This window comes from Propionivibrio sp. (assembly GCF_049316945.1).
In the GTDB taxonomy this organism is placed as follows: domain Bacteria; phylum Pseudomonadota; class Gammaproteobacteria; order Burkholderiales; family Rhodocyclaceae; genus Propionivibrio.
Window position 1 is genome coordinate 1 of record NZ_JBMOJE010000015.1, and the last position, 57,671, is coordinate 57,671.

Consider the following 57,671-nt stretch of genomic DNA (forward strand, 5'->3'; position numbering starts at 1 on the left):
TTTAGCCAATAACATAAACATCAGCAAAATTCACGCAGCGCTGCCGAAAGGGCACCTCCAAGCAAATGCATGTATTGAAAGATTACTCGATCGCCCGTTCAAGCACCGCTGACGAAAAAGCCAAAAAAGCGGACAGTGCGGCGCCGGTGGCAGAGGCCACAGCAGTTGCGCCGAAGTCGCCTGGTGCAAAGGAAATCAGCGGAGCGACAGTGTCGTCAATCCCGCCGAAGGCGAAGACGCCGAAACCTGTTGCTCAGAATTGCGAACTGGTTGGCAAGTCGCCTGAAGATCAAGCCTCTACGCTACAGCGCTGCGTAAATATGGTCGATCCGCCCAAGGGAAAGACGGGTTCGCGTTGATCCTAAAAACATCAGTCTATCCACGAAAATCACGAAAGACACGAACAAAAACAACAACTTGATGTGTTTTCTCTATTCACCCTTTGGGTGCCGATCTTCAGCTTATTATCTCATTGATTTTTTTCGTGCTTTTGGTGTTTTTCGTGGACGAACTGCTTTTTCTAGGTTAATCCTCAATCTCGGACCGCGCCGACTCGATGTCCAGCCATTCCATGGCATCTGCAGGTTTGCAGGCGGCCGCTTGCTGATAATAACGTTCGGCATCCTTGATCCTGGCGTTGCCGAACATCATGGCCAGGCCGTTGGCAAATTCGATCATGGCGATTGCCGAGTCCGGATTGAGCTTCAGTGCGGTTTCAAAATGCTCGACCCCGATATGTTTCTTCGCTCCATAAGTGAGGCCGCCGACCAGCGCGCCAACCTTGTCGATTACTTCGGCATGGTAGGTGCCGAGCGCGATATGGGCATCAGCGTGTTTTGGTTCAAGGGCGATCGCTTGCATCAGGCTGTGCTTGATCTTGCCTCCCAGGCCTTCGGTCAGCGCCTTGACCACGGAGATGCTCTGGCTGTAACGACCCAGCGCATAGGCGTGGAGGTACCAGGCGTTGGGGTATTCAGGCATGGCCTTCTGCTGTTCTTCGCAACGTTGCGCGGCTTCGAGAAACAGGCTGCGCTTTCGATTGTCATCCGTCTCAAGATAACTGGCGTAGACGGTCGCTGCCTTGTTGGCTGCCGCGTATCCGGCCATGCCGCAAGCCAGTCCGAGTTCGATTGCCTCGCCGAAGTCGCCGGCATGATAGCTGCGCCAGGCTTCCTGAACTTTGGCATTGTCGGGGAACGGTTCGCAATCACCGCGATGCAGGCGCGCCCAGTTTTTCTTGAGCGCGGCTCCCGTATATGAAAACGATTTCTCGACATAGGGGAATTTTTTCCAGGCCATGTTGTTCTCCTGAATGATCGAAGTTGATGGTTTAGCGCAGGGGTTGTTGCTTCAGATACTCGACAGACAGCCTTTCAAGGAGTGATCGCGATTCGCCGATCAGGAATGGCGAAATCATCGCCATGACCTGATAAACACCACGCCCGATTCGCTCGTTTTCCATTTTTCCGCGCGGGTCGCGAGCATATTCAAAGGATAGCCAGTAGGTGGCGATCACCGCCATATTGGTGCTGAGCGCATGCAACTCATTGTCCGATGCGCGCATGGCGCCGGCTGAGACAAGTCCTTCACAAAGCAGGGTGGCTGTTAGTACCTTGTTTGCGAGGATCTTCTTGAAATGAATTTCGAGTGTTCGGTTGCGTGTCAGCAGATCGTTCAGGTCGCGGTAGAAAAACCGGTACTTCCATATTTGTTCAAACAACAGGTGCAGAAATAGCCAGATGTCGTCGACATCTGGCTGGCGTTTTGTCGGTACGCTGAGTATTGCTTCGATCTCTCGCTCGAAGCCTGAAAATATCGCCTCGACGATCTCGTCTTTATTGTGGAAGTGGTAATACAGATTGCCCGGGCTGATATTCAGGTCGTCGGCGATGACGGTCGTGGTGACGTTGGGCTCGCCGAAATCGTTGAACAGCCGCAGGCCGGCTTCCAGAATGCGCTCGCGTGTTCGTCGCTTTGGTTTGATATCCATAAGCATGCCCGCTGACCGTTTGTTTGTCTTCGGCAACGAGCATAGCACCGCAAACAAGTACTGGAAATGTCGAAAGACTTTTTTGGGAAAGCTTGCAGCAGTCTCAGCAAGTCATGCCGTGCAATTCAGGCCTGAAAGTTTTCATCAAAGAATTTGTGAACTTCACGTTCGATGCTTGGTTTGAGCGGAGCGAGAAAAAATTTCAGGCGGATGCTCAGGACGACCTCCTGCGCATCAAGCGTGAGTTCGCCTGACACACCAGGGCGCTTGAAATGCAACACATCGCCATCCCATGCAAAGTTCAGATCGAACTCTTCCTTGAGTTCGGAGGCCATGTGCTCAGCGGCTGTGCGGGCATCGGATGGTGATTTTCCGTGTTTGCGGCGGATGGTGATGTCGCTCATGAAGAGGTTCCTGTCGGGTCAGCCAACTTCGGTGCAGAGTGAACGGAAAGCCGCGTAGCGGCGTGGATCGATGTCTCCCGACTTGACGGCAGCATGCACCGCGCAATTGGGTTCGCGGTCATGGCAACAATTACGGAAGCGGCATTGGCCAAGCAGTGGCCGGAGTTCCAGAAACCCGTGCTCGATAGCCTTCGGCGAGAGGTGAAGCAGTCCGAACTCCTGCAGGCCGGGCGAATCAATCAGCGCTGAGTTGGCGTCGAGGCGATACAGCGTGGCGTGTGTGGTGGTGTGTTTTCCCGAGTCGAGCGCTTCCGATATTTCGCGCGTCGGGGCATTGGCATCGGGCACCAGCGCGTTGGTCAGAGTGGATTTGCCCATGCCTGACTGACCGACGAGCACACTGGTCTGCCCTGATAAATAGGGGAGCAGCGCATCGGCGTCGGCGTGCGCGGAAAGCCTGAGCACCGTGTAGCCAAGCTTTTCGAACGGCGCCAAGGTCGGGATGGCCGGCGCGACGCGGTCGCTCAGGTCGCATTTGTTGAGAATGATCAGCGCCTTCATGTCCTGGCTTTCCGCTGCAACAATGCAGCGCGTGACAAGTTCGTCGGAAAACGAAGGCTCGGTGGCGACGACAACGATGATTTGTGTCACGTTGGCGGCGATCAGTTTCTGTTTGAAAAGGTTTGAGCGATAGAGCAGCGTACTGCGTGGCGCTACCGAGGAAATTACCCCAACGGCATCACCGCTACGTTGCACGCTGACATGGTCGCCACAGGCCAACTCGCTTTTCTTGCCACGCGGAAAGCAGAGCAGCGTTTCTCCGTCGGCCAGTTCGACACGGTATTGCCGGCCATGCGCGGCGACGATGGTGCCTTCGAAATTCAAATCAGGTGCGCCAGTCGTTCAACTCGAAGTGCAGCAGGAGGGTGTGAATCATAGAACAGCGAGTGCAGCGGGTCGGGCGTCAGGGTTGCGGCATTGTCTTCGTAGAGTTTGACCAGGGCCTTGACCAGATCGTCTGCCGATGCATGCGCGGCTGCGTAGCGGTCAGCCTCGAACTCATGGCGGCGCGAGAGCAGGCTCATCAGTGGTGTCAGCAGGAAGGTAAATACCGGCACGACCAGGAAGAAAAGAATCAGTGCCAGGGCGGTGTTTTGCGTTGTTACTCCGAGTCCGTTAAAGAACCAGTCAGCACTCATCAATTGGCCAAGTGCGGCGAGAAAACCAAGCGATAGGCCAAACAGCAGGACGATGCGCTTGATCACGTGGCGGTGCTTGAAATGGCCGAGTTCATGCGCCAGTACCGCTTCTACCTCTGCCGGTTGCAAACGGTTGAGCAGGGTGTCGAAGAAAACGATGCGCTTGGTCTTGCCGAAGCCGGTGAAGTAGGCGTTGCCATGGTTTGAACGCAGCGAACCGTCCATCACAAACAGTCCTGAAGTAGCAAACCCGCAACGTTGCAGCAGGGATTCGATGCGCGCCTTGAGTGGTGCGTTATCCAGTGGCGTGAATTTGTTGAACAATGGCGCGATCCAGGTCGGGTAGATGAACAGGATCAGCAGATTGAAGGCGCACCAGAATAGCCAGACGTAGAGCCACCACAGACTTCCCATCTGCGCCATCAGCCAGAGAACGGCGAGAAGCACTGGCGTGCCGATGGCGATGCCAAGCGCCGTTTGCTTGAGAAGATCGACGATGAAAAGTTTGAGCGTCATGCGGTTGAAGCCGAATTTCTCTTCGATGACGAATTGCGTATACAACGCCAGCGGAAGATCGATAACGCCGGAGATGAGCATGACGCTGAAAATCAGTGCCATGCCATAACCGAGGCCGGATAACCTTGTGCTCCAGAAATCATGGAGCGCTTGCAGTCCGCCAGCAAAAGTAAAAGCCAGAAGAATGGCAACCTCGATGGTCAGTGTAATGATGCCGAAGCGAGTTCGGGCAACGCTGTAGTCTGCCGCTTTCTGATGAGCGGAAAGCTCGATGCGACCAGAAAACTGATCGGGTACTGCAGCCCGATGAGCCTGAACGTAGGCAACATGACGCCCTGCCAACCACAGGCGAAGGCCAACCATCAGGGAGAGTGCAACGAGAAATGCGAAGGAGAAATTATTGATCATCAAGCTGTGACAGAATACCTGTTTGAAGAGTTCGGACAGATTATATGGCACAGGACGCAAATCATCTCATTTGGCTGGATATGGAAATGACCGGCCTCGATCCCGAGCGCGAGCGCATCATCGAACTGGCGATGATTGTCACCGACAGCAATCTGGTGACTGTCGCCGAATCGCCGGTGTGGGTCGTTCATCAATCCGATGCACAGCTTGACGCGATGGACGAGTGGAACAAGAACACGCATGGTCGTTCCGGATTGATCGCCAAGGTCAAAGCCTCAGCGCTTGATGAATCGGCGGTAGAGGCGGCTGCACTCGCTTTCATGCAGGAGTATGTGGCCAAAGAAGTGAGTCCGATGTGTGGCAATTCGATCGGACAGGATCGCCGCTTCATGGTGCGCTACATGCCGAAACTGGAAGAATGGTTTCACTACCGAAATCTCGACGTCAGCACACTCAAGGAGCTTTGTCGGCGCTGGAAGCCCGACCTTGCCAAGGGATTCGTCAAGAAATCCGATCACACGGCACTGGCCGATATTCGTGAGTCAATTGAAGAGTTGAAATATTACCGCGAGCACTTCATCAGGCTGTGATCAGTGAGCGTGTTAACGGCGTAATGCGCCGTCTTCAGTGCTTTCAACTTGGATCTCGGAACGAGTGGCCGTATTTTTTTTTGTTCCGCGATGGTAAAGAAAGAATTTATCGCTTTCGCGACGATCACTCGGCCGTCTTCCTTCCCATACTTTGTACCATCCAGATGCCGAAATGGAAGCTGGGTCACTTGTTTCGCCATGAATGAGCAGCCAGTAACAAGCTTTGCCGGCGGCGCTACTCAGCGGAACGGTACGAATTCCATCGAAATAATCCAGAGAAGCAAGAATCGAATCTGAAAGATTGGCATTGGCAATGCAGCCACCCTTGGCCGGTAAGGCCTTGGCCAGAGATGCCGAGAGCGGACGGTAGGTCTTGCCGTAGTCGATCCAGGGCATCCAAAGTGCGGCAATGAGTACCCAGAACAGTGTCAGACCAGCCATCCAGTGCATGATGCCGCGCATTGGCGAGCGCGGGCTGGTAACGATCAGCCAGAACCAGATGATCATGGCAGTTATCGAGGAAATAAGGGCAATCAGGCTGAAGTGACCAACGAAGCCAGGTTCCAGTCGAACCGCCTGCCGTGCCAGGCGCTCAGGCCAGCCGAAAACCATGGCATACCAGACGATCCAGACGACGACCGAAAAAATGGTAAAGGTCATCATGCCGAACCAGTCGAAGGCGTTTGCCGCGCCGCGCCGCAAAGAGGCAACGCCGGGCACGGCCAGCAGAACCAGCGGCGGCAGGAGCAGTAATGCTGCAGAGCTTTGTATCTCAAGGCTCATGCCAAGAATAAGCAGTACCGAAAGGAACGAAAAGATTGGAAGTGCGAGTTGTTTGGTTTGGAGAATGCGACGTTTTGACCATAACGCCCATGCTGCCAACGGGAGCGCAGGCCATGCATACCACAGCAACAGGTTCAGGTAACGCAGGATGTTGGACAAGGGTTGGACGGACTTGATCAAAGCCGCCTGTTCGCCCTGCAAAAAGGCTGAAAGATATTGCGGCGATGTCTTTTGCACCGGGACTAACCACAATGCGGAAAGCAGAAAAGCCAAGGTCATGGAAGCGGTCAGAAGCATGGCGCTTCTTTTTCTGTCTTCAGATTGCCACAGGGAAAAAACGGTAACCGGCAACAGAGTCAGAATCGGGAGCAGTCCGTTGGCAAGGAAGCCAAGGGCGACGGCAACGCCAAATATCATGGCCGCAAAGTTAGGGCGGCGTGGCAGCAGTATCAGCGCCCAGTAAGCGGCTGTGTGGGCGGTCAGTGCTGCCAGCATGGGCTGTGCTTCGTGTGCGTGGAACAGGAAGCCGATGCTGCCAGCCAGGATCAATGGCGCAGCGGCGGCGTGGTCGCGGCCATGCAGTTCGCGCCCGGCGAGCAAGATGAACTGAAGCGATAGCAGGGTGAACAGGCCGCTGGCCAGACGCGCGGCGTCATGCAGTGGTAGTAACCACGAAAAGAGGTAGCCGGTTATCGCCGCTGTCCAGTAGTAAAGCGGGGCGTCCGGGTAGGGCTGTCCGGCGAGTTGCGGGATCAGCCAGTGGCCATTGCTGACCATGTCGTAGGCGATCCCGATCGAGATCGCGTCGTCGTGCTTCCACGGGTCATGGCCGATCAGGCCGGTAAAAATGTAGATAATCAGCAAAACGGCCAACACCCAGCCGCTGGGTGGCAGGGCAATGCCCTTGAAGCGCGGATGTTCCGGTAGAAATGGCATGGCCGGGCCGAGGTCGATGGATGTCTGTTGGGCTAAATTAAAAAGGCAGCCATGCGGCTGCCTTTTCGCTGAGTCCGCGGGAACTCGTTGTGTAACTTAGGCCGGCTTGTGCATCGCGCCGTACTTCTTATTGAACTTCTCAACGCGGCCAGCAGTGTCAATGAGCTTCTGTTTGCCGGTATAGAACGGATGGCAGGAAGAACAGACTTCAACGTGAAGCGCTTTCTTCATCGTTGACTGGGTCTTGAACACATTGCCGCATGAGCAGGTGATTTCGACTTCTTTGTAATCTGGGTGGATATTGGATTTCATCTTGAGACATTCCTGTAAGTCAAATCTAGCCGGCTCGATGTAAACGTTGGTTACTTCGGTGCCCGGCTCCGGAAAACGGTAAATTATCCTTGATTCTTTTGCAATTTGCAATCAAGTGGTGGTAGGTGGGTGGTTAGCGACGCATCGAGTCAAAGAATTCACCGTTGTTTTTTGTAGCCTTGATCTTGTCGAGCAGGAATTCCATCGCTTCAAGATCGTCCATGTTGTAGAGCAACTTGCGTAGTATCCACATCTTTTGCAGGACGTCGGGCAGGAGCAGCAGTTCTTCGCGGCGGGTGCCGGAGCGATTGACGTTGATCGCAGGATAGACGCGCTTTTCGGCCATTCGGCGATCAAGGTGGATCTCCAGGTTGCCGGTTCCCTTGAATTCTTCATAGATCACATCATCCATGCGGCTGCCGGTGTCGATCAGTGCGGTGGCGATGATGGTCAGCGAGCCGCCTTCCTCGATGTTGCGTGCTGCACCGAAAAAGCGTTTCGGTTTCTGCAGGGCGTTGGCGTCGACACCGCCGGTCAGTACCTTGCCGGAAGCCGGTTGCACCGTGTTGTAGGCGCGCGCCAGACGGGTGATCGAGTCGAGCAGGATGACCACATCTTTCTTGTGTTCGACCAGGCGCTTGGCTTTTTCGATAACCATTTCGGCGACCTGCACGTGGCGGGTGGCCGGTTCGTCAAAGGTCGAGGCGACCACTTCGCCCTTCACCGAGCGCGTCATTTCGGTCACTTCTTCCGGGCGTTCGTCGATCAGCAGAACGATGACCTTGACGTCGGGGTGATTGGTCGTAATGGCGTGCGCGATGTGCTGCATCATCACCGTTTTGCCGCTTTTCGGGCTGGAAACCAGCAGGCCGCGCTGGCCCTTGCCGATCGGCGCAATGATGTCAATGATGCGACTGGTAGTGTTCTCCTCGCCGCGTATGTCGCGTTCGAGCTTCATGTGCTCGGTAGGGTGAAGCGGTGTCAGATTTTCGAAGAGGATCTTGTTCTTCGAAGCTTCCGGCACCTCACCGTTGATCTTGTCGACCTTGACCAGTGCGAAGTAGCGTTCGCCATCCTTCGGCGTGCGGATTTCGCCCTCTACCGTGTCGCCGGTATGCAGGTTGAAACGACGAATCTGGCTTGGGCTGACGTAGATGTCGTCAGTGCTGGCCAGGTAAGAGGTTTCGGGCGAGCGCAGGAAACCGAAACCATCCGGCAATGTCTCCATGGTGCCATCGCCAAAAATGGTTTCTCCCAATTTGGCTTGATTCTTGAGCAAGGCGAAGATCAGTTCATGCTTGCGAAGTCGATTGGCACCCTCGATGTTATTGGTGACGGCCATATCGAGTAGCTGACTTACATGTAGGGCTTTGAGTTCGGATAGGTGCATGAGCGGGTATGAAGAAATGGGTATGGAGCGTGATGCGCTGGGCGTTGTCGCGAATTAGGCGCGTACGAGGAGGGAGATTTGGGTACTGCGGGATAGTTACGACTGGCGATTAAGCCGGAAAGTTCTGTGCGGACTTTGTTTTTCCTGTTTTCAGGTGCCGCACAGGATGAACCTTCAGGCGAAAGGTATCGACTTTACAGATTCTTGTCAATGAATGCAGTGAGTTGGGACTTGGACAGTGCGCCAACCTTGGTGTCTTCGACATTGCCGTTCTTGAACAGCATCAGCGTGGGAATGCCACGCACACCGTAGCTTGCCGGCGTATTCTGGTTGTCGTCGATATTCAGTTTGGCAACCTTCAGGCGACCGGCGTATTCCTTGGCGATCTCATCGAGAATCGGCGCGATCATCTTGCACGGGCCGCACCATTCTGCCCAGTAATCGACCAGCACGGGTTGTTGCGATTGCAGAACCTCGGCAGCGAAGGTGTTGTCAGTGACGTAATGGATGTGTTCGCTCATCAGAAAGCCTCTTGAGTAATCAGAGATGGGAGGAAAGAATGGATGCCTGAGGAATTGGCGCCTGCAGATTGCAGCTATCCTAGCGAAAAAAAACCTGCATGGGAAGCAGGCAGCAAATAGGATATAGTTTTCCACGTCAACTTTGAAAAGCAGGAAATATGACTTACGTTGTTACCGAGAACTGCATCAAGTGCAAATATACGGACTGTGTCGATGTCTGCCCCGTCGACTGCTTTCACGAAGGCCCCAATTTTCTGGTAATCGACCCGGATGAGTGCATCGATTGCACGCTTTGCGTCGCCGAATGCCCGGCGGAAGCGATCTTTGCCGAGGACGATGTGCCGGACGATCAGCGTCAGTTCATCGCGCTGAATGCCGAGATTGCCAAGGTCTGGCCGGTGATTACCGAACGTCGGGAGCCTCTGTCCGACGCCGACGAGTGGAACGGCAAGCCGGGCAAACTCGATCACCTCGAACGCTGATTCAGTTTTCTTGAATTTTACTTTTGCCAATGCAGCGCACGGCTGACGGGATTGATTCGACGGCCTTGCCGGCGGGCGAGGGCTTTCTCGATGCACTCGCTGTTGCCATGCTCGAGCGTTGCTCCATTGCCGTTGGAATGGGTGACCTGTCGTCCGTGCTCGTGCTTGTACCCACCTTGCCGCTTGCCGCCGAGTTACGTTCCGCCATGCTGCGCGTGGCGCCTCGTCCGTTGTTGTTGCCACGCTTTGATACGCTGACCCACTGGGTAGAGTCTGCGCCCATCGCCGGGCTTCCAGAAGCGCTGCCGGACAGTCAACGACTCGTGCTGCTGCATGAGGCTTTGCGCGAGCGCGGCTGGTTCGACGAGGTGGCACTGTGGGGCATCGCGTCGGAGATGGCGGGATTGTTTGATGAATTGACGGCCGCTGCCGTCACCTTGTCCGATGACGAAGCGATACTGGCCGCACAGCTAGAACATGCCTACGCGTTGCGGGCTTCGGTTCCGCTGGCCTTCGAGGCGCGCGTCGTGCATGAACTATGGCGTGCACTGGCGGCTGCGGGAAGTCCCGATTTGTCAGTGGTCTTCCGGTTTCGTCTGGCCGCCCTGGCCAAGCTGGCTGAGCAAGGCGATGCGGCTTCGCCCCCGCTTCTGGTGCTGCTCGATGCTTCGCCGGAAGAATCGCTTGAACCTGCCGAACTCGATTTTCTGATGCGCTACGGGCGATCACAAGCCTTGTCGATGTTCCATCCGGCGCCACGCGCTGCATGTGCCTCGCCATTGATGGCGACCCTTGCCGCTGCCTGGCCAGAATCACCCGCCTTCCCCTTGTTTGAACGCGCCGTCGATCTGGCGGGAAAACAACCGGAAAGCCCGCTGGCCAGACGTTTGCAACTTGTTGCGGCCAGTGGCCGGGAGCAGGAGGCGCAGGCGACCGTGGCGCAGATCGGCCAGTGGCTGGGTGCCGGATTGCGCCGTATCGTACTGATTACACAGGATCGTCTGACAGCACGGCGCGTCCGGGCGCTGCTCGAACGCGAGGGCGTTCTGGTCAGTGATGAAACCGGCTGGAAGCTGTCCACCTCGCGTTCAGCAGCGGCTGTCGACGCGCTCATCGAAACGGCGGCTGGCGGAGCCTATTACCGTGATCTGCTTGACCTGTGCAAATCGCCCTATGTATTTTCCGATTGCGACGAAAGCGCGCGCAAGGCAGCGGTATTCATGCTTGAATCGGCGCTTCGTGCGGCCTCGGTCAAAGCCGGGTTACCCCGCATCCGGCGCTGCCTGCTTGAATTTGATGACGAGCACGGCGAATCGAAAAGCCTGGGGCTGATGCTGCTTGACCGCATCGAGGCGGCAACGACGCTGTTGCGCTCACGGCCAGCACCGCTGGGGCGCTGGATCAACCGCCTGCACAAGGCACTCGAAGCGCTGGGCGCGCTCGATCCGCTGCAAGGCGATGCGGCAGGCAAGGTGCTGCTTGATCTGCTCGAATTGCGCCGCGTTGAACTGGACGGCAGTACGGCGTTGTTCACCTTTTCTGCCTGGCGTGATTGGCTCAACCGCGAACTGGAGTCGGCCAATTTTCGCGATGGCGGAATCAGCAGTCCGATCGTTCTCACGCCGCTTAATGCTGTGTGTCTGCGCCCCTTCGAGGCCGCGCTGCTGCTTGGCGGCGATGCGCGCCTATTGGCGCCGGCCAGCGATGGCGAGTTCTTCAATCAGTCCGTGCGTCGGGAGCTCGGTTTGCGTACGCGCGAGGACGCCGAGCGTGAATTGCGCCGCGATCTCGAATTGCTGCTGGCGACGGTACCGCGCGTTACCGTGACCTGGCAGTCCGAACAGGACGGCGAAGCCAATCTGCTGGCGCCCGAATTCGCGCTGCTCTCGACCCTGCATCAACTGGCATGGCAGGACGACCTGCTAAGGCGGCCATTGCCGAAGCGTGGGGAAGCCATGCCGGAGAGCGATACAGCGCCGCAGGCAACCCTGTCTGCGGCGCCGGTCGCTCCATCCAGGCTCATTCCTCGCCGCGTTTCAGTGAGCGGCTATGTCAGTCTCGTCGCTTGTCCTTATCGCTTCTTCGCACGCCATGTGCTCGGGCTTGGCGAGATGGACGAGGTCAGCGAGGAAATGGGCAAGAGTGATTTCGGCGCGCTTGTCCATCGTGTGCTGGAACGCTTCCACGCGCGCCATCCGGTCATCTCGGAACTTGCTGAGGACAAGGCGCTGTCTGCCTTGCAGGACGTTGTTGCCGAAGTTTTTGCACCGGCCATCGAGGATAATTTTCTGGCGACGGGCTGGCGTCTGCGCTGGGAGAAAAGACTGGCATCCTATCTAGCCTAGCAGCGGGAGGTCGAGGCGCCGGGCTGGCGTTGGGCGCAGGCCGAAACGCGCGTCAGCCGTGTGTTGGCGCTGGAAGGGGGCGGAGAGGTCGAGCTTTACGGCCGCATCGACCGCATCGACCGCATCGACGAGAAACAGGGTGGTGCGTCGCTGCTTGACTACAAGACGCAGACGGCCAAGGTGATCAGGGATCGGCTGAAGGACGATGTGCAGTTGCCCGCCTACGCGCTATTGCACGGCGACGCCACGCAAGCCGCCTATGTGGCGCTTGACGATGAACGGATCTTGGCGGTGGCAACGGGTGCAGAGAGTGGCGCTTTGATGGACGACGCCGAGGCTCAGGGGCAGCGTCTATGCGCTGCTTTCAGCGCCATGCTTGGCGGAGCGAAGTTGCCGGCGCACGGTGTTGGAAGCGTCTGCGAGTGGTGCGAGATGAGCGGTTTGTGCCGGAGGGATTATGTCTGATATTTCGGATACTTCTTCTTCCCTGATCCTGCGCGCCCTCGACCCTTCGCGCAGTGTTGTCGTCGAAGCCTGTGCCGGGAGCGGAAAAACCTGGCTGCTGGCGTCGCGCATAGTGCGTCTGCTGCTGGCTGGCGTTGCGCCCGGTGAAATTCTGGCCATCACCTTTACGCGCAAGGCGGCGCGCGAGATCGAGGAGCGCGTCGTCGACTGGTTGCATTTGCTGGCCACCGGCAGCGAAACGCAGATCACCGGCTTTCTTGCCGAGCGCGGCGTGGTCGCGAATAAAGAGGTGCTGTGCACGGCACGCGGCCTGTATGAACGAGTTCTCGCCGCGCAGCCGGGTCTGGCGGTCAATACCTTTCACGGCTGGTTTTTGCAACTGGTCGCGGCCGCGCCACTGTCTGCCAATCTGGCGGGCTCAACGCTGGTCGAATCCGATTCGCGGCTATTCGACGAGCTCTGGCAGTCCTTCGCCGCAAGCTTGCAGAAGGCGCCGGACAGTGCATTGACGCAGGGCTTTGTCCGCCTGCTGGCCGAGGTCGGGCTCGATTCGACGCGGCGTCTGATTCGTCGTGCGCTGAATCGGCGTAGCGAGTGGCTGGCCTTCGGCGAAGATTCGCCCGATACCGCAGAAAAAGTCATCGCCACCTTGAGCGAGCTACTGGGCGTCACCCAGATTGGCCGGGCGCTGACCGATTTCTTTTCCGGTGATTGGTCGTCCGATTTTCAGGCCTACCTCGGCTTGCTCGAAATGAGCGAACTCAAGGGCGATCAGGCGATGGTGCAGGTTCTGTGCGCCGCGCTCGTCGAGCCCCGACAATCCGTTTGCTTCGAGTTGTTGCGTTCTGTACTGCTGACCAAAGAGAACACGCTGCGCCAGCGCAAGCCGGGCAAGGCGGCCGACAAGCGCTTCGGCGTCGATGGTGCGCTGCGCTTCCTCGATCTGCATGGCCAGTTGGGCGAGACCCTGTCGGACTATGTGGCGTGGCAGCTCGAAGAGCGGATCGTTGCCTTCAATCAGGATGCCTGCACTGTGTTCCAGGCATTTCTCGCCCATGTGGTCGAGTTCAAGAAGGCGCGGCGGCAGATCGATTTTGTCGATGCCGAGTGGAACGTGCTCAAGCTGTTGCGCGACGAGGACACGGCCGCTTTCCTGCAAGCCCGTCTGGATGCGCGTTTCAGCCATGTGCTGCTGGACGAGTTTCAGGACACCAATCCCCTGCAGTGGCAGATATTGCTGGCCTGGCTTGCCGCCTATTCGGATGCGTCGCGCCCCGGTGTCTTTCTGGTCGGCGACCCCAAGCAGTCGATCTATCGCTTCCGTCGCGCCGAGCCCAGATTGTTCTCGGTGGCGACCGATTTCCTGGTGCGCGAGTTCGGCGCGCTTCGCCTCGAACAGGATGCCACGCGACGCAATGCACAACCGATTGTCGACGTGATCAATGCGCTTTTTCTAGACGTGGCGGAGTTCGCCCCTTTCCGCGAGCAGACTTCATTCGCCGGTTCGCTGCCGGGGCGAGTCGAACTGCTGCCGCTGTGCGGCAAGGCCGAAGTCGATGAGGTTGATGTTGTTGCCCCGGAGCGGGAAGGTTTGCGCGATCCGCTGATCGAGCCAGATATTGAGCCGGAGGACTTGCGCCTTCGCCAGGAGGCGGCGGGACTGGCAGCGAAGATAGGTGAAATGGTTGGAAAATCCGGCAACGCCTGGCAGATCGAAGAAAAAGCGGCTGGCGGGCAACCGGGTCAGCGTCCGTTGCGTTACGGCGACATCATGTTGCTGGTGCGCTCGCGAACCAACCTGGCCTGCTACGAGCGCGCCCTGATCGCCGCCAATATTCCCTTTGCTGCCGGATCGCGCGGCGGTTTGCTGTCGGCGCTGGAAGTGCGCGACAGCGTGGCGCTCCTTGAATTCCTGGTGATGCCGGTGGCCGACCTGAAGCTCGCCCATACCCTGCGTTCGCCTGTCTTTGCCTGCAGCGATGGCGACCTGATGCAACTGGCGGCGCGTCAGGAACCCTCGTGGTGGCAGCGTCTGGTGGCGCTGGCCGCCGAGGGCAGCGCATCGCCTTGTCTGGCGCGTGCATCTCGACTGCTCGGCGAGTGGTTGCAAGCCGCCGATCGGCTACCAGCGCACGATCTGCTCGACCGCATCTTTCATCAGGGCGAGGTGCTTGCGCGTTACCGCCTGGCCGTGCCGCCAGCCGCCAGTGCGAGTGTCGAAGCCAATCTGCAAGCCCTGCTGCTGCTCGCGCTTGATCTCGACGGCGGGCGCTATCCGAGTCTGCCGCGCTTCATCGACGAACTGCGTGACCTGCGCGATGCCGATGTCAACGACGCGCCGGATGAGGGCGTGATCGAAGCGCAGAGCGCCGATGCCGGCCGCGTGCGGATTCTTACCATCCACGGGGCCAAGGGCCTGGAAGCGCCCATCGTCTGGCTGCTCGGCGCCAATGCTCCAGCGCGCGGGCAGGAAGCCTGGGACGTGCTGGTCGATTGGCCGCCGGAAGCGCCAGCGCCAAGGCATTTTTCGTTCTATGGCCGCAAGGAGGATCACGGCGCGGCGCGCCAGCCACTGTTCGACGCCGAGAGTGTCGCCGCCCAGCGCGAGGAACTGAATCTGCTCTACGTCGCCATGACCCGTGCGCGACAGGTCTTTTTTGCCAGCGGCATCGAGAATGCCAAGGCGCGCGACGGGACGCCGTACCGTCTGCTCGAAGCTGCGCTGGAAAAGCTGGGTGGGGAATTGGTTTATGGCGATGATCTGCCGCAACTCGGCATGGCACCGTTTGACACACCTTCGCACACGGACTCTGCCGTGTGCCCGCCATTGCCGCCAGTCGGCGAGCGCCGCCACGTTCCGGATGCCGCTGAGCGGTTCGGCCTGCTGCTCCATGCCCTGCTCGAACGGCGCACCGGCGGGCCGGTGACTGATGGCTGGTGGAAGGCGCTGGGCTTTGACGAGAGTGAATACCAGCGCGCACTGCCCGTAGCCGAACGGTTGCTTGCTGACGGTGCGTTACAGCGCTTTTTTGACCCGGCGCAGTATCGCCGGGCATGGAACGAAATCGAGCTGACCGCCGGCGATGGTCAGTTGCATCGTATCGACCGCCTCGTTGAGCTGGATTCCACGTTCTGGGTACTCGATTACAAGAGTTCGGGAAGCGACAGTGTTCGCCTTGATGACTACCGGGCGCAGGTTGCTGCTTATTGCCGGGCGGTGGCGGGGGTTTTCCCTGGAATGCCGGTGCGTGGGGCGCTGATTTTTTCCGATGCCTCCTTGCTCGAAGTGTGCTGACCTGCTCAGGATTGCATTTCCTCCATTAACACGTCGTATTGAGCAGGATCAGAATCGTTTTCTGGCATGGAGGCCAATGTGTGAATACAATGAAAAGAGTTAGTGCCGCTGCGTATTTCATTACGTCATATCGGAGGATAACAAGTGGACAAGATCTGGCTGCAGAGTTATCAGAAGGGCGTTCCTGCCGAGATCGATCTGGGCGAGTTCCAGTCGCTTGGCGAGATGTTTGCGAAGAGCGTTGCGCTGTATCGCGAGCGCATCGCCTATATCAACATGGGAGCGCAGATTACCTACGGCGAGCTTGACAAGCTGTCGCGCGATTTTGCGGCTTACCTGCAGTCGGATCTCAAGTTGCCGAAGGGTTCGCGTGTTGCGATCATGCTGCCGAACGTCCTGCAGTATCCGATCTGCATGTTTGGCGCTTTGCGTGCCGGTTATACGGTAGTGAACTGCAACCCGCTTTACACGCCGCGTGAACTTGAGCATCAGCTCAAGGATTCGGGTTCTGAAACGATCATCATCCTGGAGAATTTTGCGCATACGCTGGAAAAGGTGATCGACAGGACGTCGGTGAAGAATGTGGTGATTGCGCGTCTTGGCGACATGCTGGGATTCCCGAAGGGCAGTGTCGTCAATTTCGTCGTCAAGTACGTCAAGAAAATGGTTCCGGCATGGAAGCTGCCACACTCCATTGGCTTTGGCAAGGCGCTGTCAAAAGGGGCTGGCAGCAATTTCAATCCGGTCGCGGTGACGCAAGACGATCTCGCCTTTCTGCAATACACGGGCGGTACTACGGGCCCATCCAAGGGCGCGATGCTGACGCACCGGAATATTCTGGCCAACCTGGCGCAGGCCTATGCCTGGATCAAACCAGAAATTATTGAGGGTGGCGAGCTTATTGTTACCGCATTACCTCTTTACCATATCTTCGCATTGACGGCGAACTGCTTTGCCTTCATCCGGATCGGTGCCAGCAATCTGCTGATTACCAATCCGCGTGACATACCTGCCTTTGTTGCCGAACTTGAAAAATATCCCTTTACCGTAATTACCGGGGTCAATACCCTGTTCAATGCGCTGCTCAACAATGAAGATTTCATTGCGCTCGATTTCAGCAAAATGAAGGTGTCCCTGGGCGGCGGCATGTCCGTGCAAAAGGCCGTAGCCGAGAAATGGAAGCGCGTTACTGGCAAGCCATTGATCGAAGCTTACGGGCTGACCGAAACTTCTCCGGCGGCGACCATGAACCCGCTCAATATAACCGAGTTTACCGGATCGATCGGCCTGCCGATTTCATCGACCGAAGTGGTGATTCGCGATGACAGCGGTGGTGATGTTGCGCTTGGCGAACGCGGAGAGATTTGTATTCGCGGTCCACAAGTGATGAAGGGTTATTACAACCGCCCGGAAGAAACGGCCAATATATTCATGCCCGATGGTTTCCTGCGCACCGGTGATGTCGCGGTGATGGACAGCAAGGGTTACGTGCATATCGTCGACCGCAAGAAGGACATGATTCTGGTCTCCGGTTTCAACGTTTATCCGAATGAAGTCGAGGAAGTCGTGGCCATGCACACCGGGGTTCTCGAGGTCGCCGCAGTGGGTGTGCCGGACGAAAAGTCGGGCGAGGCGGTGAAGATATTTGTCGTCAAGAAGGATCCGTCAATGACGGCGGCGCAACTGATCGCGCACTGTCGCGAACATCTCACCGGTTACAAGGTGCCGAGCTACGTGGAATTCCGGACCGATTTGCCAAAGACCAACGTCGGCAAGATACTGCGTCGTGAGTTGCGCAACGCGGCGTCGAACAAAGTCTGAATCGGACATTCGGGTGAGGGTGCTGTCTGTATTTTGGGCGGCGTCCTCAAGCATCCGTTTGTAAAGGGTTTTGTCTTTCAGCACACAACAAGTTAACAGGCTTACCCACAGCTTCTGTGGGTAAGTTGATATCTGCACTTCCTTCGGTGCAATTCGAAAGTAGTCTGGACGGATTCAGGACGGGGATATGTTGAAATCGATTCTGGCAATTTCTTCAGGTGCTGCGCTTGGCGCCTTGTTGCGCTGGCAACTCGGCACCAAGCTCAACGACCTTTTTCCGACAATTCCACCCGGCACGCTGGCTGCCAACCTGATTGGCGCTTATGTGGTGGGACTGGGTATCGCATTCTTTGCCACCTTTTCGGCGATCTCGCCGGAATGGCGCTTGCTGGTCATCACCGGCTTCTGCGGCGGACTGACCACGTTTTCGACTTTCTCCGCCGAGATCACCTCGCTGCTTCAGCAGGGGCGAATCTCCTGGGCGCTTGGTGCTGTTGTGGCGCATGTCGTCGGCTCGGTGGTGATGACATTCGCGGGCATCGGTACGGTCTACCTGCTCAGGAATTCAACCTGATGCAGCATTCAATCAAGTAACGGGAGCAGACATGGAAGGTAGCTTTCTCAGATTCTACGTTGAGGAAAAGCAGAGTCATCACGGAGTTCTGCTGTGGGAGTGGCTACTCGAAAAAGCCAACAAACTGGGTGTGCGCGGTGGCTCCGCGTTTCGCTCAATCGGAGGCTTCGGGCGACACCATGCCTTGCATGAGGATCGCTTTTTTGAGTTGGCTGGCAGCATCGGCATCGAGGTGGAGTTCGTTGTCAATGATGTAGAAACTAAGCAACTGTTTGCGCTTCTTCATCAGGAAAAAATCCGGATTTTTTATGCTCGCATACCGGCGCATTTTGGCATCATCAATCCGGATGTCGATGATCCCTTCAGCATGGCGGCTGATGAATAGCGGGTAAGGTAATTGGCGGATCGCGGCATTTTCGGCAATCATTCGCGACCCGTTCGCTTCGCCACTGGCAAATCGAGTGGCATTTCGTTGTATAGTCATGTTTCCGTCGGTGGCACACAGTTTTTTTATCAACATCAACAATGGAGTACAAAAATGGCCAAGGTCGTAAAAGCTGCACCCCCCAAGAAAGCCGCTCCCGCTAAAAAAGCTGCGCCAGCCGAGAAGGTAGCGCCAGCCAAATTCGTCAAGATCGCCAAAGTTATCGGTCGCCAGATTCTCGACTCGCGCGGCAACCCCACCGTTGAAGTCGATATCACGCTCGATAATGGTTTCATGGCGCGTTCCGCTGTTCCGTCTGGCGCTTCCACAGGCGAATTCGAAGCCTGCGAACTGCGCGATGGCAACAAGAAAGTCTACCTTGGCAAGGGCGTACTCAAGGCCGTTGAAGCCGTCAATGGCCCGATCGCCAAACTGCTCAAGGGCAAGAACCCGCTCAACCAGCGCGAACTGGACGATGCGATGATCGCGCTCGACGGAACGCCCAACAAGTCCAAACTCGGCGCCAACGCGCTGCTCGGTGCGTCGATGGCCATCACCCTGTGCGGTGCGAACGTCAGCAAGATGCCGCTGTGGAAGTATATCGGCAAGATCCACAAGAACAAGGAATTCGTCATACCAACGCCGATGGCCAACATCATCAACGGCGGCAAGCATGCCGACAACCTGATCGACTTCCAGGAATTCATGATCATGCCGGTAGGCGCCAAGACCTACTCCGAAGGCCTGCGCTGGATCACCGAAATTTTCCATGCCCTGAAGAGCATCCTGAAGAAGGCCGGGAAGGTTACGGCGGTCGGTGACGAAGGTGGTTTCGCGCCGGACATGACCAACGATGAAGCGCTCGAAGTCGTCATGCAGGCAATCGAAGCCGCCGGTTACAAGCCAGACAAGCAGATCGGCATCGCGCTCGATTGCGCATCGTCCGAACTGTTCGACGAAGGCGGCCGCAAGGGCTACAAGTTCTGGAAGTCCAACCCCGACAAGCTGTTCACCGCCGACGAAATGATCGCCATCTACGCCGATTGGTGCAGCAAGTACCCGATCGTTTCGATCGAGGACGGTCTCGACCAGAGCGATTGGGACGGTTACGTCAAATTCACCGAAGCACTCGGCTCCAAAGTGCAGATCGTCGGTGACGATTTCTTCGTGACCAACCCGGTCCGCCTGAAGAAGGGCATCGACATGGGCGCCTGCAATGCCATCCTGATCAAGGTCAACCAGATCGGCACTGTGACCGAAACGCTGGATGCCATCAAGATGGCGCAGAAGGCCGGCTACGGCGTAATTTCCTCGCACCGCTCGGGTGAGACGGAAGACTCCTTCATCGCCGACCTGGCCGTGGGTACCGGTGCTGGTCAGATCAAGACCGGCTCGCTCTCGCGTACCGACCGCATCTGCAAGTACAACCAGTTGATCCGCATCGAAGAGCAACTCGCTGACAAGGCCATCTACAAGGGTCTGAAGTCGATCAAGGGCGCCGGCTACTAATCCAGTCCAGCCTCTTCCACTTCTATAAAAGGCATCGCTTTGGCGGTGCTTTTTTTCGAGTTGATTTCCTGGATGTTCCATTTCGCTGATTGTTGCCACACACCTCCGTTGCGACGAACAAAGCCAGATGTTTGGGCATTGGAAAATTATCGGACTTTGCTGACCGTCGTTGGGGAATCTTTGTGGATGTTGAGTGGTAGCTATGTGGGCGCGCAAACCAAGCTGGCGCTTTCGGCCCTTTGCCGACGCAGAGGAAAATTGGAAGCCGACATTCGCCGAGGTGGCAGAGCCTCCAATTGTGTTTGTGTGGGTACGAGTTGTTTGTCTCATGATTCTTTAAACGGCTATGTGCAATACTTGGTTGGAAGCGCCAAATTTTTTAGCCGGGGTTTTTTACCGTCAACAAATTTGCGCATGGTTGGAATCTAGGGGCAAATGGATTCGATCACTTTGGGTGCTGTGGTTGGAAATTGCCGAAATGCGCTAACAGTTATACATCTGGAATTGCTACATCACCGGCAGAAAACGACCCATGGCGGAAGTGGCTCGGTTGAAAAAGCGGACGTGCAACGTAGAGCTAACCGGTGCTGCGCGGCTTTATCGCGCAGCGTCCAGCGACTGAAAAGAGCGAGGTTGAGCGCCGGGTTAGGTGAACGTCATGAAGTGTCCTGATTGGCGCTGATCTTCAGCCAACGGCTGCCGGGCAAGACCCCATACAACATTCCCGACCGCCGAAGGATTCGGCATTTTTTTGGGGTTGTTGCCTGGGATCTGCTTGCTGACGGACACCTGGAAATCATCCGCGCCGCGCTAATTGCAGGCGCTTGCTCGCTCGCCTGGATTGGCTTGCGCTGCTGGAAAAACAAAACGCGAAGCAAGCATCCCATGCGCTAACCGGCCCTCAGTCGGTTCCAGGGAGTTCCCCAGCGGCGCCAGGCAAGGCCTGGCCTTTGCGCGAACCGAACTTGTGCGAGTAGACCCAGGTAAATTCCGCACCGAACAGGAAAATCTGGGCCGAATAATAAACCCACAGCAGCACAATGATCAGCGAGGCTGAAACGCCGAAATGAGACGAAATACCGCTCCTTCCCAAGTAGGCACCGATCAGCGCCTTGCCGGTGATAAACAGTAGCGATGTGACTATTGCACCAACCCAGACATCTTTCCAGTGGATCCGAACGTGGGGCATGGTCTTGTAGATCATGGCAAAAACCGCAGTCGCCAGCAGGACGCCGAGTGTGACTTCGCTGGTGTTCTCGAACGTGGCCCAGCCTGCGGCGTGCGGATCCAGCCACTTGCTCAAAGCGGCTAGGCCAGCACTGAAGGCCAGCGAAACAGTCAGCAGAAAGCCGATGCCGAGAATCATGCCAAAGGACAACAGGCGGGCGCGCAGCAAACTCCACAGGCCGGAAATTTTAGCCTTTTGCGGCGCCCGCCAGATTCGGTTGAGCGCGTCCTGCAGTTCGGCGAAGACCGATGTCGCGCCAATGAAGAGAAAAATCAGTCCGAAGAGTGTCGCCATCATGCTTTCGGCTGGCTTGCCGGCGCTTTCCAGCAGACCCTGAACGGCCAGCGCTCCAGCTGTTCCAAGCATGGCTTGTAGTTGGGCATGGATTTCGCCACGGGCCGCTTGCTCGCCGAAAAATAATCCGGCGATTGAAATCACGATCAACAACAGGGGAGCAATCGAAAACATCGTGTAAAAGGCCAGCGCCGCACCCATGCTCTGCGCATAGTCATGCACCCAGTTCACGGCAGCCGCCTTGAACAGATCCATGATGTCCCTGAAAATCATGACCTGATTCCCTGCCAGTCTGCGAGGCCTGTCGCGTACGCTGGCCTGCCGCACCAGCGCCAGCATTGCAAGCGGGCTCGCGAGCATTGCCGCTTCCGTCCTGGTTCGGTGGAATTTCCGTTCGCTTGTCTCATAGCCTGCCGTTGCGCGAGAGAAGGACAGCAATCGGTCGCGTACTCAAAAACTCTGAAAAAATGATGGCCAGGACTGCAGTAATCGGGACCGCCAGAAATGCGCCGGCGATTCCCCACAATTCGGACCAGATCGCCAGGCTGACCAGGATGGCAAATGGACTGAGGTTGAGCGAATTGCCCATGACATAGGGGTCGAGAAAGTTGCCAATCAGGAACTGGACGAGCACCAGTCCCAGTAACACCGAAAGGACTACATTCGGATTCTCGAACTGAATGATCGCCATGATGACCGGGAACAACACGCCGAGAAACGATCCGATATAGGGAACATAATTCAGAAAGGCGATCAGCACCGCCCAGAACGCCGCGAATTCAAGGCCGGCGATGACCATGATCACCCAGCTTATCGCCCCCAGAAACAGGCTGATGAATGTCTTCAGCGCCAGGTAGGATCCTATTCGCCGGTTGATGTCCGTGGTGATTGCCCGGATCCGGGCGACGCGGCTTGCATCACTCGAGATATTCTCCATTTTCCGGGGGAAAGAGCGGCGCTCGAGCAGCAGGAAGGTGGCATACAGGAAGACGACGATAATGCTGACGATGATCGACGACACCGAGGCCAGCATTGATCCGAGCAGCCGCTGAATGTTTATCTGGGCTAAAAGCTCCTGGCGCAGCGTTGTCCAGGTTGGTTCGGTCTCGATGCGCAGAAAAACAGCAAATCTCTGGATGGCAGCGAGCAGCGATTCCTGATATTGCGGAGCAAGCGCCAGAAACCTGTCCTTGTTGGTTATGAACAGGAACACAATGACAAGCAATGAGAGTGCAATGACCAGCATCGAGAGGGCGTATCTGATTTGCAGCGGCAGAACGTGACCCAGATACGGAATCCTGTTCATGGCCTGCGCCAGACCGACGATCACATAGACAACGACAAGACCAAGGAAAACGGGGACCAAGACATCTTTCCCGATATACAGCACCCAGCCGGCCATCAGCATCAGGACGGTGCCGTGTACGAGCGCTTGAAGTCGATCCATGTCTGAATACACCCTGATCTCCGGTAGCCCCGTCATCCGCGACGGACTCGACTGAGCATCCTCACCCTTGACGGTACGAAGCGGTTTTATGCCGAGGAGACGCATGCCATCAGTCGCAGCGAGGCCGAAATGGTGGAACTTGTAATACCTTTCGATACGCTGCCGAACAGCGCGAAACCGCTAAGCTGCCGCAGTGAAAACAATGGCTCCGAGACGACCGGCCCTTATCTGGTTGCGGGCGAAGGGTCACGCCATTCGCGTGGCGGCGCACGGCGGTCCCAACGGCTCTGCCAATAGGCCTTGCGTCCGTACCAGTGCTGACGCTGGTAATGCGTATCCCAGAATTCACCGAGTGAAAACTCGCTTTGTGGCAGGCCGAGATTGGGACCGCCACTGACAATGGTGACTGCACGGCCATTGAACGGAACGGCAAGGAAGCGCGAATACACCCAGCCCCGATCACGACCCGCAATGACATCGCACCACCGCCAGTTGGCGACACATCCGACAATGGTGACCCGTGTCCCGCTCAAGAGCCAGGTAACGGTCGGGAAGAAGTTCTCGGGACCGGCACGGACGTTAACCGCGGTTGTCGTGGTCGCCGTTTGTTCCGCCGCAGGCGTAATGCATGAAGAACCGGCGAGTACCAGTGCGAACAATAACTTTAGAGATATGGGCATGAGCATCCTGTCGGTGGTTGATTCGATTCTGTCACTGGAGTTGTCCGCCACCCGTAACACCCTGGCCAACTCCTGGACGGCGAGTGCCCGGTAAGGATGGCGCGTCGCCCCTTGCCGGAAGGGCAAAAACTTCAATTGAATACGACTGATTATCCTTGATCGAAGTTCCCCCGGACAACGCCAGTTTCCATCATGGGAGCAATTTAAAGGGTTACTCAAGCTATTCTCGCCGATCGACCCGGATCGTGATCCTGCCGAAAGTTCGAAGGCCAGTGCTGACAAGGCAGCAGCATCTTGCCGACCCAGGCTGGCCAACCTGGAGTCGCAAACCGCTACTTCTTGCCGGCCTTCGCGACCCACAGGTAAATGTTCAGCGCCGCGATCACCAGCGCCACCGGCACGCCGATGTCGAACAGCGAGGCTTCACCGTTCCAGGACATGATCTGGCCGAGGAAAGTCACCGCCATTACCGCAATCACCACCGACACCAGGCTGGTCTTGAGATCCTCGAAGGTGTTGATCTGCAGACGGGACGCCACTTTGAAGTCAGCGTCGATGAACAACTCATAGAGGCCAAGGGCAAGGATCAGCATCACGGTACCGAGCAGGAACAGATCGAAGATCTCGATGAAATAGAGCATCAAGACCTTCGCGCCCCGCGTCGATACGTCGCCGGCCATGAGTGTCCGCGTGATGACCACCACGGTATCGACAAGGCCATAGGCATACAGCGCCACCGCCGACAGGAGCGAACCGAGCACCGCAGCAAGCACCAGGAAACGACTGGCGTTCAGTAGCGATCTCACGAGGGCGTATCCTGCGGATGCGCGGGAGCCGTCCCGCTCGCGGTATTGTTGCCGAGGAAAAGAACCGGCAGCGGCGCCTGCGGCTTTGTGCGGATCCGGAACCGGCATTTGAGCATCAACGAGCTCCCGCTGAGAAGATTGGATTCTCCTTCGGATTCATTTGACGAGTCTTGGGATGGCTATCGCGCATGAGTTGTTCATCCCGCAAGGGCGTATCGTAAATCAAAAAATGTGCTTGAATCCGTATGCTCGTTCAGCGATGAAATAGCCTTAAGGCATGTCAAAAGAAACCAGTCGCTGCCAGGAGATGGAGTAAGGCAGGAGTCCGGGTACTGCAAGCAACTTCCAGGATGATACCCACCTGGCCCTTGCCGGGGCGGTGCAGCCCGCACCGGGCGAGTTGCGCGGTGTGGTCGACGCTGGCTATCTCCAGCCTCAGAGGCTGTGAAAAAATACCTAGCCCCCACCGCAGAGACGCAAAGGAGCAAAGGTTTCGCAAAGAAAACCTTTGCAAACATGGGTGTTCCTTCGCGTTTTCTTTGCTCCTTTGCGGCTTTGCGGTGGATTTTTGATTTTTTCACAGGTTCTCAGACGTTTGGCGACTTCGGGCCATATCCACCGCCCTTCACAGGTACCTCGCTGTCTGGTACTGCGGCCACCACCGCCACCCCGGGCACGCTGCGTACGTGCATCTCGCGCTGCGGCAGCGGCACCTCGATGCCGGCTTCGGCCAGGCCGTCGCGTATACGCCTGGCCAGTTCGCTGCGCACCTCGACCCAGTCGGCTTGTTGTGTGGTCCACGCCCGTAAGCTGAACTCCAGCGCGCCGGGGGTAAGGCCGGTCATGATAGCGTTGGGGGCGGGCGACAGGGCAATACCCTCAATCCTGCGTGCAATGCCGACCAGCAACTCGATGGTCTGCTGCGGGCTGACGCCGTAGCCGGTGCTGATCTCGATGCTTATGCGCCGGCTGCTGCCGTGGAGCGTCCAGTTAACCAACTTGTCGGCCAGCAGCATGCCGTTGGGCACCACCACCTCGGCGCCATCGAAAGAGGTGATGATGGTGGCCCGCATGCCAATGTCGCGTACCGTGCCGCTCATGCCCGCCACATCGACCACATCGCCGAGCCGGATAGGCCGCTCGAACATCAGGATCAACCCGGCGACGAAGTTCTTCACCACATCCTGCAGGCCCAAACCGATGCCGACGCCGAGCGCACCGAAGATGATCGCCAGTTGCCCGACCTGGAAGCCGGCCATGGCCAGCGCCGCCAGCAGGCCGAGAAAGACGATGCTGTAATAGGTGAGCGTCGAGATGCTGTCGCCCACGCCACGTGGCAATGAAAGTGCGGGTAACAGGTCTTCGGCGAGCAGCAGACGAATGGTCCTGGCCAGCCAGAAGGCAACCCAGACCGCCGCCGCAAACGCCGCGATGTTGCCCAGGCTGATCGATATCTGGCCAAGCTGGAATTGATGCGTGAGTACCGTCATCAGCAAGGCGGACAGCGGGCGATAGACGCGAAACGACTGTAGCGTGTAGACCAGCCAGGCAAGCACCATCAGCGTGCGAGCAAGCCGGGCCGCCAACGGGATCAGCGACCCGGAATGGCGCCCGGCGATGCGCGCCAGCGTGGTGCGGGGAATCAGTACCTGAAACAAGGCCACCAGCACCGTGCTGCCGGCGTACAGGGCCAGTGCGGCATAGCTGCTGTCGAGCAGCGCACCGGTGAGCATCGTCGCCAGGGAAACATTGCCGAGGACATTGGAACCCGCCGATACGAGCAGCACAACGCAGGCGACCCAGCCGAGGAAAGTCAGCGCCTTAACGTGCGTCGTGTCGGCCTGTTCGGAATCTTCGGTAGCGACGCGCCGCGCGCGCAGCATGCGCCAGGCCAGCGTCAGCAACATGAGCAGGTTCAGCGTTAGCAGGACACCGCGGTACAGAAGCTGATCACCGAGCAGCATCGAGGCCAGGGTGTTCAGAAAATAGAACACGGCGCTGAAGTAGGCCCAGGGGCCGACGCGGGCCAGCACGCGGCGCTGAACCAGCGCCAGCACCGGGATCCAGGCGAGCAGCATCACCGCCTGCTGGCGGAAGATAGGCCCCTGAATGTCGTAAAAAACGGCGCCAATCAAGACGAGCAGCAACCACGCCGCCCAAGGCCGCGAGAGCGCGCGCATGGAAGGCTCGGTGGCTTGCCCGGCGGCCACCAGCAAGCGGGCGCGATACCTCAGCCAGACCATCGCCGGCAAGAGCAGCAAAGCCCCGGCGGCAAGGGCCGGCAGCCAGCGAACATTCGCGGCGTCGTAGCCGCTGGCGAACGCTCGCTCGATCTCCAGGCTGCGGCTCAGCCCGATACTGACCGGATCGAGCGCTTCGGTGTCGCCCAGAGCCTGCCACAGGGGCGGCGTGTCAATGCTCACCAGTCGCCGGTCCTGATCGTCGACCTTGCCCGACACCGAGTCGATGCCCTGTTGCACCTGGGTCGCCAGCGCGCTGCCCTTACGCCCCAGATCGAGCAGCTTGGTCAGCGGCACCGCGACCTGCTTTTCCGCATCGTCTATCATGGCGATCAACTCGTCGACGCGCTCCAGCAGCGCCGGGGCCAGTCCCGCCGTCTGCCCGGTGGCTTGCCAGACGGCGCGACGTTTCGCCAGTTCGGCCATGTCCTCGGACTTGGCGTTGGTAGAGCGCGCCAGTTCGGCCCGTGTCTGGGTGAGCACTCGCTCGTAGAGCAGCCAGTGGCGCTGCAGGCTCTCCAGCCGGCGCACCGACAAAACCGCCAGATCGCTTTTGCCGGAACGTTCGGCGAGTTGCCCTATGGCCGTGGAATGGCGTGCCAATGCCGCATCGTATCGCTGCGCCACGTCGGGAACCTGGGCCCGGTGAACAATGTCCTGGATGTGCTGCTGGTCAGCGTCGGCACGCGCCGGGATATCGGCTGACCCATGGGCCGTGGCCTGTGCCGTAGCCTCGACAAGCGCCGGATTGGTGTCGGCGGCGGTAGGCGCCAGGGCGCGGACGTGTGCCGATCCGGCTGCAGCGCAGATCACCAATGCGCCGACAAGCGCCCGGCAGAGGCAGGTTCTGGCGCTCACGGAACTGGCACCGGGTGCAAGAGCCTCAGCACCGACAAATGATCGCTATTGGCGTGTGACAGCGGGGCGGCCCGCCACCCGGAGCGCCATCGCCACGGATCAAGGTTGGCCACGAGCGATGGTGGAGCACCAGGCGCTGGGCAGCTCATTGGTCGAGGCGAGCGCAGGAATTGAAATTTCAAGTGCATAACGCTGATTGTCCTTGATTGCCGCAATACCGGTCAACGGCAGTTTTAATGATTGCTCCCCCGTGAAACTCTCGATTCCCGCCGCGTCGAGCCCGAAAGCGTAGATTGCACCCGTACGGCATTTCTGCTAGCTTAAAAACTGAGCTCACCCTTGCCAAGCAGCCCCGTGCAGGCTGACAGTCTCCTTGCAGCGGCAACGTTACTGCCCTTCGTTCCTTGATCGAATCACCAACAGGGTTTTCTATGGACTACGAATCCTTTTCAATTGTTCCCATGCTGATCGGGCTTGCCGGTGGGCTGGCGCTGTTCCTGCACGGCATGACGATGATGTCGAATGCGATGCGGGCCATGGCCGGTTCTCAACTGAACACCATCATGGCCAGACTCGCCCGAAATCGCTTCAGTGCGTTGCTGACCGGCGTCGCCATCACCTCGGTCGTGCAATCCTCAACAGTGACCACGCTGATCGCCATCGGTTTCGTTTCGGCCGGGGTACTCACACTGGCGCAGGCCCTCGCCGTCATCATGGGCGCCGCCGTCGGCTCCGCAGTTACCACGCAGATCATCGCTTTCGACGTCAGCAACCTTTCGTTTGTGCTGACTGCCGCCGGTTTCGGGCTGTCGCTTTGGAAGGCCCGGCGCATTACCAGCCTCGTCGGCACCGTGATCATGGGCCTTGGGGTGCTGTTCATCGGCCTGTCGATGATGTCCGGGTTCATGGCCCCGCTACGCACCTATCAGCCGTTTCTGGACCTGATGGCGTCAATGACCAACCCGCTGCTCGGCATCCTGATCGGCGCCCTGTTCACGGCGGTCGTGCAATCATCGACGGCCACCCTCGGCGTGATCATCGCGCTCGCCGCGCAGGGGTTGATTCCGCTGGAAGCCGGCATCGCGCTGGTCTTCGGCGCCAACATCGGCACCACCTTGACCGCCCTGCTGGCGGCCATCGGGCAGCCGCGCGCCGCCTTGCATGCCGCCGTCGGGCTGGTCAGCTTCAAGGTGCTGCTGGTGCTGATCTGGCTGCCGATGATCGGCCTGCTCGAACATATCACGCGCGCTGTTTCGCCGGTTGCCGAAGGACTGGCGCTGGCCGAACAACTGGCCTACGAGGTTCCGCGCCAGGTCGCCAATGTGCACCTGATCGTGAACCTGAGCACGGTGCTTATTCTGCTGCCATTCACCCATCTGCTGGCCGCGCTGATCGCGCGCCTGATCGGACAGGAGCCGCAGCCGCAAGGCGACGAAGAACTGGCGCCGGCCTTGAATCCGGTGCTCTTCGAGATGCCGCCGCTGGCCGTCGATGCCGCGCGCCGGGAGGTGCTGCACCTTGGCGAGCGGGTCGCCGATCTGCTCGATGCGGCCATTCCGGCCCTCCTCGATGGCCAGCACGCCGCCATCGACGCCCTGCACAAGCGCGAGCATCTGATCAACCGGCACCATACGGCCCTCTTCGCTTTCATCGAGACACTGCTGCAGCCGGGACTGCCCCCCGATGTCTGCCGGTTGGCGGTCGACCTGGTCGAAGCGGCTGACTATCTCGAATCCATCGGCGATCTCGTGGACAAGGAAATGATCCCGCTCTACCGGCGCCATGTCGAACGTGGCACAGAGATAAACCCGCAGGCACGCGAACGACTGCGTGCGCTGGCTGATGCAGTCAGCCAGGAGTTGCGCCGGGGGCTGCGTGCGGTGGCCGAGGCGGATCGCGAGCTGGCCCGCTCCGTTCTGGAAACTAAATCACAGATGCGCGGTCTTGAGCAGGCGGCCGTCGAATTCCAGATCGAGGCGCAGCCGGTTGAAGGCCCTCAGCGTTTGCTGCCCAATGCGCTCGAACGCGAGTTGGCTGAATCTCTTCGACGTACATACAGCCTGATCCGCAGGTTTGTCCGCGTCGGCACCGGCCTGCTGCGTAGCAAGACGGAACAAGGAAGGGAATAAGCGGCAACACCGGGTGATGATTACCTGCCCGGCGATAAATTTTGCACTAAATGATCATCCCGGCGATTTGCGCCATGTTCAGGTTCAATGAATAAATGAACGCCTGCCTGCCTCAAGGCCGCCAGGAAAATAAGCGAAACATCGTTAAGGAGACGCACTGTGCCTGAGAACCTCGCCAACAGGCGAATTGCCCATCTGCCCACAGCGAGCGCGATCATTGCGCTCGCTGCCCTGGCCCTGCTGCCGGCCTGTCAGCGCGCTGCGGAAGAAGCGGCGCCGGAGATACGCCCGGTGCGCGTGACTACCGTCGAAAACCGTTCCGCCAGTGGCACTGTGTCCCTGACCGGAACAGTGCAGGCGCAGACCGAAATAAACCAGTCGTTCCGTATCGACGGGCGACTGATCGAGCGCATGGTGGACATCGGTGATAGCGTAAAGCCCGGCCAGCTCGTTGCCCGGCTCGATCCGCAGAACGAGGAAAGCAGCCTGCAGTCGGCGCGTGCGCAACTGACCGCAGCGCGGGCCCAGTTGGTCGAGGCACGTACCAACCACACGCGAATGCGCGACCTGGTCGCCCAGGACGCAGTCCCCCGCGCTTCGTTCGACCAGGCCGTGGCGCTGCTCCAGACCGCCGAGTCGCAGGTCGAGTCGGTACAGTCGCAGGCCACCCTGGCGCAGAACCGCCTGAGCTACACGCGCCTCCTGTCCGACGTGGCCGGCGTCGTGACGGCGCGCGGAGCGGAGCCCGGCGAAGTCGTTTCGGTCGGACGCATGATTGTGCAGGTGGCGCGCGAGGGCGCGCGCGACGCGGTGTTGGACGTGCCGGGCCGCATCAAGGACGTCGCGCCGAAGAATCCACAGATCACGGTGGCGCTGACCGACGACCCGCGGGTGACGGTTGCCGGCCAGATACGTGAAATCGCGCCGCGCGCTGATCCGGTGACTGGCACCTTTGCCGTGCGCGTACGCCTGATCGACCCACCGCCGGCCATGCGTCTGGGCAGCACCGTTACCGCCAAGATGCAACTGCCCGAGGCGCTGGCCATCGAAGTGCCGGCCTCGGCGCTGGTCCGCGCCGACGGCAAGACCGCGGTATGGGTGGTCGACAAGGCTTCGAGCACCGTAGCGTTGCGCAACGTCCAGTTGGGCGGGGGCGACGCCAACACCGTGCAGGTGGCCGCGGGGCTGAACCCAGGCGACGTCGTCGTCATCGCCGGCGTGCAGGCGCTGCGCCCCGGACAGAAGGTGCGCGTACCGGAGGCTCGCTCGTGATCGGACCGAACCTGTCGGAATGGGCGCTGAAGAAGCGCTCGCTGGTGATCTTCCTGATGATCATCAGCGTGGTGGCAGGCGTCATGTCGTTCATGAAGCTGGGCCGCGGCGAGGACCCGGTGACCACCACGCGTACGATGGTCGTCGCGGCCGGCTGGCCCGGTGCGACGGTTGACGAGACGACCAAGCAGGTTACTGAGCGGCTTGAGCGTACCCTGCAGGAGACCGACTACCTCGATCGCCTGCGCAGCTACACCATCGCCGGGCAGACGACGATCTTCGTCGACCTGAAGCAATCGACGCCGCCGCACAAGATTCCCGACATCTGGTACCAGGTGCGCAAGAACATCGGCGACATGCGCCACACGCTGCCACAGGGCGTGCTCGGGCCCTTCCTCAACGACGACTTCGGCGACACCTTCGGCATCATCTACGCGTTCACCGCCGACGGCTTCAACTTCCGCGAACTGCGCGACTACGTGGAGGCGGCGCGCTCGCGGCTGCTGCAGGTGCCGGATGTCTCGAAGATCGAGGTGCTGGGCGCGCAGGACGAGCAGATCTTCATCGAGTTCTCTCTGGAGCGCCTGGCGGGCCTGCGGCTGAACCTGAACCAGATCGTGGCCACGTTGCAGGCGCAGAACCTGGTGCGCCCGGCCGGCACGATGCAAGGCGAGCAGGAAAGGGTGTTCCTGCGCGTGACCGGCGCCTTCGACTCCGAGGCCGACATCGAGGCGGTGAACATCGTCTCCGGCGAGCGCATCTTCCGCCTGGGCGACATCGCCACCGTGCGCCGCGGCTTCACCGACCCGCCGCAGCCGATGTTCCGCGTCAACGGCAAGCAGGCCATCGGCCTGGCGATCGCGATGCGCGATTCCGGCGACATCCTGGCGCTGGGCGACAACGTGCGCAAGGAAATGGCCGATGTCGTCAGCAACCTGCCGGTCGGCATCGAGACGACGCTGGTGGCGGACCAGGCGGTGTCGGTCGATCTGGCGATCAACGAGTTCATGACCAACTTGTGGCAGGCCATCGTCATCATCCTGGTGTGCAGCTTCGTCAGCCTGGGCGTACGGCCCGGGGCGGTGGTGGCCTTGGCCATTCCGCTGACGATGGCGATCGTGTTCGCGGTCATGGACGTCGCCAACATCGACCTGCACCGCATCTCGCTGGGCGCGCTGATCATCGCGCTCGGAATGCTGGTCGACGACGCGATGACCACGGTCGATGCGATGCTGCGTCGGCTCGGTGCCGGCGACAGCGCGGACCAGGCCGCGACCTTCGCTTACCGAACGCTGGCGGCGCCGATGCTGATCGGCACGCTGGTGACGATTGCTGCCTTCGTGCCGATCGGCTTCGCCCAGAGTTCGGCCGGCGAATACACCTTCGCGATCTTCTCGGTGGTCGCGATCTCGCTGATCGTCTCGTGGCTGGTGGCGGTGGTCTTTGGGCCGCTGCTCGGCAAGGCGCTGCTCAAGCCGCCGAAGAAGCAGGAGACCGAACCCAAGCCAAGCAAGCTGGTGCTGCTGTACAGCAGCTTCCTGCAGGCCGCGATCCGCATGAAATGGGTGACCATCGGCGTCACGATCGCCGCCTTCGTCGCCGCGCTGATTCTGCTGGGCAGCGTGTCGCGGCAGTTCTTCCCGTCCAGCGACCGCCCCGAGCTGACGGTGGACCTGACGCTGCGCCAGAACGCGTCGATCTTCGCCACCGAGGTGGAGGTCAAGCGACTGGAGACGATTCTCAAGGCCGACCCCGACGTGGATCACTTCAGCAGTTATGTCGGCCGTGGAGCGATCCGCTTCATCCTGACGCTGAACGTGCAACTGGCGAACCCCTTCTTCGGTCAGTTCGTCGTCGTGGCCAAGGACCTTGAGGCGCGCGAGCGCCTGCACGACAAGCTGGAAAAGGTGCTGGCCGAAGAGTTCCCCGGCGTCGTCTCGCGCGTCGCGCCGCTCGAACTGGGGCCGCCGGTCGGCTGGCCGCTGCAGTACCGCATCTCCGGCCCGGACAAGGACGAGGTGCGGCGCCTGGCGCTCGAGTTCGCGAACGTGGTCGGCACCGATCCGCGCGCGCGCCACGTGCACTTCGACTGGATGGAGCCGGCGCGCCAGCTGCGCATCAAGATCAACCAGGACCAGGCACGCCAGCTCGGCGTCAGCTCGACCAGCATTGCCTCTGTACTGAACGCCGCCATCTCGGGCACCGTGGTGACGCAGGTCCGCGACGACATCTACCTGGTCAACGCCGTGGTGCGCGCCACCGATGGCGAGCGGGCGTCGTTCGAGTCGCTGGCGTCGCTGCAGGTGCCCACGCCGAGCGGCCGCATGGTGCCGCTGAAGCAGTTCGCCACCATCGCCGAGGAGCAGGAGTTCCCGCTGGTGTGGCGCCGCGACCGGGTGCCGACGCTGACGGTACGCGCCGACGTCAACCGCGGCGTGCTGCCCGACATCGTGGTGCAGGCGCTGGCGCCGAAGGTCGCCGAGTTCAGCGCCAAGCTGCCCAGACCGTACAAGCTCGAGACCGGCGGCCTGTTCGAGGAGAGCCAGATCTCGCAGGGGTCGGTGTTCGCGGTGATTCCGCTGATGATCGTGCTGATGCTGCTGGCGACGATGGTCATGCTGGTCAGCTTCCGCCGCATGCTGATGGTGGTGGCGATCCTGCCGCTGGGGCTGATCGGCGTGGTGCTGTCGCTGCTGGTGTTCAACCGGCCGCTGGGCTTCGTGGCGATCCTGGGCATCCTGGCGCTGATCGGCATGATCGCCAAGAACACGTTGATCCTGATCGTCTCGATCGAAGAGGATCGCGCCACCGGCCTCGCCGTGCGCGACGCCGTGGTGACCTGCGCCACCAACAGGTTGCGCCCGATGATGCTGACCGCGGTGTCCACCGTGCTGGGCCTGCTGCCGATCGCACCGACGGTGTTCTGGGGGCCGATGGCGTTTGCCATCATGGGCGGGCTGCTGGTGGCCACGCTGCTGACGCTGGTGTTCCTGCCCGCGCTGTACATGGCGGTGCTCGGCAACGAGAAGACGCCGCCAGCCGAGCGGGCGAGTGCACCCAATTGATTTACGAACGGCAAGCGATCGATGCCTGAACTCCCGAACCCAACCGCCAGCGCGTCGCTTGCTGCCTTCGGCGAGAGCCAGTCAGTACCGCGAACCGTGCTCGAATTGCACGTCGCCGAGTTGAGGCAGATCTTCAATGCGATGGATCCGGCACCGTTTCACGAGCGCGACCTTGATGCCACGGCCGTGGCCTATATCCTCGACTGGGGGCGTGAAACCGGTGCTGACCAGCCAATCAGTCTGCTTGTGCATCTGGGCCGCGAGTCCGCGACTGCCGAAAACGCCGGCCTGTTGTGCGAGGCCGTTCACGCCTACTTCGCGCAGCGCGCCAAGTCCACGCGCCTTCAACTGCGACAGTTGTTCCGGGTCGGTCGTATCAGTCTGGTAATTGGCCTGGTATTCCTCGCCGGCGCCATCGTCGTCGGTGACTTCATCGCCGGCCTCCTCAGCAGGGATAACTACGGTTCGTTCATCAGGGAAAGTTTTGTCATCGGCGGCTGGGTCGCGCTGTGGCGCCCGATGCAGATCTTCCTGTACGACTGGTGGCCGATCCGCGCCGACGTGCGCCTGTTCGACCGGCTGGCGGCGATGCCGGTCAGCCTGCGCGGCGCCCGTACCGTAGCGGAGCAGGTTGCATGAGCGCGCCGGGCCGTGCCCAGGCGCTCATCCCGGAGCACGCAGCGCGGAGGGTTGTCCGGTGACCGCCATGCCCGAAGGGGGCCTGACCCGTGCGCTGGTCGTGCGCGCGCTGCTGTACTTCGCCCTGTGGATCGTCGTCGACCAGAGCGCCAAGCCGGCGAACCTGGTGGTCGGCCTGCTGGCCAGCGCAGCGGCCACCTGGGCCAGCCTGAAGCTGCTGCCGCCGGCCAGCGGCCGCGTGCGCCTCGGCCTGCTGCTGCTGTTGCTGCCGCGCTTCCTGTGGCAGTCGCTGGTGGCCGGCACCGATGTCGCGCACCGCGCCTTCGCGCCGCGGCTGCGCTTGCAGCCGGGCTTCGTCGACTATCCCGTCGGGCTGCCGCGCGGCGCGGCGCGCAACGCCTTCGAGATGATCGCCAGCCTGCTGCCGGGCTCGTTGCCCAGCGGCGAAACAAAAGACACGATCACGTTCCACTGCCTCGACACGCGGCAACCGGTGGTCGAGCAACTGGCCGCCGAAGAGCGCGCCTATGCCAGGGCGCTGCAGCCGGGGCCGCGCGATGGCTGATTTCCTGCTCTCTGCAGGGGCCTTCATCGTGCTGATGGTGGCCCTTGGCCTGGTGCGTGTGGCACGCGGGCCGGGCCGCGCCGAGCGCATGATGGCCGCGCAATTGCTGGGCACCGGCGCCATCGGCGCACTGCTGCTGTTCGGCGCGGCATCCGGTGAAGGCGCGGTGTTCGACGTGGCGCTGACGCTGGCGCTGCTGTCGGCCTTCGCGTCGATCGCCTTCGTCAAATTCGCGCTGCGTCAGGACCAGAAAGTCCCCGCCGCCGACGCCGAGGAGGGTGCGCGGTGAGCGCCATGCTCGACGCCTTCAGCATCGTCGCCATCGTCGCCGGCCTGGTGTTCTTTCTCGCCGGCACGGTCGGGCTGCTGCGCTTTCCCGATGCCTTCACGCGGCTGCACGCGCTGACCAAGGCCGACAACCTGGGCGTCGCGCTGGTTGTCATCGGACTGCTGCCGCAGATGGATGGCGTGCTCGCGGCGCTGAAGCTGGTGCTGGTGTGGCTGCTGGTGATGCTGTCCAGCGCTGCGGTGTCGCAGCTCATCGCCCGCTCGGTGCGGCGGCAGGAACGAAGCGAATGACTGCAATCGTCAGCGGGGTTGTCGCGCTCCTGCTGCTGTGGCTGGCGCTGTGGACCGTGGTCGCGCGCGATGCCTTCCTGGCGGTGGCCGGCTTCGTTGTTTACGGCTTGTTGCTGTCGCTGCTGTGGGTGCGCCTGGCCGGCATCGACGTCGCGCTGACCGAAGCCGCCATCGGCGGTGGCCTGACCGGCGCGCTGCTGCTCGGCGCAGTCGGGCGGCTGCGCGGCACCGAGGCTGAGGCCACGGCCGAGCGCAGCGGCGCCGGCACGCGCGCGCTCGCCGTGTTGCTGTCAGTGGGCGTCACCACGCTGCTGGTGCTGTGTGTGCTGGCGTTGCCCGAACCCGCGCCGACGCTGGCGCCACAGGTGGCGCAGAACCTGCCGGCCACTGGCGTCGGCAACCCGATCACCGGCGTGTTGCTGGCATTCCGCGCGCTGGACACGCTGCTTGAGGCGATCGTGCTGGTGATCGCGTTGATCGGCGTGTGGTCAATGGCGCCGGACCGCTGCTGGGGCGGCCGTCCCGGGCCGCGCTACAGCGCCGACCCCGACGGCATCCTCGCCTACCTGGCGCGCCTGCTGCCGCCGATCGGCATCGTCGTCGGCCTCTACCTGTTCTGGGCCGGCGCCGACCATCCGGGCGGCAAGTTCCAGAGCGCCACCATCCTGGCGGCGATGTGGATGCTGGTACAGATGGCCGGGCTGGGCGATGCACCGCGCATCGACAGCCGCTGGGTGCGCGCCGGCATCGTCGTCGGGCCGCTGGTGTTCGTCGCCGTCGGCTTGCTCGGTGCGTGGCAGGCCGGCGCCTTCCTCGGCTATCCGGACGGCTGGGCCAAGCCGATGATCGTGGCTATCGAGGTGGCACTGCTGCCGACGCTGGTGCTGGTGCTGGCCTTGCTGTTGAACGGGGCACCGGCGCGGGATCCCGCGAGACGTCCGGTGTCAGCCCCCGCCATCCCCTCGGGGGATCGGCCGACGTACCCGTCGGACGAGGGGCAGACATGAACGTCGAGACGCTGTTCGCGCTCTGCGCCTGCGCGCTGGTAGGCATCGGCCTGTACGGGCTGATCGTGCAGCCGCACCCGCTGCGCAAGCTGGTGGCCTTCAACATCATGGGCACGGGCGTGTTCGTGCTCTTCGGCGCGCTGGCCAAGCGCGGCGCCGCCGCCGGCATGGCCGCCGACCCGGTGCCGCAGGCGCTGCTGATCACCGCCATCGTCGTCGCCTTCGCCGCCACCGCGGTGACGGTGGCGCTGCTGCTGCGGCTGATCGAATCCACCGACAGCGCGTCGCTGGCCAACAAGCCGCCGTCCGGCGATTGAACGGACGCGCCGCGATGGACATGTGGATGAGCACCCTCGGAGGCGTACTGCTGGCGGCGGCGGTGCTGTTGCCCTTCGTCGGCATGCTGCTCGGCCTGGTGCTGGGCGGGCGCCAGGTGCAGCGCGTGGCCTTCGTGCTGATGCCGCTGGGGCTGGCGCTGGCGGTGGTCATCACGGTCACGTGGATGCGCGAAGGTCAGACGCTGGTTTACCTCCTCGGCGGCTGGGCGCCGCCGCTGGGCATCGCGCTGCGCGCCGACGGACCGGCGGTAGCCATGCTGCTGGCGGTAGCCGGGGTGGTCTGCGGCATCGGCATTTACGCGCACGCCGACTTCGGCACGCCGTCGGGCGTGAAGGAGTCGCGCGCCGCGTTCAGCTACTGGCTGCTGCTGCTGGCGGTGTGGGGCGCGCTCAACCTGGTGTTCGTCAGCGGCGACCTGTTTACGCTCTATGTCGCGCTGGAGCTGCTGACCTTCGCCGGCGTGCCGCTGGTGTGTCTGGCCGGCAGCGGCGAGACGTTGCGCGCCGCGCTGCGCTACGTGCTGTTCGCACTGTGCGGCTCGGTGCTGTACCTGCTGGGTGCGGTGCTGCTGTACGGCGGCTACGGCACGCTGGACATCCCGCTGCTGGCCGACGCGGTGCAGCCCGGACCGATCGCCTGGACGGCGCTGGCGCTGATGACCGTCGGCCTGCTGGCCAAGACCGCGCTCTTCCCGCTGCACATCTGGCTGCCGCCGGCGCATGGCGGCGCGCCGGCTGCGGCCAGTGCGGTGCTGTCGGCCCTGGTGATCAAGGGTTCGTGGTTTCTGGTGCTGCGGCTGTGGCTGGACGTGATGCCGGGCGTGGCGACGCTGCCCGCGGCCCAACTGTTGGCCGGCATGGGCGCGGCGGCGATCGTCGTCGGCAGCGTGGTGGCGCTGCGCCAGCAGCGGCTGAAGCTGCTGGTGGCCTATTCGACGGTGGCGCAGATCGGCTACCTTTTCCTGCTCTTCCCGCTCGCCTTCGATGCCGCCGGCGACATGGCGCTGCGCGATGCGGCGCAGGCGGCCGGGCTGCTGCAGGCCATTGCGCACGCCACCGCCAAGGCTGGCATGTTCATGGCCGCGGGCCTGGTGTACGTGGCTCTGGGTCACGACCGCATCGACGACCTGGCCGGTGCGGCGCGTGCCTTGCCGGTGGCCGTGCTGGCTTTTCTGGTCGGTGGCGTAGCGCTGATGGGCGTGCTGCCGAGCGGCGCCTATCTGGCGAAGAAATTGCTGCTGGCGTCGGCCGACGCCTCCGGCCAGTGGTGGTGGACGCTCGTGCTGCAGGGCGGCGCGGCCTTCACTGCGGCTTATGTGGTGCTGATCGCGGTGCGCGTGATGCGCCGCCCGGCCGCGCCCTTGAGCGGGCTGAAGCCGGTGTCGATGCTGTCGCAGTGCGCGGCGCTCGGCCTGGCGCTGGCCTCGCTGGCGTTGTCGCTGTTCGCGGTTTGGGGGTTGCTGCCGGCCGAGCTGATCTCGAACCCGCTGTCGCCCAAGGAACTGGGTAACACACTGACGATGTTCGCACTCGGCGCGCTGCTGGCGTCAGCCCTGTCGCGCCGGCCCTTGTTCGGCGCCGCTCGCGTCGACGACGCAGCCAGCGGCAATGAGGACAGCGGCCTGATGCGCCGTACCACGGTCGCGCTGGGCGTCGCATTCGAGCAGGCTGACGCATTCCTTCGGCGCTGGTCGTCCGCGAGCCTCTCATTGCTCACGCTGGCGGCGCTGTTCGGCGGGCTGCTGCTCGTCGGGGCACCGACATAAACGCCGCCGGGAAGCATCTCCACTGGGCTCGCGTTGTGCCGAGCGTTTTGCCTACTGGGTGCTGACCACTGGATCGCCATGCGACAATCTGCCGGTCCGTGACGACGCCGGACTGCCGGGTCTAAAACGAGTGAATCACTTGAGTCTCGAAAGGACACGGATTACTACTATGAGTAAATTAACTCAGTGACGTAAATATGTCTTTCGAACGTAGCCAAATCAATGTCCTGCGACAGCGTCTGGCGGAGCCACCTCGATTCATGATCGTTGTTGCCGGACCTCGGCAAATTGGCAAAACTACCTTGGTCAGGCAGGCATTGTCCGGGCATCCCTCGACTTTTGCTGCGGCAGATGAACCCTTTCCCGAAGAGTTGTCGACCCCTTCGGCGATCAAGCCAGTACGGCGCTAACGCAAGTGCGGCCGGGATCGTCACCTACTGCCGAGTGGCTGGTAAGGCACTGGTCGCAAGCGCGTACAAAAGCAAAGCGGCAAGCGGAAGGAGAATGCTATGTTCTTGCCCTTGACGAAATACAGAAAATCCCGCGCTGGTCGGAAGTCGTCAAAGGCCTGTGGGATACTGACCGAGCCGACAACCTGCCGCTACACATCGTCTTACTGGGATCGTTGCCCTGGCTAATTGAAGATCATCGCCTTCATGGCCCGAGGCCACCCAGTCGACGAAGGCGAAGCGATCCGGGAGATACTCTCACCCATCTGGGAGAACCGGTCGATCTGCCGCGCGTCGCCCCGGCCAGAGGCCCGCCGCTGTGTGAAGCCGCCGGGCAGTGTGGCGGCGACTTGCCGATCCAGCCCCTGCCGTAGTTCGAGTTCGATCGGCGCATTGCGTGGTGACGTGGTGAAGGCGGGTTCTGACGCTGCCCGACGGGCGCGTTCGTGTCTGTTACCCTGGAAACGAAAGGCGAAGAGCGTTTTCAGGATAGCAGACACGGATTTCAGGATAGATCGGACGAACCTGGCGGAAAACGGGCGGGAAATTACGATTGACGATAGGCGGAAGGTGCGGAGATACTTCGGGGAAGGTGGTTGAATTTCCTATCCTTAAGAGTGCTTTGAATATTCTCAGGTAGGCAGGAGGCAGAAAAATGAGTGACCGTATTACAGTTGACCCTTTGCTATGTCACGGCAAGCCATGCATTCGCGGCTTGCGCTATCCGGTGGAAAACGTCTTGGAGTGGCTGGCAAGTGGCATGACCACTGAAGATATTCTGGCGGATTACGCAGACCTTGAACGCGAAGATATTTTGGCGGCGTTGTCTTTTCCGCACGGCTGGCTCACGTTAAACGACTTGAACGTTTGGCGGCATGAAATTCCTGGTCGATGCTCAACTTCCCCGGCGCATCGCCAACTGGCTGAATGAAGCGGGGCACGATGCATTACACGCCCTCGATCTGCCACTGAAAAACCTTACTCCAGACAACGAAGTCATCTCCCATGCCAAGCAGGATGGACGTATCGTGGTGAGCAAGGATGCTGACTTCGTCCAGACCTTCCTGATTACTGGCGAACCATCGCTTCTATTGATCTCCACCGGCAATATCAACAACACCGAGCTGGAAAAAATATTGCACGCAAATCTGTTCGGCATCGAAGCCGCCTTTGTATCCAGTCGGTTTGTCGAAGTCACCCGCGATGCGCTGGTGATACATGAGTAGGAATAGTCTGCATTTGGCTCCTTTCTTCGCTTTTTTTGTAGCAAGCAAACGCAGTTATGTTTTCAATAATGAGTAATAGGGGGCAGATCGCGGTTACCTTATCCTCACTGAAAACCGTGGTCTGTCCCCGGTTTTCCCCGGTTTTCCGATGAGTAATTGGGGGCAGATCGCGGTTTTCTCTACGCGGTTACCTTATCCTCACTGAAAACCGTGGTCTGTCCCCGGTTTTCGAGGCCAGCGGCTTGGTGCGCCGTACCACGGTCGCGCTGGGCGTCGCCTTCGAGCAGGCGGACGCATTCCTTCGGCGCTGGTCGTCCGCGAGCCTTTCATTGCTCACGCTGGCGGCGCTGTTCGGCGGGCTGCTGCTCATCGGTACACCAAAATGAACTCTGCGCACGTTTACTCGCTCAAATGGGGCGCTGGTCACGATCGACATTTAACGAGGAATTGCAGACCATGACACGGCCACTCGTGCACATTTTGGCGACAATGAATATTGCGACAATTCGCGTCGGGGCATCCGGCCCTGCACGGCGTTCGAACGGTGCTCGGCGCCTGCTTCTGCAACGCATCACAAGAAGGAAATCGAGATGAGGATCAGCACACTCGTAGCGCTGCTTGCCGCCGGGGTTGCCGGCTGCACGGTCGGACCCGATTATGTGCGTCCCACTGTGGAGTCGCCCAGCACCTGGCGCATCGACTACCCGACGGCGGTCGAGGTGGCGAACAGCAAATGGTGGGAGCAGTTCGGTGACCCGGTGTTGAACGAACTGGTAGGCAGCGCGCTGCGCGAGAACCGCGACGTGCGCATTGCAGCGGCACGCGTCGATCAGTTCATCGGCGCGCTGACGTCCACCCGCTCGCAGTTGTACCCGCAGCTCGGCTATGGCGCCGAAGCCAGCCGGACGCGTGCCAGCCGCGTCGGCCAGCCGCCGCTACCACCCGGCGCCGACCCGTATTTTTCGCTTTACCAGGCCTCGCTCAGCGCCTCCTGGCAGATCGACCTGTTCGGTCGCGTGCGCCGCCTGAGCGAGGCAGCGCAGGCGCAGGTCTATGCCAGCGAGCAGGCGCAGCGCGGCGTCGTGCTGTCGCTGGTATCGAGCGTCGCGACCAGCTACATCGCGCTGCGCGCACTCGACCGCCAACTGGAAATCGCGCAGGCGACGGCCAGAAACTTCGGCGAAACGGCGCGGCTGTTCGAGCTGCGCTTCAAAGGCGGCATCGTGGCCAAGACGGATGTGATGCAGATCAACTCTCAGTACCAGCAGGCGCTGGCCGCGATTCCGGCCTTCGAGCAGGCGATCGCGGCGCAGGAGAACCTGATCTCGATCCTGCTCGGCCGCAACCCCGGGCCGATCGCGCGCGGCAAGACCATTGACCAGCTCGTCGCGCCGCTGATCCCCGCCGACCTGCCCTCGGCGCTGCTGCAGCGCCGGCCCGACATCCTGCAGGCCGAGCAGAACCTGGTGGCGGCGAATGCCAACGTCGGCGCCACGCGCGCGCTCTACTACCCGAGCGTCTCGATCACCGGCCTGCTCGGCAGCGTCAGCACGGCGTTCAGCAGCCTGTTTACCGGTCCGGCAGGCGCCGGCCTGATCGCGGCCGGCGTCAGCGGCCCGATCTTCACCTTCGGCGGCATCGAGGGCCAGGTCAGCTCGGCCGAGGCGCAAAACCGGCAAGCGCTGCTCTTTTATCAGCAGACGATCCTCAGCGCGTTTCGCGAGACGAACGATGCGCTGACCGGGTCACAGAAGAAGATCGAGGAAGTCGCGCTGCAGGGCAAGCGGGTGGACGCCCTGCGCGAGTTCGCCCGGCTGTCGAAACTGAGGTTCGACAAGGGGGTCGCGGGCTATCTCGATGTGCTGGTGGCCGAGAACGAGTTGTTTGCCGCCGAACTGGCCTCGGTCGGCTTGCTTGCCGAGCGCTACACGCAACTGGTCAACGTATACCAGGCCATGGGCGGCGGCTGGGTTGACATCGCCACTTCAATCGCGCCCGGGGCGCAAGAGATGAAAAAACTAACGCAGTAACCTCATAGAACCCCCGCGCCTTGTCGCACAGCAGGCAAGGCGCACTGAACGGAACGAAAAGCAAGCCTAAACCGCAACCCTCAATCATGCAAAGGAAAACCATTGAACCACGATCTGCGTAACACGCCGAGGAGACTTCTCCCGGCCCCGCTTCTTGTCCTGATGCTCGGCCTGGTTCCGGCTCTCGCGCCGACGTTGGCGCGGGCCGAAATCAACCTCGTTGCTCCCAGCCGCACCATCGACCCCGCGGCGCCGTTCAGGCTCTCGCTGATGGTGACCGGTGAGGCCGAATCGCGTTCCTATTCCCTGCCCGAAGTGCTTCGCGTCAACCTGACCCCCGACCTGGGTGCAGTAGCGCGTGTGGAATTGCGTCGCGAGACACCGGTGCCCGACCAGATCAATCTGCGCCTGGGTGAATTCAGGCGCATCGACTATGTCGGCGGGGTGCCGCCGAACCTGCGCGGCAGGGTTCGCGTCGATGCCGTCGACATGGACGCTCCGGCCATGCTGGTGCAACTCTCAACGCCAAGGGCAAGCACACAATCCACGATGCCGCCAGCCAGCGCCGGCGAACGCATGGCGCAGGCCGACGCGGCAGCGACGAGCGAGCGCGCGCCGGTAACGACCCTGAGCGTGCGCTCCGACAACGACCCCAACCGGCCGGATGAGGGACGCCTGAGCTTTCACGACCCCATGTTCTTCGTCGCCGGTGCCGGCAGCGATGCCAATGCGATGGCTCAGTTGAGCTTCAAGCTGCGCCTCTACGAACCAGCCGACAAGAACTCGCGTCGCTTGCTCGACAACCTGTACTTCGGCTACACGCAGAAGGCGTTCTGGGATCTGACGGCGGATTCGAAGCCCTTCCTCGACACCAATTACATCCCCAGCTTTTTCTACTACATCCCCAGCACCGACTGGCGCGTCGGGGGCAATGCGGTTGGCATCGCAGCCGGTTACGAGCACGAATCCAACGGCAAGTACGACAATGACTCTCGCAGCATCGACACCCTGTTCGTGCGACCGTACTTCACCTTCGGCGACACGCGCGATTTCCACTGGACGTTCTCGCCCAAGCTCTACGCCTACCTCGACAAGAGTGAGAACTCCGATATCAACAAGTACCGTGGCTACGGCGACTTCCGCTTTACCTACGGCAAGAACGACGACTGGCAAGCGGCCTGGATCCTGCGCAAGGGAACCAAGTCGAATACGTTCAGCTCCGACCTGCAAGGCACCTATCCGCTCAACAAGCTGCTACCCGGCCTGTCCGGCTACCTGATGGCGCAGTATTTCACCGGCTACGGCGAATACCTGCTCGACTACAACCAGCGCGAGTCATGGAGCGTGCGTGTCGGCTACGCCATATCGCGCTGACCTGGCGAGCCACTGAGAGTCTGTGAAAAAATCATTACTGCCTGATTTCCACGCTCGTCACCCCGGCGAAAGCCGGGGTCCAGCTCGTTTATCTGATTGTTTTAATGGATATCAGAGGAAAGAACTGGATTCCGGCTTGCGCCGGAATGAGTGCTTGGGAGGTGTTTATCCATTGATTCACGGCCTCTGAGGCAAAGCCGCGTTAATGCAGGGCATCACGGCGGTTTGCGTTGATCGGCGTGAGTGCCGAATCAGCCCATGTTTCAGGGTTTGGCAGCGGCGCGCTTAGCCTTTGCGGCCGCCATGGCGTCACGGCGGGTATCGGTAATGGCCTTCATCTTGGCGTCGAAGTCTGGCTTGGTGGCCTGCAAGGCCTGCCTGTTGGCAACGCGCCTGGCGATCAACGGATCCTTGCCGCTCGCATTGGCTTCGGCCACGGCCTTGTCCACAGCCGCCTTGACGGTGGCGGCGCGTTCGGCACGGATGGTTTTGGCGGCTTCATTGAACGCATTCCGCGCAGCACGCTGCTCGGTGCGCAGCACCACGATGGGGTCGCTACTGACTGGGGCAGCGGCCTGGGCTGGGGCAGGGGCGGCCGGCGAGGTCTGGGCATGCACAAGCCCACCCATCAGAGCAAACGACAAGGCGGAGGCAACAATCAAATTTTTCATGGCATTTCTTTCAATGAATGTAAGGGTGGCAGGAAAGGAAATCCGACGGCGCCATTTGGAGCATTTGAGCCCGCATCAGGCAGCGTCGTGTACGAGTCTAGTCGAGACAACTTTCAGTGGTCAAGCAATAGCCCGACTTGCAGCGAGCATTATCCGGCAACCCGTTTCAATCCAGTTGCATGTGCGGAATCAATACTTGAAAAGCATTTCTGCAAGCGGGTCTTCGCTAGCCCTGACGACCTGGAGGGCCAATCAGGGAAGCCCTGCATGCCGTTCAAGTCGATGCGCCTGTTTTCCCTTGTATCCATCCTTGGGAATGAATTGACCACACTATTAAAATGGAAATGACATAAAAATTCGATTACGCTACAATTCATTAACGGAACATGGGGTTCCGTTTAGCATGTTGAACCAACTCAAGGAGAATGTTTCATGAGCGACCTGATCGTCATAGGCTACGAGGATCAATTCAAGGCCGAAGAAGTGCGCACCCAACTGCTTAAACTGCAGAAGGAATACCTGATCGATCTGGAAGACGCCGTGGTTGCCGTCAAGAATGACAAGGGAAAGGTCAAACTGCACCAGATTGCCAACCTTACTGCTGCTGGTGCCATGAGCGGCGGCTTCTGGGGCAGCCTGATCGGCCTGATCTTCCTCAACCCGCTGCTCGGTCTGGCCGCAGGTGTCAGTGCCGGAGCGCTCAGCGGCGCGCTGACCGACGTCGGTATCAACGACGATTTCATGAAGGATCTCGCTGCGACCTTCAAGAACGGCAGCTCGCTGCTCTTCGTGCTGGTGCGCAAGTCGACGCCAGACAAGGTGCTGGCCGAGATTCAGGGCAGCGGCGGCAAGGTGATCAAGACCTCGCTGACGCACGAACAGGAACAGAAGCTGCAGGCGGCGCTCGATGCCGCCAAGGCACCGGCGGCCGGCTAAGGGCAAGTTCGGGGGCAAACTCGCCCGGATACAGCAGCGGGTGGCATGCGAGGTGCGCGAGTGCCGTGAAGCCTGGCCACCCTGCCCCGCCGAAACGCTAACGACGCACCGCTGCCGGCTAGAAGTCCGTACGCAGGGTGATCCAGATTTCGGTCGAACTGTAGTTCCTCACCAGAATGTTGCTCTGGTCGCGAATGTAAAGAATCTCCGGGTTGAGCGACCAGGACTTCGAGAACTGCCAGGTCAAACCGCCACCGGCCTCGTAAAGATTGTCGTTACGCTTCCCGATGCCCAGGACATTGTCAGCGGCGTCGAGATTGAGGCGTTCGATGTTGTACCGGTCGTGCTGCCAAAAGCCGAACACGAAGCCGCCGAGCTTCTCGGTGAGTGTGAAGTTCAGCGTTGGCGTCAGGCCGAAGAAGTTTGAGTCCCCGTCGGGCCGCTCGTCGGTCGCAAACTCGCGACCGACGTTCGCCACCAGACTGAAGCTTGCCTTGCCGTCCAGCAGCGAACGCGTCCAGCCTCCGGTCAACTCGGCGATGTTGCGACTTCTTTCGCGCAACGGGCCCCTGGGGTAATTGCGGCGCCGGAACTCCGCTCCGACGGTGAACTGGTCGTCGGGGTTGGCGCGGTAACGCCAGTTGCCATAAAGGCCATAGTCATTGCGGTATTGGCCGTTGCCGCGATAGCTGGTGCGGCCCCTGAGGCCGACGGCCAGGTTGTTCTCGCCAAAGCTGCGGTTCACGGCGCCGTTCCAGCGCAGGTCGGAGTCGTCTCTGCGCTCGGAGTTGTCGTAGTTCCGGTAGCGATAGTCCAGACTGCCATTGAGCGCGTAATCGTCGGTGAGTGTGTAGTTCAGCCCGCCGCCGACACGGGTGTTGAAGAAGTTGTCGTTAGTGTCGTTGCCGCCGAACGCATTGGTGCCGGAGGTGGCGTTGACGCGATAGTTGCCGAAACCCACGATCGCATAGCCGTAGGGGAGCAGGCGTTTGCCATCGGCGTATTCCTGCGCCGCCGCGGCGTAAATCTCGACCTGCTGGTGCAGGTCGACCGGCAGGTCGTCGAAGCGCAGCACCGTTTCGAACTCGATCTTGGCTCGCGCATAGTTGCCGAGAGCAAGGTAGGCACGGCCCAGGCCCAGGTGGGCGTCGAGCGAGTCCGGGGAGGCTTCGAGGCTGCGCTCGAAGAAGGTGAGCGCCATGTCGGCGCGACCGGTGCGGAGTGCGGCCTGGCCAAGCAGCGCGTTGAATGCGGCGTCGCCCTTGCTCGCCGCTTCAAAGGGCATCAGCAGCTCGTAGGCTTCCCGATACTGGCCATCGCGCACAAGCTGCTCGGCGCGAACGAGATCGGGAGCGGCAGCAAACACCGGGCTGGCGCCCGCCAGACTGAGGGCAACGACGAGCGCCCGCAAGACCCTGGGGGGGCGTCGGTGCAGGCCTTCGCGATAGTCATGGTGAATGGCATTTGATGGCTTCATTGATTTGCCTCCGTTAGTTGATGTAGGGCATCCAGCTAAATACGGTAACGCGCACAGGGTCAAACACGAACTGTTGCTCAGCACACTTGGACAGAATATCATGACCATGTCAACTGTCATTAAAAATGATGCCTGATTGTGAAAGAAGGGACATTCAATGGGTATCATGCGGTTCGGGATCTGAACTTTTCCCCAAAATGCGGATCAAGTAATACAGGCTTCGACCGGAAGATAGTGTATCAACACCAGGGTAAATTTTTTTACCTCGCGAACAACCCCGCCCTGGACTTCCAGTTCAAGCGCCGCTTCGTTTGACGTCTTCTGCCCCCAACTCTGCATGACCTCAAGTCCCATCTGGCGAAGCTCTTCAATTGCCCGGCGCTCCGCCTCGTCGGCCCGTCGCACGTTCCCGGATGCGTTTTCGACGACATCGAGCATTCTTTCCATCCGCGCCTTTAATGTCGGATGACGTTCCAGCCGCTCAGCAACCGATTCTTCCCGTCACTTTCGATTACATCCCCTTGAAAATATTCCGTAACAAGGGCTGCGTCCCTGGTGATCGACAAACGCTGCTCAGGGGCAATTATTAATTCTATTACACATTTTTTTCCGGCCAGCTATGCCATTTTCCCTGCGCCGCCATTCCTTCAGGACATCAAGGATCTCCCTGTTCGTCATCGGCATTGAAGGCCACGCATCGGTTGAGTATCTTGAGGAGCAGATTCAGGGTCCGGTCCACATAGGCAACTGGAAGCATCAAGTAGCTCAGGAGTGGGAAGGCGAGTGTCGAATTTTTTTACACACTATCCGCGCAACGCGATTACTAATCCTTTTCATGCGGTTGCAATATATAAAATGTACATTTAAAACATATGGTTAACAAATGCAACATGAATATGGCACAGTTTGTGCATTGCATTTTGGCTAGGCAGGTGTCAGGTTCCACAAAGCCGTTTTGCTGAACTCAGGATTTTGACCTGCTGAGCAGCGCACCGTTCAGTAACAACAATAGGGTTCTGCTGTCTCGGGCCCAAACTCAAAGGAGGCAAGATGGCTACTACGGAACAGAAAATGTCGCGCATGGGGCTGACCGCGATGGTCGTCGGCGGCATGGTCGGCGCAGGCATCTTTTCGCTGCCGCGCACTTTTGCCACGGCTACCGGGCCGCTGGGCGCAGTCATCGCCTGGCTCATCGCCGGCACCGGCATGTACATGCTGGCGCGCGTGTTCCAGGCGCTGGCCGAGCGCCGGCCCGACATCGACGCCGGCGTATATGCCTATGCCCGCGAAGGCTTCGGCGACTATCCCGGCTTCCTTTCGGCGTTCGGATACTGGATCGGCAGTTGCATCGGCAACGTGTCGTACTGGGTGCTCATCAAATCGACGCTGGGGGCGTTCTTTCCGGTCTTCGGCGACGGCAACACCGCCATCGCCATCGGGGTAGCCTCGATCGGTATCTGGCTGTTCCACTTCCTCATCCTGCGCGGCGTGCAGCAGGCGGCGTTCATCAACAGCATCGTCACGGTAGCCAAGGTGATCCCGATCATGGTCTTCATCTTGATCTGCTTCGTCGCCTTCAAGATGGACCTGTTCCGCTTCAATTTCTACGGCGGCGATCTGACCGTGGGCCTGTTCGAGCAGGTCAAGGCGACGATGCTGGTGACGGTGTTCGTCTTCATCGGCATCGAAGGCGCCAGTGTCTATTCGCGTTTTGCCAAGGAGCGCGCCGACGTCGGCAAGGCGACGATCCTCGGCTTCGTCATCGTGACCACGCTGATGGTGCTGGTGACCCTGCTGCCCTACGCCGTGCAGCAGCGCGCCGACATCGCCGGCATGCGCCAGCCGTCGATGGCCGCGGTACTCGAATCGGTGGTCGGGCCCTGGGGCGTGATCTTCGTCAGCGTCGGGCTGCTGGTGTCGGTGCTCGGTGCCTACCTGGCCTGGGCGCTGATCTGCGCCGAGGTGATGTTCGCTGCCGGCCGGTCAAAAGACATGCCCAAGGCTTTCGCCAGGGTGAACAAGAACAACGTCCCGGTGGTGGCCATGTGGTCGACCAGCATAATCATCCAGTTGATCGTCATCTCGACCTACTGGTCGCGCGACGCCTTCTCGCTGATGCTCAACCTGACCAGCGCGACGACGCTGATCCCGTACCTGTTCGTCGCCGCTTACGGCCTGATGATCGCCAAACGCGGTGAAACCTACGAACTGAGGCCGGAAGAGCGCCAGCGTGACTTGATCCTGGCCTCGCTGGCGGTGGCCTACACGCTGTTCATGATCTACGCCGGCGGTCTGAAGTTCATCCTGCTGTCCGCCGTGCTGTTTGCGCCGGGTACGGTGCTGTACTTCATTGCACGCCGTGAACAGGGCAAGCCGGTGTTCGAGAAGACATCGGACTGGGTCACGTTCGGCGTCATTGCGCTCGCTGCCATATATGGCGTCTTCGGCCTGGCGACCGGTTCCATCGCTATCTAAACCAACTCAACCAACCCAAGGAGATTTTTATGGCAAATGCAAACGAAATCAAGTTTGGCGTACATTCGGAAGTCGGCCAACTGCGCAAGGTCATGGTTTGTGCGCCGGGTCGCGCCCACGCGCGGCTGACTCCGTCCAACTGCGACGCCTTGCTCTTCGACGACGTGCTATGGGTGGAAAACGCCAAGCGCGACCACTTCGATTTCGTCAGCAAAATGCGCGATCGCGGTATCGAGGTAGTGGAAATGCACAACCTGCTGGCCGAAACGGTGGCCGTGCCCGAGGGCAAAAAGTGGATCCTCGACAACCAGGTCGTGCCCAACCAGGTGGGCCTGGGCTTCGTCGATGAACTGCGCAGCTACCTCGAGGGCCTGAGCAACCGCGATCTTGCCGAGACACTGATCGGTGGTCTGTCGACCAACGAATTCCCGGAATCGGTCGGCGGCGCGGCGTTCACAGTCGTCCGCGATGCGGCTGGCGTCACCGAGTACCTGCTGCCGCCGGTGCCGAACACGCTGTACACGCGCGATACCACCTGCTGGATTTACGGTGGCGTGACGCTCAACCCGCTGTACTGGCCGGCGCGGCACGAGGAAACCATACTCACCACGGCGATCTACAAGTTTCACCCCGACTTCGCCGGCAAAGTCAATGTCTGGTGGGGCGACCCGACCGAAGACCACGGACTGGCCACGCTGGAAGGCGGTGACGTGATGCCGATCGGCAAAGGCAATGTGCTGATCGGCATGAGCGAGCGCACCTCGCGCCAGGCGATCAGCCAGCTCGCGGCCACGCTGTTCAAGAAAGGCGCGGCCGAGCGGGTGATCGTCGCGGCGATGCCGAAGATTCGCGCCGCGATGCATCTGGACACCGTGTTCACCTTCGCCGACCGCGACTGCGTACTGCTCGCTCCCGACTTCATGAACCAGACGCGCACCTTTTCGTACCGCCCGAGCAGCCATCCGAGCGGCGTCGAGCTGCACGCCGAGAACAAGCCCTTCGTCGATGTGGTGGCCGAGTCGCTGGGCCTGAAGAAGCTGCGCGTAGTCGAAGCCGGCGGCACCGACTACCAGCGCGAGCGCACGCAGTGGGACAGCGGCGCCAACCTGGTCTGCGCCTCGCCCGGCGTGGTTTACGCCTACGACCGCAACACCTATACGAACACGCTGCTGCGCAAGGAAGGCATCGAGGTCATCACCATCGTCGGTGCGGAGTTGGGACGTGGCCGCGGCGGCGGTCATTGCATGACCTGCCCGATCATCCGCGACCCGGTGGACTTCTGACCACGGAAATCGTTGACTGCAACTGCTGCCAAGAGCCAGTCCAAGACCACTGACCACGAATAAAGGGTCACGACTTGGGCTGGTCATGAACAGATGCCGTTCACGCCGGCGTGGTATTGAGTCCGGCTCGCTTGGGGTCACCGGAGACTATTAACCGAACCATCTCCTGCGCGATTTGATTTCCTGCTCTCGTGCTCTACCCAGCCAGTCGCTTGCCGACAGTTGCGTAGTGCGCAAGACTTTCCAGCCAACCAACAATACATCAGGTGGACATCATGTCCGAGCAGTCAAGTAGCGCTCCGTCCCAAACCAGCAAGCGGCGTTTCGCGTTTCCCAGCGCGGTAACAACACTGGCCATCGTCACCGTCCTGGTTTGGATCGCCGCCCTGTTCATTCCGGCCGGCCAATACACCACCGATGCCGACGGCTCGCCGATCCCGGGCACCTATCAGCGAATCGAATCGCCGCTCGACAGCGGCGAGCGGGTCGAGCAACTCATCCTGGCGCCGGTCAACGGCATCTACGGCCTGTTGAGCCCGGTGCGCGGCATCGTCGATACGAACACGATCGGGCGCCTGTTCGGCCAGATCGGCGTCATCGTCTTCATCATGTCCATCGGCGCCTTCATTTCGATCAGCTTCGCGACCCGTAGCCTGGAAGTCGCCGTTGCTGCGCTGGCCAACCGCCTGCGTAGCCGTGGCTGGGTGCTGATCACCGCCATCATGGTGCTGTTTTCCTTGCTTGGCTCGACCATGGGTTTCTCGGTGGAGACCTTCGGCTTCTACGCGCTGTTCATCCCGCTCATGGGCGCGCTGGGCTACGACCGGCTGGTCACGGCCGCGATGATCATTCTCGGCGCCACCATCGGAGTCATGGCAGCCACGGTAAACCCCTTCTCCATCGGTGTCGCCTCAGGCGAGGCGGGGGTGGGTATCGGCGATGGCATCGTGCTGCGCCTGATCCTGTGGGTGCTGCTGACGACGATGGCAGTCGGCTGGGTGCTGCGCTATGCGGCCAAGGTGCGCTCCGATCCGGGCGCTTCCCTGGTGGGCTTCGAGGAGGCCGGTCATGAAGGCCATTCGCCCCCCCAGGCTACCGACGAAACCCTCAGCGGAACCCAGAAATGGGTGCTGGTGATTACTGCGCTGGCCTTCAGCATGATGATCTTCTCCGTCATCCCGTGGTCCAGCATCTTCGGCGGCAGCACCGGGCCGGCGGATTACTACGTCACCCACACCGTCGCCGCGGCAGTGCCTTTCTGGTTCGAACTGAACTGGTGGTTCCCGCAACTGGCGATGCTGTTTGTGATCGCGTCCGTTGTCGTCGGCCTGGTCGCAAAGATGAACGAGAAGGAGATCGTGCGGCTCATCGCCGCAGGCGCCTCGGACATGATGGGCCCCGCCATGGTCATGCTGTTGGCCGGCGGCGTCTCGGCGATCATGACCAACACCAAGACCCTCGATACCATCCTGTATGCGATGGAGCAGCTTATCACCGGCGCCTCGGCGGGTGGCTTTGCGGTCGCGGCCATGCTGGTCAACGTCCCGCTGGCGTTCCTCATACCGTCCAGCTCGGGTCATGCCGCGCTGGCGATGCCGCTGCTCTCGCCCCTGGCCGATTTTGCCAGCGTCAGCCGTCCGCTCACGATCACGGCCTGGATCCTCGGCCACGGGTTGGCCCTCCTGGTCTCTCCGACCAGTGTCGTCGTCGTCGGTGGACTGGCGATTGCCAAGGTCGGCTATGACAAGTACCTGCGCTTCGTGTGGCCCTTGCTGGTGGGACTCTTCCTGGTGGCCAGTGTTGCCCTCGCCATCGCCGCCACCCTGGCGGGCGCCAGCCCGTGAGTGCTCGGTCGGTGAGTGGACGTAAAAAAACGACGTAAAAACGCATTGTTAAACAAACTCCTGGAGGTCGCCATGCGGTCGAAGCAGAATAAATTCATACCTGAAGGGCACGCCCGCGAAAGAGTGCCACATCCCCTCGTGCGCGTCGCCATGTACTCGGCGATGGCGCTGGCGGCAGCGGCGTTGGCACTGCCGTCGCTTGCTGCAGAGCCGGGCGAACTGGCGGCGAAGGAGATGCGTCACATCGAGAAAACATTCCCCGGCCGCATGGCCGGCACGCCGCAGGAAGACCTGGCTGCGAAGTACATTTCCGACCGCTGGCTGGCGATGGGCTACCGTCCCAAGCTGGTGCGCTTCTTCACGAGCTACACCTTCACATCGGCCAAGCATCCCGACCGCGACCCCGACCCGACGATGCTGGTTTCGACCAATGTCATCGCCGAGCGGCGCGGGACCTCGGGCAAGCAGATCATCGTCGGCGCGCACTTCGACTCGCGCACGCCGACCAGCGACGCCGACCTGAAGCAAAGAATAGGCGGCCCCGCACTGCAGGGCCTGGACGACAACGCGTCGGGCGTCGGCGTGATCCTCGAGCTCGCCGAATACTTCCGCAAGGTCGCGCCGACCCACACCATCAAGTTCATCGCGTTTGGCGCCGAGGAGATCGGTCTGCACGGTGCGTTCGAAGTCGTCAACCGCATGACGCCCAAGGAGCGGGCGGCCACGCTGTGGATGGTCAACATCGACAGCATCGTGACCGGCGATCACCTCTACTTCCACGCCGGGCCCAAGACCTACGCCAAGGATCCGAAGGCCGGCCACGCACGCGACCGGGCATTGGCCATTGCTGCAATACTGGGCATTAGCGCCACCACCAATCCCGGGATGCATGCCGACTATCCCAGGGGCACGGGTTGCTGCTCCGACCAGGCGGCGTTCGACGGTGCCGGCATCGCGATCGTTAACCTCGAAGCGACGAACTGGGAAATCGGCGACCAGGACGGATACCAGCAGACATCAATCAGCGATGCGTTCCCGAACGGCGTCTCCTGGCATCTGGTCGACATCGACAAGCGCGCGCACCTCGAAGCGTCGCTTCCGTCCGGTCGGGTCGACGAACGGGCGCGCGATGCGCTGCGAATTCTGGTACCGCTGGTCGCGGAACTGGCAGGCGCCAAGCCGTGAGCGTGCGATGCGCAACTTCACCCACAGGAGTCGAATCATGAAACGGACAATCATTACCGCTGCTGCCACGTTCACCGTCGCAATGTTTGCCGGCGTCGCGGCGCATGCCGCCACGGTCTATACCGGCGACACGATCCAGGGCAAGAGGGTCATCAGCCAGCTCGACGTCAACGACCTCGAGCCGGGCAAGAAGCACAGCTTCTACTTCCAGGGCGTGCAGATGGGCACTGGACAGCACTGGTATCTGCCTGTGGTGGTGGCCAAGGGCGCCAAAACCGGCAAACGCATCCTGCTGATCAGCGGCGTGCATGGCGACGAGGTCAGCCCGGTGGATGCCGTGCAGCGCACCATGGCGCAACTTGACCCGGCGCAGATGTCGGGCACAGTGACCGCTGTCTACGACGTTTCGCGTCCCGCCAAGGAGGGCGTCACGCGCATGTGGCCGATTGCACAATGGGGCGGCCAGCTCATCGACCTGAACCGCGTGTGGCCCGGTAACGAGGCGGGCGGCAACGCGCCGACACGGCACGCGGGACTGGTCTTCAACCGCCTCTTCAAGCCCAACGCCGATGTGGCGCTCGACTTCCACACCGCGGCGACGGGCGGAGGTTTCACGGCGTTCATCTTCGCCAAGTTGAGCAAGCCCGAGATCAAGGCGATGGCGGAGCTCTACCCCATCGAGCAGATCAAGAACGATCCGGGTTATGCCGGTACGCTCGAAACGTCGTTCGTCATGGCGGGTATTCCGTCGTTGACAATCGAGATCGGCGGCCCGCGTTACTTCGACAAGCGCATCATTCCGATGTTCGTCGAAGGCACCATGAATGTGTTCAAGTACCACAAGGTCATCTCCGGTGATATCGGGCGTACCTCGAAAGACGCCGGCACCTTCTTCGGAGATGCCTTCCACACCGTCAGGGCGACGCACGGCGGCTTTCTGGAACTACTGGTCGACTTGGGCGCGAAGGTCGCGCCCGGCCAAACGCTGGCGATCCAGCGAAACTCGTTCGGCGAGGTCGTGCGCGAGTACAAGGCCGAGGTCGGCGGCGAAGTTTCGACGGTCCAGCGCGATGCGATGATCGAGCCGGGCACGCGGGTGATGCAGATCCTGTACGTCAGCCCGGCAGCGAAGTGCGGCGGCGACGGCTGCGCCGAAGAACAGGCCGACTACGTCGAGTGATTCAGCACATTGAAAAATCACCGATGGATGAACACCTGAAACGAAAAACCTGAAGGAAAAAAGCCTGTGGTGCCAGCAATTCTCATTTAAAACAGTAATTTATAATCAAGCACTTAAAGAATTTAATGGATTTTATAAGAAGCAGAACTATTCACCACAAAATGCATCCAAGATAAACAGTCGATGCTTCCCCTTTCTTCTCACAAATGAAATCGAGGACTCCATGATCAAGACTTTTCTTGCAGCACTCATCGTCGCCACCACGCTGACGGGCGGTACGGCCATGGCGCAGACCGGCTCCGGAACATTGGACAAGATCAAGGCGGCGAAGGCCATCAACGTCGCCTATTCACCCGATTCGTTACCTTTCTCCTTTTCCGGAACCGACAAGGAGCCGGCCGGGTATTCGATCGACCTGTGCAAACGCGTCATTGCGCAAATTGCGCGTGCGGTCGGTGACACGAACCTGAAGGTGAACTGGCTTGCCGGCTCCGTCAGCGAACGCCTGCAGATGGTCGCCAAGGGTCGTGCCGATCTCGAATGCGCCAATACGACACAGACGCAGTCGCGTCTGGCCAATGTCGACTTTTCCAATCTGATCTTCATCGATGGCGGCGGGCTGCTCGTCAAGGCCGGAGCGCCGATCAATCAGCTCACCGACCTGGCTGGAAAGCGCGTCGCGGTGCTCAAGGGAACGACCACCGAGACCCGGCTCAATGACCTGCTGCGCCTGAGCCAGATCAGCGCCACGGTGGTGACCGTCGCGGATGCCAATGCCGGCCTGGTGATGCTTGAGGAGGGCAAGGTCGACGCCTATGCCGGCGACAAGGTCAAACTCGTCGGCCTGGCCGTTCAGGCAAAGGAACCCGCCAAGCTGGCGCTGGTCGCCGAGGATCTGTCGATCGAACCCTACGCGATGGCCTTGCCGCGCAATGATTCGGCTTTCCGGCTCGAGGTCAACAAGGCGCTGACGCAGATCTACATGGGCGGCGACATCGAACAGATCTTCGCCCAATGGCTGGGCAAGCTGGGGCGGCCGACCGGCTTGCTGGCGGCCATGTTCCTGCTGAATTCGATTCCCAACTGACGGTCATGGCTTTGTAAGTCGCCCCAAATTATGAAAGCCCTGCCCGTTTCCCTCACCCCCGACCCCTCTCCCAGAAGGCGAGGGGAGGTTCGAGAGTCGCTAGCGCGACTTTCACGCTAAACAATCCGCCAATTTTTACTGGAGAATGATGATGACCAAGCTTTCAGGATGGAGGCGTTTTGCCGCTGTATTAGGCGCAAGCTTTGCGCTGCTGCTGGCCACCGCCTGCGAAACAACGCCGGCGTTCCAGGTTTCCCAGCCCTCGTCGCGTGACGGCACGGTCGAGTCGATCATGCAGGACACGGTGCAGAGCGGCAACGCCGCCGTCGGCACCATCGGCGGTGCGGTGATCGGCGGCTTGCTCGGCAACCAGATCGGCGGTGGCCGGGGCCAGACCGCGGCCACCGTCATCGGCGCTGGCGGTGGCGCCTACATCGGTAACCAGGTCGCCACGCGCCAGAACCTCGTCTGGCGCATCGGGATACGTTACGACGACGGCTCGCTGGCCACGATCCAGCAGACGAGCGCACCGGCCTTGCGCATCGGTGACCGTGTTCGCGTCACGGGGAACGGTATCCAGTTGCTCAGACAAGGACCAAATTGAGGATTCTTCTCCCGTTGCCACAGGCCTGACGTGACTCCGTTCGGAATCAAGCGACGCCGCCTGCTGCTCGGCGCGAGCGTCGCGGCTGGCGGGCTGCTCACGGGCTGTGATTTCTCGTTGCGCGACGGTGTGTTCAATGCCTGCCTGGCCGAACTGCCGGCCGAACTGCGTGAGCATCCCCTCATCACGGCCGCGTGGAACGGGCTCGACGCGGTCAAAGTCTGGGACACCCACTGCCATGTGTTCGGCAATGGCGATTCGGGCAGCGGCCTCTGGTTCAATCCGCGCATGGAGCAGTTCTGGCATCCACGCAGCTACGTGCAGCGTGAGTTCTACCTCAATGCCTCCTGCGTCGACGATTCGCCCGGCAAGGTCGACACCAGTTTCGTCGAGCGCCTGCTGGCGCAATGCCGGGGCATGGCCCCCGGTTTCCATGCGCTTCTTTTTGCTTTCGACTGGGCACGCGATGAGGCTGGAGCGCCGCTGGCCGAGCGCTCGACCTTCTATGTGCCGGACGACTTTGTCGCCGGTCTGGCCTTCAGCCATCCTGCGCATTTAGCCTGGGCGGCGTCGATTCATCCTTACGATCCGCGCGCGCTTGACCGGCTCGACGCCGCGGCGGCGCGCGGTGCGCGGGCCATCAAGTGGCTGCCCTCGGCGCAGAACATCGACCCCGCTGACGCACGCTGCGAGCGCTTCTACGCCAAACTCGTCGCGCTGCGCATGCCGATCATCACGCATGCCGGCGACGAGCGTGCGGTGCATGGATTCGGCGAGCACCTTGGCAACCCGCTGCGTCTGCGGCGGCCGCTCGACGCCGGGGTGCGTGTGGTGGTGGCGCACTGTGCGTCCCTGGGCTGCGGGCACATCGACGATGAGCACTCGGAGAAACTCGGAAACTTCGACCTGTTCGCGCAACTGATGGACAACGCGGACTATCGCCCCAACCTGTTCGGCGATATCTCGGCCATTA

The 57,671-nt window shown here is 60.6% G+C and carries 51 protein-coding genes and 2 pseudogenes (1 of these 53 running past the window's edge); 35 read left to right on the forward strand and 18 right to left on the reverse strand.

What is annotated here, in order from left to right; all coding sequences use genetic code 11:
- The first annotated feature begins 65 nt into the window (after nt 1–65).
- Nucleotides 66–359, forward strand: coding sequence for a hypothetical protein (locus ACOYNV_RS05335; RefSeq protein ID WP_422898716.1), 294 nt, complete (start codon nt 66–68; stop codon nt 357–359).
- Nucleotides 360–525: 166 nt separating this feature from the next.
- On the opposite strand, the gene ACOYNV_RS05340 is transcribed toward ACOYNV_RS05335, so the two are convergent.
- From ACOYNV_RS05340 to ACOYNV_RS05360, 5 genes are all read right to left on the reverse strand, one after another.
- Nucleotides 526–1,299, reverse strand: coding sequence for a hypothetical protein (locus ACOYNV_RS05340; protein WP_422898717.1), 774 nt, complete (start codon nt 1,297–1,299; stop codon nt 526–528).
- Nucleotides 1,300–1,330: 31 nt separating this feature from the next.
- Nucleotides 1,331–1,990: a TetR/AcrR family transcriptional regulator gene (locus ACOYNV_RS05345; RefSeq protein ID WP_422898718.1), complete on the reverse strand. Its 660-nt coding sequence runs from the start codon at nt 1,988–1,990 to the stop codon at nt 1,331–1,333.
- A gap of 125 nt (nt 1,991–2,115) precedes the next feature.
- Nucleotides 2,116–2,394, reverse strand: coding sequence for a polyhydroxyalkanoic acid system family protein (locus ACOYNV_RS05350; RefSeq protein WP_422898719.1), 279 nt, complete (start codon nt 2,392–2,394; stop codon nt 2,116–2,118).
- Between the two features lie 18 nt (nt 2,395–2,412).
- Nucleotides 2,413–3,279 (reverse strand): ribosome small subunit-dependent GTPase A, encoded by an 867-nt coding sequence (gene rsgA / locus ACOYNV_RS05355; protein ID WP_422898720.1) that lies wholly within the window; start codon nt 3,277–3,279, stop codon nt 2,413–2,415.
- Nucleotides 3,276–4,517 carry a M48 family metallopeptidase gene (locus tag ACOYNV_RS05360; RefSeq protein ID WP_422898767.1) on the reverse strand — a complete coding sequence of 414 codons (1,242 nt, stop codon included), beginning with the start codon at nt 4,515–4,517 and terminating at the stop codon, nt 3,276–3,278. Before ACOYNV_RS05360 ends, rsgA begins: the two co-directional genes overlap by 4 nt.
- A 44-nt stretch (nt 4,518–4,561) precedes the next feature.
- Between ACOYNV_RS05360 and orn the strand changes: the two genes are divergently transcribed.
- Nucleotides 4,562–5,107 (forward strand): oligoribonuclease, encoded by a 546-nt coding sequence (orn, locus tag ACOYNV_RS05365; RefSeq protein WP_422898721.1) that lies wholly within the window; start codon nt 4,562–4,564, stop codon nt 5,105–5,107.
- A 12-nt stretch (nt 5,108–5,119) separates the two neighbouring features.
- Here orn and ACOYNV_RS05370 read toward each other — a convergent pair whose 3' ends face one another.
- The 4 genes from ACOYNV_RS05370 to trxA form a co-directional block, all read right to left on the reverse strand.
- Nucleotides 5,120–6,826: an ArnT family glycosyltransferase gene (locus ACOYNV_RS05370; RefSeq protein WP_422898722.1), complete on the reverse strand. Its 1,707-nt coding sequence runs from the start codon at nt 6,824–6,826 to the stop codon at nt 5,120–5,122.
- Nucleotides 6,827–6,922: 96 nt separating this feature from the next.
- Nucleotides 6,923–7,138: a 50S ribosomal protein L31 gene (gene rpmE, locus ACOYNV_RS05375; RefSeq protein ID WP_422898723.1), complete on the reverse strand. Its 216-nt coding sequence runs from the start codon at nt 7,136–7,138 to the stop codon at nt 6,923–6,925.
- Nucleotides 7,139–7,271: 133 nt separating this feature from the next.
- Nucleotides 7,272–8,528, reverse strand: a complete 1,257-nt coding sequence (gene rho / locus ACOYNV_RS05380; RefSeq protein WP_422898724.1) for a transcription termination factor Rho — start codon at nt 8,526–8,528, stop codon at nt 7,272–7,274.
- Nucleotides 8,529–8,722: 194 nt separating this feature from the next.
- Nucleotides 8,723–9,049 (reverse strand): thioredoxin TrxA, encoded by a 327-nt coding sequence (gene trxA / locus ACOYNV_RS05385; RefSeq protein ID WP_422898725.1) that lies wholly within the window; start codon nt 9,047–9,049, stop codon nt 8,723–8,725.
- 158 nt (nt 9,050–9,207) lie between these two features.
- On the opposite strand from trxA, the gene fdxA reads away from it, so the two are divergent.
- The 8 genes and pseudogenes from fdxA (at nt 9,208) to ACOYNV_RS05425 (ending at nt 20,858) form a co-directional block, all read left to right on the forward strand.
- Entirely contained in the window at nt 9,208–9,531 is a 324-nt protein-coding gene (gene fdxA, locus ACOYNV_RS05390) for a ferredoxin FdxA (protein WP_422898726.1), read from the forward strand.
- Nucleotides 9,532–10,313: 782 nt separating this feature from the next.
- A pseudogene (locus tag ACOYNV_RS05395) lies at nt 10,314–12,341 on the forward strand (PD-(D/E)XK nuclease family protein).
- Nucleotides 12,334–15,636 (forward strand): UvrD-helicase domain-containing protein, encoded by a 3,303-nt coding sequence (locus ACOYNV_RS05400; protein ID WP_422898727.1) that lies wholly within the window; start codon nt 12,334–12,336, stop codon nt 15,634–15,636. The pseudogene ACOYNV_RS05395 and the gene ACOYNV_RS05400 overlap by 8 nt, the downstream one beginning before the upstream one ends.
- A gap of 144 nt (nt 15,637–15,780) precedes the next feature.
- A complete protein-coding gene (gene fadD / locus ACOYNV_RS05405) occupies nt 15,781–17,457 on the forward strand; it encodes a long-chain-fatty-acid--CoA ligase FadD (protein ID WP_422898728.1) in 1,677 nt (558 codons plus the stop codon).
- Between the two features lie 187 nt (nt 17,458–17,644).
- The gene (gene crcB, locus ACOYNV_RS05410) at nt 17,645–18,031 is read left to right on the forward strand and encodes a fluoride efflux transporter CrcB (protein WP_422898729.1); all 387 of its coding nucleotides are present in this window, start codon (nt 17,645–17,647) and stop codon (nt 18,029–18,031) included.
- Nucleotides 18,032–18,062: 31 nt separating this feature from the next.
- Nucleotides 18,063–18,416 (forward strand): DUF190 domain-containing protein, encoded by a 354-nt coding sequence (locus ACOYNV_RS05415; protein ID WP_422898730.1) that lies wholly within the window; start codon nt 18,063–18,065, stop codon nt 18,414–18,416.
- A 153-nt stretch (nt 18,417–18,569) separates the two neighbouring features.
- Nucleotides 18,570–19,964, forward strand: coding sequence for a phosphopyruvate hydratase (gene eno / locus ACOYNV_RS05420; RefSeq protein ID WP_422898731.1), 1,395 nt, complete (start codon nt 18,570–18,572; stop codon nt 19,962–19,964).
- A 672-nt stretch (nt 19,965–20,636) separates the two neighbouring features.
- On the forward strand, nt 20,637–20,858 hold the full coding sequence (locus ACOYNV_RS05425) for a hypothetical protein (RefSeq protein WP_422898732.1): 222 nt from the start codon (nt 20,637–20,639) through the stop codon (nt 20,856–20,858).
- A gap of 7 nt (nt 20,859–20,865) precedes the next feature.
- Here ACOYNV_RS05425 and ACOYNV_RS05430 read toward each other — a convergent pair whose 3' ends face one another.
- From ACOYNV_RS05430 to ACOYNV_RS05450, 5 genes are all read right to left on the reverse strand, one after another.
- On the reverse strand, nt 20,866–21,846 hold the full coding sequence (locus ACOYNV_RS05430; protein WP_422898733.1) for a YihY/virulence factor BrkB family protein: 981 nt from the start codon (nt 21,844–21,846) through the stop codon (nt 20,866–20,868).
- 43 nt (nt 21,847–21,889) lie between these two features.
- Nucleotides 21,890–23,038 carry an AI-2E family transporter gene (locus ACOYNV_RS05435; protein ID WP_422898734.1) on the reverse strand — a complete coding sequence of 383 codons (1,149 nt, stop codon included), beginning with the start codon at nt 23,036–23,038 and terminating at the stop codon, nt 21,890–21,892.
- Nucleotides 23,039–23,157: 119 nt separating this feature from the next.
- Nucleotides 23,158–23,613 carry an SH3 domain-containing protein gene (locus tag ACOYNV_RS05440; RefSeq protein WP_422898735.1) on the reverse strand — a complete coding sequence of 152 codons (456 nt, stop codon included), beginning with the start codon at nt 23,611–23,613 and terminating at the stop codon, nt 23,158–23,160.
- Nucleotides 23,614–23,945: 332 nt separating this feature from the next.
- Nucleotides 23,946–24,419 carry a YqhA family protein gene (locus ACOYNV_RS05445; RefSeq protein WP_422898736.1) on the reverse strand — a complete coding sequence of 158 codons (474 nt, stop codon included), beginning with the start codon at nt 24,417–24,419 and terminating at the stop codon, nt 23,946–23,948.
- A gap of 587 nt (nt 24,420–25,006) precedes the next feature.
- The gene (locus ACOYNV_RS05450) at nt 25,007–27,517 is read right to left on the reverse strand and encodes a mechanosensitive ion channel family protein (protein ID WP_422898737.1); all 2,511 of its coding nucleotides are present in this window, start codon (nt 27,515–27,517) and stop codon (nt 25,007–25,009) included.
- 431 nt (nt 27,518–27,948) lie between these two features.
- Between ACOYNV_RS05450 and ACOYNV_RS05455 the strand changes: the two genes are divergently transcribed.
- From ACOYNV_RS05455 to ACOYNV_RS05505, 11 genes and pseudogenes are all read left to right on the forward strand, one after another.
- Complete coding sequence (locus ACOYNV_RS05455; protein WP_422898738.1) at nt 27,949–29,646, forward strand: Na/Pi cotransporter family protein; 1,698 nt, start codon at nt 27,949–27,951, stop codon at nt 29,644–29,646.
- Between the two features lie 159 nt (nt 29,647–29,805).
- Entirely contained in the window at nt 29,806–30,918 is a 1,113-nt protein-coding gene (locus ACOYNV_RS05460) for an efflux RND transporter periplasmic adaptor subunit (protein ID WP_422898739.1), read from the forward strand.
- On the forward strand, nt 30,915–33,983 hold the full coding sequence (locus ACOYNV_RS05465; RefSeq protein WP_422898740.1) for an efflux RND transporter permease subunit: 3,069 nt from the start codon (nt 30,915–30,917) through the stop codon (nt 33,981–33,983). Before ACOYNV_RS05460 ends, ACOYNV_RS05465 begins: the two co-directional genes overlap by 4 nt.
- A 21-nt stretch (nt 33,984–34,004) precedes the next feature.
- Complete coding sequence (locus ACOYNV_RS05470; protein ID WP_422898741.1) at nt 34,005–34,622, forward strand: hypothetical protein; 618 nt, start codon at nt 34,005–34,007, stop codon at nt 34,620–34,622.
- A 67-nt stretch (nt 34,623–34,689) separates the two neighbouring features.
- Nucleotides 34,690–35,187, forward strand: coding sequence for a Na+/H+ antiporter subunit E (locus ACOYNV_RS05475; protein ID WP_422898768.1), 498 nt, complete (start codon nt 34,690–34,692; stop codon nt 35,185–35,187).
- Nucleotides 35,180–35,476 (forward strand): monovalent cation/H+ antiporter complex subunit F, encoded by a 297-nt coding sequence (locus tag ACOYNV_RS05480; protein WP_422898742.1) that lies wholly within the window; start codon nt 35,180–35,182, stop codon nt 35,474–35,476. Before ACOYNV_RS05475 ends, ACOYNV_RS05480 begins: the two co-directional genes overlap by 8 nt.
- A gap of 5 nt (nt 35,477–35,481) precedes the next feature.
- Nucleotides 35,482–35,766 (forward strand): cation:proton antiporter, encoded by a 285-nt coding sequence (locus tag ACOYNV_RS05485; protein WP_422898769.1) that lies wholly within the window; start codon nt 35,482–35,484, stop codon nt 35,764–35,766.
- On the forward strand, nt 35,763–36,773 hold the full coding sequence (locus tag ACOYNV_RS05490; RefSeq protein WP_422898743.1) for a hydrogenase subunit MbhD domain-containing protein: 1,011 nt from the start codon (nt 35,763–35,765) through the stop codon (nt 36,771–36,773). Before ACOYNV_RS05485 ends, ACOYNV_RS05490 begins: the two co-directional genes overlap by 4 nt.
- On the forward strand, nt 36,770–37,090 hold the full coding sequence (locus ACOYNV_RS05495) for an NADH-quinone oxidoreductase subunit K (protein WP_422898744.1): 321 nt from the start codon (nt 36,770–36,772) through the stop codon (nt 37,088–37,090). The genes ACOYNV_RS05490 and ACOYNV_RS05495 overlap by 4 nt, the downstream gene beginning before the upstream one ends.
- Nucleotides 37,091–37,116: 26 nt before the next feature.
- Entirely contained in the window at nt 37,117–38,877 is a 1,761-nt protein-coding gene (locus ACOYNV_RS05500) for a complex I subunit 5 family protein (protein ID WP_422898745.1), read from the forward strand.
- Between the two features lie 415 nt (nt 38,878–39,292).
- Nucleotides 39,293–39,457: pseudogene (locus tag ACOYNV_RS05505) on the forward strand (hypothetical protein); the annotation flags it as partial.
- Nucleotides 39,458–39,511: 54 nt separating this feature from the next.
- Here ACOYNV_RS05505 and ACOYNV_RS05510 read toward each other — a convergent pair.
- Nucleotides 39,512–39,826, reverse strand: a complete 315-nt coding sequence (locus ACOYNV_RS05510) for a hypothetical protein (RefSeq protein WP_422898770.1) — start codon at nt 39,824–39,826, stop codon at nt 39,512–39,514.
- A gap of 155 nt (nt 39,827–39,981) precedes the next feature.
- Between ACOYNV_RS05510 and ACOYNV_RS05515 the strand changes: the two genes are divergently transcribed.
- The 5 genes from ACOYNV_RS05515 (at nt 39,982) to ACOYNV_RS05535 (ending at nt 43,956) form a co-directional block, all read left to right on the forward strand.
- On the forward strand, nt 39,982–40,257 hold the full coding sequence (locus tag ACOYNV_RS05515) for a DUF433 domain-containing protein (protein WP_422898746.1): 276 nt from the start codon (nt 39,982–39,984) through the stop codon (nt 40,255–40,257).
- Nucleotides 40,202–40,552 carry a DUF5615 family PIN-like protein gene (locus ACOYNV_RS05520; protein ID WP_422898747.1) on the forward strand — a complete coding sequence of 117 codons (351 nt, stop codon included), beginning with the start codon at nt 40,202–40,204 and terminating at the stop codon, nt 40,550–40,552. The genes ACOYNV_RS05515 and ACOYNV_RS05520 overlap by 56 nt, the downstream gene beginning before the upstream one ends.
- Nucleotides 40,553–40,794: 242 nt before the next feature.
- On the forward strand, nt 40,795–40,938 hold the full coding sequence (locus ACOYNV_RS05525; RefSeq protein WP_422898748.1) for a hypothetical protein: 144 nt from the start codon (nt 40,795–40,797) through the stop codon (nt 40,936–40,938).
- 204 nt (nt 40,939–41,142) lie between these two features.
- Nucleotides 41,143–42,582 carry an efflux transporter outer membrane subunit gene (locus ACOYNV_RS05530; RefSeq protein ID WP_422898749.1) on the forward strand — a complete coding sequence of 480 codons (1,440 nt, stop codon included), beginning with the start codon at nt 41,143–41,145 and terminating at the stop codon, nt 42,580–42,582.
- Between the two features lie 102 nt (nt 42,583–42,684).
- Complete coding sequence (locus ACOYNV_RS05535; protein WP_422898750.1) at nt 42,685–43,956, forward strand: phospholipase A; 1,272 nt, start codon at nt 42,685–42,687, stop codon at nt 43,954–43,956.
- Nucleotides 43,957–44,219: 263 nt separating this feature from the next.
- Here ACOYNV_RS05535 and ACOYNV_RS05540 read toward each other — a convergent pair whose 3' ends face one another.
- Nucleotides 44,220–44,627, reverse strand: coding sequence for a hypothetical protein (locus ACOYNV_RS05540; RefSeq protein ID WP_422898751.1), 408 nt, complete (start codon nt 44,625–44,627; stop codon nt 44,220–44,222).
- A 432-nt stretch (nt 44,628–45,059) separates the two neighbouring features.
- On the opposite strand from ACOYNV_RS05540, the gene ACOYNV_RS05545 reads away from it, so the two are divergent.
- A complete protein-coding gene (locus tag ACOYNV_RS05545; RefSeq protein ID WP_422898752.1) occupies nt 45,060–45,563 on the forward strand; it encodes a DUF1269 domain-containing protein in 504 nt (167 codons plus the stop codon).
- Between the two features lie 118 nt (nt 45,564–45,681).
- Here ACOYNV_RS05545 and ACOYNV_RS05550 read toward each other — a convergent pair whose 3' ends face one another.
- Complete coding sequence (locus ACOYNV_RS05550) at nt 45,682–47,148, reverse strand: tetratricopeptide repeat protein (RefSeq protein ID WP_422898753.1); 1,467 nt, start codon at nt 47,146–47,148, stop codon at nt 45,682–45,684.
- A gap of 96 nt (nt 47,149–47,244) precedes the next feature.
- The gene (locus ACOYNV_RS05555) at nt 47,245–47,487 is read right to left on the reverse strand and encodes a hypothetical protein (RefSeq protein WP_422898754.1); all 243 of its coding nucleotides are present in this window, start codon (nt 47,485–47,487) and stop codon (nt 47,245–47,247) included.
- 603 nt (nt 47,488–48,090) lie between these two features.
- On the opposite strand from ACOYNV_RS05555, the gene ACOYNV_RS05560 reads away from it, so the two are divergent.
- The 8 genes from ACOYNV_RS05560 to ACOYNV_RS05595 form a co-directional block, all read left to right on the forward strand.
- The gene (locus tag ACOYNV_RS05560) at nt 48,091–49,515 is read left to right on the forward strand and encodes a basic amino acid/polyamine antiporter (RefSeq protein ID WP_422898755.1); all 1,425 of its coding nucleotides are present in this window, start codon (nt 48,091–48,093) and stop codon (nt 49,513–49,515) included.
- A gap of 29 nt (nt 49,516–49,544) precedes the next feature.
- On the forward strand, nt 49,545–50,798 hold the full coding sequence (locus ACOYNV_RS05565) for an arginine deiminase (RefSeq protein WP_422898756.1): 1,254 nt from the start codon (nt 49,545–49,547) through the stop codon (nt 50,796–50,798).
- A 275-nt stretch (nt 50,799–51,073) separates the two neighbouring features.
- Nucleotides 51,074–52,642 carry a YfcC family protein gene (locus tag ACOYNV_RS05570; RefSeq protein ID WP_422898757.1) on the forward strand — a complete coding sequence of 523 codons (1,569 nt, stop codon included), beginning with the start codon at nt 51,074–51,076 and terminating at the stop codon, nt 52,640–52,642.
- Nucleotides 52,643–52,714: 72 nt separating this feature from the next.
- Nucleotides 52,715–53,827: an aminopeptidase gene (locus tag ACOYNV_RS05575; protein ID WP_422898758.1), complete on the forward strand. Its 1,113-nt coding sequence runs from the start codon at nt 52,715–52,717 to the stop codon at nt 53,825–53,827.
- Nucleotides 53,828–53,864: 37 nt separating this feature from the next.
- Nucleotides 53,865–55,007 carry a M14 family metallopeptidase gene (locus tag ACOYNV_RS05580; RefSeq protein WP_422898759.1) on the forward strand — a complete coding sequence of 381 codons (1,143 nt, stop codon included), beginning with the start codon at nt 53,865–53,867 and terminating at the stop codon, nt 55,005–55,007.
- A gap of 223 nt (nt 55,008–55,230) precedes the next feature.
- Nucleotides 55,231–56,094: an amino acid ABC transporter substrate-binding protein gene (locus ACOYNV_RS05585; protein WP_422898760.1), complete on the forward strand. Its 864-nt coding sequence runs from the start codon at nt 55,231–55,233 to the stop codon at nt 56,092–56,094.
- 151 nt (nt 56,095–56,245) lie between these two features.
- Nucleotides 56,246–56,698, forward strand: coding sequence for a glycine zipper 2TM domain-containing protein (locus ACOYNV_RS05590; protein ID WP_422898761.1), 453 nt, complete (start codon nt 56,246–56,248; stop codon nt 56,696–56,698).
- Between the two features lie 30 nt (nt 56,699–56,728).
- Nucleotides 56,729–57,671 carry the 5' portion of an amidohydrolase family protein gene (locus ACOYNV_RS05595; protein ID WP_422898762.1) on the forward strand. The gene runs 293 nt beyond the window's last position, so only the first 943 of its 1,236 coding nucleotides appear in the window; the start codon lies at nt 56,729–56,731; its stop codon lies beyond the right edge, outside the window.

Bases quoted from the DNA above. Each gene is read 5' to 3' on its own strand.
- ACOYNV_RS05335 (WP_422898716.1), top strand. From the start codon at position 66: ATGCATGTATTGAAAGATTACTCGATCGCCCGTTCAAGCACCGCTGAC.
- ACOYNV_RS05340 (WP_422898717.1), bottom strand. From the start codon at position 1,299: ATGGCCTGGAAAAAATTCCCCTATGTCGAGAAATCGTTTTCATATACG.
- ACOYNV_RS05345 (WP_422898718.1), bottom strand. From the start codon at position 1,990: ATGGATATCAAACCAAAGCGACGAACACGCGAGCGCATTCTGGAAGCC.
- ACOYNV_RS05350 (WP_422898719.1), bottom strand. From the start codon at position 2,394: ATGAGCGACATCACCATCCGCCGCAAACACGGAAAATCACCATCCGAT.
- ACOYNV_RS05360 (WP_422898767.1), bottom strand. From the start codon at position 4,517: ATGATCAATAATTTCTCCTTCGCATTTCTCGTTGCACTCTCCCTGATG.
- orn (WP_422898721.1), top strand. From the start codon at position 4,562: ATGGCACAGGACGCAAATCATCTCATTTGGCTGGATATGGAAATGACC.
- ACOYNV_RS05370 (WP_422898722.1), bottom strand. From the start codon at position 6,826: ATGCCATTTCTACCGGAACATCCGCGCTTCAAGGGCATTGCCCTGCCA.
- rpmE (WP_422898723.1), bottom strand. From the start codon at position 7,138: ATGAAATCCAATATCCACCCAGATTACAAAGAAGTCGAAATCACCTGC.
- rho (WP_422898724.1), bottom strand. From the start codon at position 8,528: ATGCACCTATCCGAACTCAAAGCCCTACATGTAAGTCAGCTACTCGAT.
- trxA (WP_422898725.1), bottom strand. From the start codon at position 9,049: ATGAGCGAACACATCCATTACGTCACTGACAACACCTTCGCTGCCGAG.
- fdxA (WP_422898726.1), top strand. From the start codon at position 9,208: ATGACTTACGTTGTTACCGAGAACTGCATCAAGTGCAAATATACGGAC.
- ACOYNV_RS05400 (WP_422898727.1), top strand. From the start codon at position 12,334: ATGTCTGATATTTCGGATACTTCTTCTTCCCTGATCCTGCGCGCCCTC.
- crcB (WP_422898729.1), top strand. From the start codon at position 17,645: ATGTTGAAATCGATTCTGGCAATTTCTTCAGGTGCTGCGCTTGGCGCC.
- ACOYNV_RS05415 (WP_422898730.1), top strand. From the start codon at position 18,063: ATGGAAGGTAGCTTTCTCAGATTCTACGTTGAGGAAAAGCAGAGTCAT.
- eno (WP_422898731.1), top strand. From the start codon at position 18,570: ATGGCCAAGGTCGTAAAAGCTGCACCCCCCAAGAAAGCCGCTCCCGCT.
- ACOYNV_RS05430 (WP_422898733.1), bottom strand. From the start codon at position 21,846: ATGCTCGCGAGCCCGCTTGCAATGCTGGCGCTGGTGCGGCAGGCCAGC.
- ACOYNV_RS05435 (WP_422898734.1), bottom strand. From the start codon at position 23,038: ATGCGTCTCCTCGGCATAAAACCGCTTCGTACCGTCAAGGGTGAGGAT.
- ACOYNV_RS05440 (WP_422898735.1), bottom strand. From the start codon at position 23,613: ATGCCCATATCTCTAAAGTTATTGTTCGCACTGGTACTCGCCGGTTCT.
- ACOYNV_RS05455 (WP_422898738.1), top strand. From the start codon at position 27,949: ATGGACTACGAATCCTTTTCAATTGTTCCCATGCTGATCGGGCTTGCC.
- ACOYNV_RS05470 (WP_422898741.1), top strand. From the start codon at position 34,005: ATGCCTGAACTCCCGAACCCAACCGCCAGCGCGTCGCTTGCTGCCTTC.
- ACOYNV_RS05475 (WP_422898768.1), top strand. From the start codon at position 34,690: ATGCCCGAAGGGGGCCTGACCCGTGCGCTGGTCGTGCGCGCGCTGCTG.
- ACOYNV_RS05480 (WP_422898742.1), top strand. From the start codon at position 35,180: ATGGCTGATTTCCTGCTCTCTGCAGGGGCCTTCATCGTGCTGATGGTG.
- ACOYNV_RS05485 (WP_422898769.1), top strand. From the start codon at position 35,482: ATGCTCGACGCCTTCAGCATCGTCGCCATCGTCGCCGGCCTGGTGTTC.
- ACOYNV_RS05490 (WP_422898743.1), top strand. From the start codon at position 35,763: ATGACTGCAATCGTCAGCGGGGTTGTCGCGCTCCTGCTGCTGTGGCTG.
- ACOYNV_RS05495 (WP_422898744.1), top strand. From the start codon at position 36,770: ATGAACGTCGAGACGCTGTTCGCGCTCTGCGCCTGCGCGCTGGTAGGC.
- ACOYNV_RS05500 (WP_422898745.1), top strand. From the start codon at position 37,117: ATGAGCACCCTCGGAGGCGTACTGCTGGCGGCGGCGGTGCTGTTGCCC.
- ACOYNV_RS05515 (WP_422898746.1), top strand. From the start codon at position 39,982: ATGAGTGACCGTATTACAGTTGACCCTTTGCTATGTCACGGCAAGCCA.
- ACOYNV_RS05520 (WP_422898747.1), top strand. From the start codon at position 40,202: ATGAAATTCCTGGTCGATGCTCAACTTCCCCGGCGCATCGCCAACTGG.
- ACOYNV_RS05530 (WP_422898749.1), top strand. From the start codon at position 41,143: ATGAGGATCAGCACACTCGTAGCGCTGCTTGCCGCCGGGGTTGCCGGC.
- ACOYNV_RS05540 (WP_422898751.1), bottom strand. From the start codon at position 44,627: ATGAAAAATTTGATTGTTGCCTCCGCCTTGTCGTTTGCTCTGATGGGT.
- ACOYNV_RS05545 (WP_422898752.1), top strand. From the start codon at position 45,060: ATGAGCGACCTGATCGTCATAGGCTACGAGGATCAATTCAAGGCCGAA.
- ACOYNV_RS05550 (WP_422898753.1), bottom strand. From the start codon at position 47,148: ATGGTCATGATATTCTGTCCAAGTGTGCTGAGCAACAGTTCGTGTTTG.
- ACOYNV_RS05555 (WP_422898754.1), bottom strand. From the start codon at position 47,487: ATGGAAAGAATGCTCGATGTCGTCGAAAACGCATCCGGGAACGTGCGA.
- ACOYNV_RS05560 (WP_422898755.1), top strand. From the start codon at position 48,091: ATGGCTACTACGGAACAGAAAATGTCGCGCATGGGGCTGACCGCGATG.
- ACOYNV_RS05565 (WP_422898756.1), top strand. From the start codon at position 49,545: ATGGCAAATGCAAACGAAATCAAGTTTGGCGTACATTCGGAAGTCGGC.
- ACOYNV_RS05570 (WP_422898757.1), top strand. From the start codon at position 51,074: ATGTCCGAGCAGTCAAGTAGCGCTCCGTCCCAAACCAGCAAGCGGCGT.
- ACOYNV_RS05575 (WP_422898758.1), top strand. From the start codon at position 52,715: ATGCGGTCGAAGCAGAATAAATTCATACCTGAAGGGCACGCCCGCGAA.
- ACOYNV_RS05580 (WP_422898759.1), top strand. From the start codon at position 53,865: ATGAAACGGACAATCATTACCGCTGCTGCCACGTTCACCGTCGCAATG.
- ACOYNV_RS05585 (WP_422898760.1), top strand. From the start codon at position 55,231: ATGATCAAGACTTTTCTTGCAGCACTCATCGTCGCCACCACGCTGACG.
- ACOYNV_RS05590 (WP_422898761.1), top strand. From the start codon at position 56,246: ATGACCAAGCTTTCAGGATGGAGGCGTTTTGCCGCTGTATTAGGCGCA.